The organism is Paraburkholderia polaris, assembly GCF_012927345.1.
In the GTDB taxonomy this organism is placed as follows: domain Bacteria; phylum Pseudomonadota; class Gammaproteobacteria; order Burkholderiales; family Burkholderiaceae; genus Paraburkholderia; species Paraburkholderia polaris.
This window is the reverse complement of record NZ_JABBGJ010000002.1, coordinates 172,219-229,889: the sequence shown is the minus strand read 5'-3', so window position 1 is coordinate 229,889 and position 57,671 is coordinate 172,219. Positions and strand designations below refer to the sequence as shown.

Sequence of the window (57,671 nt, the reverse complement as noted above, 5' to 3'; positions counted from 1 at the left end):
GGCGGCTACGGCGCCGCTGTCGTGCATCAGTCAGCTCTGGTCGTTGAGACCGGCGGCCATATGGGCGCCTTTGTGGGTCGAGCCTATCTACCGCAAGCGTTGCCGCAAGGCGTTAGCGCTGACGACATCAAGTAAGTCTATTAAAAATTAATCGAGAGAATAAAAGTGCGCAAAATCGCATGGATCATTGCTGCGGCTCTCGGGCTTAGTCTGGCTGGCTGCGGTGGGGGTGGCGGCGGGGATAGCAGCAGTAACAGCAGCACAACATTAAATGCACCGGCCGGCGCAAGTTCGCCCGCAACGTCGGGCGGAACCGATTCTTCGCCCAACGTACTCGCAGCCGACGCCTCGGCGGTCTCTACCGCTGTCGGCCCCGGCAATACGGTAGCGGTGACGGTCAGCAGAACGGGCATCCACAATCAGCCCATGGTCAGCATCACGATCTGCGCCAATGGATCTAACGCCAGCACCCACTGCGCAATCATCCCGAACGTGATCGTCGATACCGCATCGTTCGGGCTACGTCTGGTTCGTTCGGCCATTCCGGACTCCACCTTCAATGCGCTCGCAGCCGAAAACGATCAGACGAGCGGCCTCCCGCTCGCCGAATGCGCGTTGTTTGGCAGCGGCTATGCATGGGGTTCCGTCCATCTCGCGGACGTTGCGATTTCGGGTGAGACTGCCCCGAGCGTACCGATCCACGTGATCGGCGATACAACGCTGCCGGTGACTGCGCCGACCGAGTGCCAGGTGGGCCGTCCGCTGGTGACCACTGCCGATCTCGGCGCAAACGGTATTCTCGGGATTGGCGTGAGCCCGACCGACTGCGGCTTGGCGTGCCAGCAAGCACCGGTATCGACGTACTACTACACCAACGCCGGCACGGCCACATCAGCGTCCCTCAGCGCACAGATTACCAATCCGGTGACGAAGTTCGCGCGGGACAGCAATGGCGTGATTCTGGAGATGGGCCAGGTATCCGACACAGGAAGCGCGACGGCTCAGGGTACGCTAGTGTTCGGCATCGACACGCAGGCCAACAATGCGCTGTACGGCACGGGCGCCACGCTGATGAGAACGAACGCGAACGGCGACTTCACTTCGACCTACAGCGGGGCCACACTGACGAAGACATTCTTCGATTCCGGATCGACGGTATTGTTCTTCCCGGACCTGTCGATCCCGATTGACAGCTCGTCCGGATATTACGTACCGGCAACGACGGTGGGCCGGTCATCGACGCTGGTGGGAGCCAGCCCCACGAGTGTGTCGCTCGGCTTCAATATTGCGAACGGAGCGGCGTTGAACGCGTCGGGGAATAACGCGTTCAATAACCTCGGCATCTATATGTCGCGGCAGTTCGACTTCGGCATGCCGTTCTTCTATGGCCGGCACGTGTACTACGGCATTTCGGGCAAGGCGTCCACGGGTGGGGGCGCGGGGCCTTATGTAGCGTACGTTTCGAGCTGAGTGGTGTTTGTTCTGCGCGGTGAATATCGGCGGTAGTGCCGATATTTATCTGCGCAGGGCAGGAAAATTTCTTGGGGCCTAATAAATCCCCATCGCCCCTTCAACACTGCGCACCATCGAAACCAGCCGCGGCCCGATATCCCCTTCCAGCTGATTCTCCTTCAGCAGATAAGAAGGCACCCCGCAGTTGAACACCAGAATCTCGCCGTCGGCCGAAGGTTTCATCGGCACGGCGACGGCGTGCACTTCCTGCCGCAAGTCGCCGTACGAGACGCAGAACCCGCGCTCGTAAAAGTAATCGATGCCGCTCATTACGCGCTCGCGAAACGTATTCCATTCGTTCGGCGCCTTCACCGCGATCTCATTGCAGAGCGCCTCGCGCCGCTCGGCCGGCAGCGCGGCGAGCAGCGCGCGGCCCATCGCGGTTCGCACGATCGGATAGCTCAGGCCGATATCCGCCGGCAATCCCAAAGGCGTATTGCTGCGGCTGCTTTCCAGGTACACGACATTGAGCCGGTCCCGCATGCCGAGTGAGACCGAACCGCGAATCTGATCCGCCAGTTCCTTCATCGAAGGCCGCGCGATCTGCCGGACACTCAGGCTCGCGAGCAACGGATAGCTCAGCGACAGCACAGCCGAGCCGAGCTGAAACTTGTTGTTCATACGATTGACGCGCAGGTAGCCGAGGCGCGTGAGCGTGTAGGTGAAGCGCGAGATGGTGGCCTTGGTCATGCCGGTGCGCGCCGCCAGTTCCGCATTGCCGAGTTGCGATTCGCGCGGCGTAAAGCAATGCAGGATGTCGAGGCCGCGCGCCAACGTGGTGGCGAACTGCCGGTCGCCGTCGAATTCGTCGGGCACGTAGCGGGCTTTCGAATCCAGATAGTCGCTTGCCAGCGCCGCCGCTTCGGAACGCTTGTTGTTGGCTGCCATGATCGTCTCCCTTCAGATAGCCAATTCTGCGCTACCTGTTCAGCATATCCAAACTCTGTTCTGCAGAGTCGAACAAATCATGCCGACCGCCTGTAAATCTTCGATAGTGAAGTCATAAATCGACTCACATGACGGAGACAAGCATGACCAGCAACCCCTCGCATTTCGACTCGATGCTCGCCGACGTCGCGCGTTTCGTTCGTGAAGAAGCGATTCCGCGCGAAAACGAGATCGAGAAAGCGGATGCCGTGCCGGCGGGTCTCGTCGAGCGGATGCGCGAGCTTGGCTATTTCGGTTGGAGCATTCCGCGCGATTTCGGCGGCGCAGGACTTTCGACGGAGCAACTCGTACGCGGCGCATTCGAGCTTTCACAAGCCTCGGTGGCATTCCGTGCGCGGGTTGGCACGAATACCGGCATCGGCTCGGAAGCGCTCGTCGCCGACGGCACCGACGCGCAGAAGCAGCGCTATCTGCCGCGTCTCGCGTCGGGCGAATTGACCGGCGCATTCGCGCTGACCGAGGCAGACGCCGGCTCGGACGCCACCGCGCTGCGCACCACCGCGCGACGCGACGGCGATCACTACATCCTCGACGGCAGCAAGTGCTTCATCACCAACGCGCCGATCGCGGACCTGTTCACGGTCATGGCACGTACCGATCCGGCCACGCCTGGCGCCGGCGGCATTTCCGCATTTCTCGTCGAACGTGGCATGCCCGGTCTCTCCACCAGCGCGCCTTACGACAAGATGGGCCAGGCGGGCTCGCCGGTCGGTGACGTGGTGTTCAATGCGTGCCGGGTGCCGGCGTCCAATCTGATCGGCGGCGTCGAAGGTCAGGGCTTTCGTACCGCGATGAAGGTATTGAACAAGCAGCGCATTCACCTGGCCGCGCTGTGCACGGGCCCGGCCATGCGGATGCTTGAAGAAGCCGTTGCGTACACATCGAAACGCGAGCAGTTCGGCAAGCCTGTCGCCGAGTTCCAGCTCGTGCAGGCGCTGATCGCCGAATGCCAGACTGAAATCTTCGCGGCGCGCTCGATGATTCTCGAAACCGCTCGCAAACGCGATGCGGGCGAGGACGTGGCGCTGGAAGCGTCGATGTGCAAGATGTTCGCTTCGGAGATGTGCGGACGCGTCGCGGATCGTGCGGTTCAGATGCTCGGTGGACGCGGTTATCTCGCGGGCAATGCGGTCGAGCGGTTCTACCGCGATGTGCGCGCGTTCCGCATTTACGAAGGCACCACACAGATTCATCAGTTGAACATCGCGAAGATCACGCTGCGGCGCGCGGCTGATCGGGATCAGGCGAAACAGAAGGACAGCGTTCATGCCGACGCTGCGCGTGCCGCATGAGCACCGCTATGAACACCGCCGCGAACACCACCGCGCACGCTGCAAACACGCTCGACATTCAACGGCTCGTCGAGCCGCGCTCGATTGCAATCATCGGCGCTTCAAACGATCCGAAATCGATCAGCGGCCAGCCGATGCGCTTTCTCATGCAGCACGGGTATCAGGGCGCGCTGTATCCGGTGAATCCGAAATATGCCGAGATTGCCGGCGTGGCGTGCCATGCCAGCATCGCCGCATTGCCCGCTACGCCCGATCTCGCGCTAATCCTCGTCGCGGCGCGCCGCGTTCCGGACATGCTGCGTCAATGCGGCGAAAAGGGTATCGGCTTCGCGATCATCTACAGCTCGGGATTCGCTGAAGCGGGCGAAGCCGGCGCCGCGTTGCAGCGCGAATGCGCGGAAGTCGCGAAGGCGTTCGGCATCCGCGTGATCGGTCCGAACTGCCAGGGATTCGTCAGCACGGGTGCCAGCGTCTACGCCGGATTCGGTGCACCGTTCGGCGTCGATTACCGGCGCGGCGGCCTATCGCTGATTTCGCAAAGCGGAGGGTTTGGCTGCGCGCTGCTGCTGATGGCCGACGAACTCGGCATCGGCTTGCGGCATTTCATCACCACTGGCAATGAGGCCGACGTCAGCCTGCTCGATCTCGTCGATGCCTGTATCGCCGACCCGCAAACGTCGCTGATCGCCGCGTACATCGAAGGCTTGAAAGATGCGCGGCGTCTCGTCGACGTGGCCAACCGCGCGCTCGACGCCGGCAAACCGCTGCTCGCGTGGAAAGTTGGCAACACGGCCGACGGCGCCAAAGCAGCCGCGTCGCACACGGCGAATCTGGGCGGCGCATCCGCGCTCTATCGCACGGCTTTCCGCCAGACCGGCGTGATCGAAGTTACCGATGTCGCGGACCTCGGCGACTACGCCAAGGCGTTCGAAGCCAAACGCCTGCCGCGCGGTAACCGGATCGCGGTCGTCACGCTCTCGGGCGGCGCCGGCATTCTGATCACCGATGCCTGTGCTGAACGCGGCATGTCCGTGCCCGCGTTGTCGGCCGCCACGCTCGAGCAGCTCAAACCCATCGTGCCCGCGTTCGCTTCGCTGAACAATCCGATCGATCTCACCGCGGGCATCCTCGCCGAGCCGAAAATTTTTGCCGACGCCCTGCAGATCATTGCCGACGATCCGAACATCGACTCCATCGCGATCATGGCAGCCGCAGCGAGCGGAGAAGTGGCGCGTGCGATGGCTGAGGCAATCGTGCGCGTCTACGACGCCACGACTAAGCCGATGATGCTCGCCTGGAACGCGCGCCGCGACATGGCCGCCGACGCATACGAGATGATCGAAGCGCATGGCGTGCCGCTGTATGCAACGCCCGTACGTTGCGGACGCGCGTCCGCCGCGTTGTCGGACTACGCGCAGGCGCGCCGGGCGCGCACGGCGGCATGCAGTGCGGAACCGCTTACACGTCCGCAATACAATGTCGAGCACGCTCGCGCGTTGCTGGCTGCCAGTCAGGGCGATCTGACCGAACACGCCTCGCAGGCGTTGCTGCGCGATTACGGCATCGAGACGCCCAGGAGCGAGCTCGCGCACAACAGCGACGAAGCATGCGCCATCGCTCGGTCGATCGGCTTTCCGCTCGTGATCAAAGTGCAATCACCCGACATTCCGCACAAAACGGAAGCCGGCGCCGTGCGGGTCGGCATCCGCGATGAGGCGGCGCTCGCCGACGCCTTCGACGAAATCGTCGCGAGTGCGCGCCGCCATGTGCCTGACGCGCGAATTGAAGGCGTGCTGGTCCAGGAAGAGATCCGCGATGCGATCGAGATGATCGTCGGCATCGAAAACGATGCGTCGTTCGGACCGGCCGTGATGTGCGGTCTCGGCGGGATCTATGCCGAAGTGCTGAAGGACGTGGCGTTCCGGCTCGCGCCGGTTACGCACGCCGACGCCCACGCGATGATCCGCGAACTGCGCGCCTTCGCGATGCTTGACGGCGCGCGCGGCAAACCGCCCGGCGATATCGAGGCGCTCGTCGAGACGATCGTCGCGCTCTCCGCGATGGCGCTCGACCAGCAGGCGTGCCTGAAGGAACTGGATATCAATCCGCTTTTCGTGCTGCCCGCGGGTAAGGGCGTGCGAGCCGGCGACGCGCTAGCGCGCTGCATGCCGCGCGCGGCCACTGCGGTTGACTCCGTCGGCGACTTGCACGAAAGCGAGCATTGCGCTCCGGCTGTCGTGGACGGATAGTGAAGCGGTGCCAGGCCGCTTTGAGATCGGACGTCGCTGATTTGCCGCGCTGTTTAATGCGCTATTTACCGCGCTAAAACCGCATCACGCGCGGCAATATGCATCGCAACATGCACAGCGACACCCACCGCAGTTGGCATTCTTCGCGAGACCATCATGCACGGCTATTCGCATTCAGGCACATCGACCACGGACGACCTCACGGCCGTCGAAGTCGAACGCACTTACCGCAAGATCTTTTTTCGGCTGATTCCGTTGCTGTTTCTCTGCTACGTGATCAGCTACATCGACCGCGTCAACATCAGCTTCGCCAAGCTGCAGTTCATGCACGACCTCGGCTTCTCAGAGTCGACTTACGGCCTGGGCGCGGGGCTGTTCTTCATCGGCTACGTACTGTTCGAAGTCCCCAGCAATCTGTGGATGCAGCGCGTCGGCGCACGCCGCACGCTGTTGCGCATCATGTTCGCGTGGGGGCTGGTGTCGAGCCTGATGATGTTCGTGCGCACGCCGACGCAGTTCTACGCGATGCGCTTCCTGCTCGGCGTGACCGAAGCGGGCTTCTTCCCCGGCATCATCTTTTATCTGAGCTGCTGGTTTCCCGGCGCGCGGCGCGCACGCGTAACCGCATTTCTGATGATGGCGACGGCGGTGGCGGGCATCATCGGCGGGCCGATGTCCGGGTTCATCATGACGCGGCTGGCGGGCGTGGGCGGCTTGCCGGGCTGGCAGTGGCTGTTCCTGCTCGAAGGCGTGCCGGCAGTGACGCTCGGGATCGTCGCGTTCCTCACACTCGGCGACCGGCCGGAAGACGTGAGCTGGCTCGACGAGCGCGAGAAGGCACTGGTGTCGCGTGAACTCGCCGCCGATGAGAAGACCAAACAAACCGGTCATCTCGACGGACTGCGCGGCGCGCTCGCGAACCCACGCGTGTATTTCGCGGCACTCGTCTATTTCGCGGTGATGATGCCGTTCAACGCGATCGGTTTCTGGGCGCCGACCCTCATCCGCGACATGGGCGTCGCCAACGTGCTGAACATAGGGCTGTTGTCCGCGCTCGTTTTCATCGCGGCTGCGCTCGGCACCTATGTGGTGGGCGCCAGTTCGGACCGGACCATGGAGCGGCGCTGGCACGTCGCGGCGAGCGCTTGCGTGACCGCGCTGGCGTTCGCGCTGCTGCCTGCCGCCGGCCATAACGTCGCGCTCGGCGTTGGCTTGCTGGCGCTGGCGGCGGCAGCGTCGTACGGCTCCTTTGTGGTGTTCTGGACGATTCCACAGACTTTCCTGCCGCGCTCGTCGGCGGCGGGCGGCATCGCGATGATCACGAGTCTCGGCGGTACCGGCGGCTTCGTGAGCCCGGCGTTCGTCGGCTGGGTCAAGACGCAGACCGGCAGCGCGCAATATGGGTTGATTGGATTGGCCGTGGTGCTGCTGGCTGGGGTCGTGTTGATGCTGGTGGTGTTTCCGGCGCCGGGCAGAAGTGTGGCGAATGCGGCCGTAACCGGCAACGCGAATGCGCCCGCGCAACACGGGCTCGGTCAAACGAATCATTGAGACGAGGCGCCGGCGCCGAAACGCGCTGCCGGCCTCCGTATCGCCTTACTGACTGAGATTCTGATGCACGCAGCGCTCAATGGAGGCACACTGGTTCGCGTGCTGCCGGACGAACCTCCGCTTGCCACGACACTGTATGCATTGGCGCCGCCCGTCCAGCGTCCAGCGTCCCAGGCGCGAAAATTCGTAGCTTTGTTGATTTTCTGATGGCGGCGCGGGCAACCTGGCGGATCCTTGCGTGACTGAGCTCCCCAGACAGGCACCTCTCATGGAATTTCACGACGACGACCTCACCCATTTCGAAGCCCATGGCGCGGCCCCGCTGCCGGTCCCGAACGACCACGGCTACGTCGAGCACGAAGGGGCGCGAATCTGGTACGCGTCATACGGGAACGGCGAGCCGGTGATCCTGCTGCACGGCGGCCTGGGGCACAGCGGCAACTGGGGCTATCAGGTCCCGGCGCTGGTCGGCGCCGGGCATCGCGTGGTGGTCGTCGACAGCCGCGGCCATGGCCGCAGCACCCGCGATGCGCGCCCCTATCTGTACGAGCTGATGGCCTCCGACGTTCTGGCCGTGATGGACACCCTGCAGCTCGACCGGGCCGCGATGGTGGGCTGGAGCGATGGCGCCTGCGTCGCGATGGTGCTGGGTCTCCAGGCCCCCGAGCGGGTTGCCGGCGTGTTTTTCTTTGGCTGCAACATGGATCCGAGTGGGACGAAAACATTCGAGCCGACGCCGATCATTGACCGGTGTTTCGGAAGGCATGCCGAAGACTATGCACAACTCTCGGCCACGCCCGATGACTTCGACGCATTTGTCGGCGCGGTCAGCGAAATGATGAGAACCCAGCCCAACTACTCGGCGCACGATCTGGCCGGGATTCGTGTGCCGGTTGCAATCGTCCAGAGCGAGCACGACGAATTCATCAAGCCGGAACATGCCGACTACCTTGTCCGCACCATTCCCGGCGCGGCGTTGACTCTCCTGCCTGGCGTGAGCCATTTCGCCCCGCTGCAACGGCCAGCGCAATTCAACCGCGTGATGCTCGCTTTTCTGAAGCGGGTTCTTCCCTGAGCGGCGCGATCCCGCGCGACGTTTCGCTGCGCCACGAATTCCCCACTATTTGGCCAGGGCGCCAAAATTTCACGATGTGATATGAGCCCTTGCTTCGTAAAAAATCGTGGTGCGTGGCACAAATTCGCCATTTCGCAATGCCGCCCCACGTTGCACATCGTAAAATGACGCGCACAAGTCTTTATTTTTAAACGATATTTTTTGATCAAATGAACTGTCTAAGAACCCCTTGCGCCATGGCTCGCTGACGTAGACTCTTTTACAAGAGCCGACGCTTCATAGAACGCAGCGAACAGGGTGCAGCGAAAGACGGGACGAAAACGCAGTCGCAGCAAGTCCCCCGCCCCTGCCTGAAGCCGTCACGGCATCGCAGTTTTTATTGGCAATTGGGAGACTAAAAATGAAAGGCTTTCGCTTTGGATCGACCCAGGGAGCGTTCTACATTTTGCCGGGCCAGGATGGTTGGGAGGCAACCTACGGCAACGAGACGCTCGGTGAATTTACCAGCCCGCAACAGGCAGCCGATGAAGTCGCACGCGGCCTGACCTGCCCGCAGCTGACCGAAGTCGACACGTCGACGCTCGAGATTCCTGAAAAAATCAGCGATTGGGAAATCGTTCACGTTTAAGGGCAGGCATGACCGCCCGCGTACGCGTAGAAACGACGATGGCGCTCCTAAGGAGCGCCATCGTTTTGCTTACGGCTTACTTCAGTGCCTGCTTCGGTAACTTGAGCGACAGCCTCAGTACCGCATTCAGCCCCTCATTCAGACCATCAGGCGAGCGCGTCGACGATCTTGTTCAGCGTCGCGCTCGGGCGCATAGCCTTGCTCGTCAGTTCGACATTCGGACGGTAGTAACCGCCGATATCCACCGGCTTGCCTTGCGCTGCACCCAGCTCTTCGATGATCTTCGCTTCGTTGTCGGCCATCGCCTTCGCCACGCCGGCGAACTGCGCCTGCAACGCAGCGTCTTCGGTTTGCGCGGCGAGTGCCTCGGCCCAGTACATGGCCAGGTAGAAGTGGCTGCCGCGGTTGTCGATACCGCCAATCTTGCGCGCCGGCGACTTGTCGTTGTCGAGGAACTTGCCCGTTGCCTGATCCAGCGTCTTGGCCAGAACCTGCGCCTTCGGGTTGTGGTACGCGCCGCTCAGGTGTTCGAGCGAAGCCGCCAACGCCAGGAATTCGCCGAGCGAATCCCAACGCAGGAAGCCTTCTTCGACCAGTTGCTGAACGTGCTTCGGCGCCGAACCGCCCGCGCCGGTTTCGAACATGCCGCCACCGGCCATCAGCGGAACGATCGACAGCATCTTCGCGCTGGTGCCCAGTTCCATGATTGGGAACAGGTCGGTCAGGTAGTCGCGCAGCACGTTGCCGGTGACCGAGATCGTGTCCTTGCCGGCGCGGATGCGCTCGATCGAGAACCTGGTCGCTTCGACCGGCGTCATGACGCGGATGTCCAGACCGCTGGTGTCGTGGTCCTTCAGGTATTGCTCGACCTTCTTGATGATCTGGGCGTCGTGCGCGCGAGCCGCGTCCAGCCAGAAAATAGCCGGCGTGTTGGTGGCGCGTGCGCGGTTGACCGCGAGCTTGACCCAATCCTGAACCGGCGCGTCCTTTGTCTGGCACATGCGCCAGATGTCGCCTGCTTCAACTGCCTGCTCGATCAGCACCGTACCGGCTGCGTCGGTCACGCGGACCACGCCGTTCGCCGGAATCTGGAACGTCTTGTCGTGTGAACCGTATTCTTCGGCGGCTTGTGCCATCAGGCCGACGTTCGGCACCGTGCCCATCGTGACCGGGTCGAATGCGCCGTTCTTCTTGCAGTCTTCAATCACAGCCTGGTAGACGTCGGCGTAGCAACGGTCCGGAATCACGGCCTTGGCGTCGTGCAGTGCGCCGTCCGCGCCCCACATCTTGCCCGACTCGCGAATCATGGCCGGCATGGAGGCGTCGACGATCACGTCGCTCGGCACGTGCAGGCTGGTGATGCCCTTGTCCGAGTTGACCATGGCCAGTTGCGGGCGTTGCGCGTACTGCGCCTTGATGTCCGCTTCGATCGCTTCACGCGTTTGCTCCGGCAGGTCCTTCAGGCGCGCGTACAGATCGCCGATACCGTTGTTCGGGTTGAAGCCGGCTTGCGCCAACACGTCAGCGTGCTTGGTCAGCACGTCTTTGTAGAACACCGACACCACGTGACCGAAGATGATCGGATCCGACACCTTCATCATGGTTGCTTTCAGGTGCACCGAGAACAGCACGCCCTTGCTCTTCGCATCGGCGATTTCTGCTTCGATGAAGCTGCGCAGCGCGTTCTTGCTCAGCACCGAAGCATCGATGATCTCGCCCGCTTGCACGGCCGTCTTTTCTTTCAGGACCTTCGTCGAGCCGTCAGCGGTCGTCAGTTCGATCTTCACGGCGCCGGCTGCTGCGATGAGCGCCGATTTTTCGCTGCCGTAGAAATCGCCGCCGCTCATGTGCGCCACGTGCGACTTCGAGTCCGCGCTCCACGCGCCCATCTTGTGCGGGTGCTTGCGTGCGTAGTTCTTGACCGACAACGGCGCGCGGCGATCGGAATTGCCTTCGCGCAGCACCGGGTTCACCGCGCTGCCCTTGATCTTGTCGTAGCGCGCCTTGACGTCTTTTTCAGCGTCTGTATTCGCAACGTCCGGATACGGCGGCAGTTTGAAACCCTGATCGCGCAGTTCGGTGATCGCGGCCTTCAGTTGCGGCACCGAAGCGCTGATGTTCGGCAGCTTGACGATGTTCGCTTCCGGACGCGTGGTGAGTCCACCCAGTTCCGCCAGATCGTCGGAACCCTTCTGTTCCGCGGTCAGGTAGTCCGGAAATGCAGCGATGATCCGGCCGGCAAGCGAGATATCGCGCGTTTCAACGATCACGTCGGACGAGCGCGTGAACGCCTTGACGATCGGCAGCAGCGAATAAGTCGCCAGAGCAGGCGCTTCGTCGGTCAGGGTGTAGATGATCTTCGGCGATGTGGACATGTTTGATGCTTTGCTTGGTGAAGTGATAGACAGAGCGTTGGTGGCGCTGAGCCGCGAGGTGGCGACAAAGCAGCAAGAACGCAGCGCGACCCACGGCACTACTTTTTACGGCACGAGCGTGAGTATATGCGTGTTTTCCAGTACTCGCTGCTAAACAAACATATTCCCGGCGCACCCTCAACGGGGTCGAGCCCCGCCAGACAAGGCTTACAGCCAATTACCCTATGTCTTAAGACAGATGTCTTATAGATGACTTACGATCCGAAATTATAGATTGTGAATGCGAATCAGATGCATTAACATTCGTAAGCTTCGAAATTTGAACCGTCCGTTTAACCACCACTCGCTCGATCGATGCCGTTCCGCACACTTTTGGTGCGCGGCGGCGCCACCCTGCCTAAATTCGAACAACATGCAGAATCTCTTTGTCACCGGCCGCGCCGCGCGACCAACCTTCACGCGCGGCCAGCGCCGCTCGCCGTCACTTCTCAGCGCCGGGCTCTTCGTCAGCGTCGGTCTCTCTTTGTCTACGCTGTCATCCTCGGGATGGGCGCAGGTCGCTGCAAGCGACACGGCCGCCACACTGCCCGCCGTGAGTGTGTCGGCAACGAAAGACACGACCGTGGCGCAGGCCGATACCGTCAGCGCCGGCGCGTTGGGTTCGCGCAAGGCAGTGGACACTCCGTTTTCGACTCACACCGTAACGAACGACGAGGCGCAAGACTTGATGGCGGCAACCGCCAACGATCTGTTCAAATACGACCCGGCGGTAGCGAGCATCAGCGAAAACGGGATCAGCGAAAACTCCATGTTCACCGTGCGCGGCATGCCGATCGACACGCTGAACAGCATCAAGGTGGATGGCCAGACCTTCCCCTCATGGGACACCGATCTCTCGCTCGAACCCTTCGAGCAAGTCGAATTGCTCAAGGGGCTGTCCGGCTTCATGTATGGCTTCGGTTCGCCGGGCGGGATCGTCAACTACGTGCTGAAACGCCCGACCGACGATCCGTACCGCAGCATTTCGATCGGCTACAAGTCGGCAGGCGTGTTCAGTGAGGCGGTCGATCTGGGCGGCCGCTTCGGCAACGACAACCGTTTTGGCTATCGCCTCAACCTCGTCAACGAAGACGGCAACACCGCTGAAGACCACGGTCACGTGCGCCGCCAGGTGGCCTCGCTTGCGTTCGACTTCCGCATTACGCCGGACCTGACCTTTACCGCCGACGCCTTCTATCAGAAGCGCAAAACAAACGGCACGCTATTCGGCCTGATGTTCGGCAGCGGTCTGGGCATTCCCGACGCGAGCACCGTCACCCATGCGCTGACGCAACCGCAGAATTACTACCAGACCGAGATGGCCTCATTCGGCACGGGCCTCGATTACCGCCTCTCCGAGAACTGGCATGCGAGCGTGAAGTACCGCTTCGCCAAAGAAAACCGCACCAACTCCGACAGTTTCCTGTTCGTCACCGACAACGCGGGCAACTACTCGAACACGCTCTATGCGGCGATGACGCGTTACTTCTACCAGAACGTTGATGCGATGGTGCAGGGTCAGTTCAACACCGGCAGCATCAAGCACGATGTGGTGATCGGCGCGGGTTTCGAAACGCAAACCAGCGAGTACAGCAACAGCGAAGGCTGGAATAACGGCTACTTCCTCGGCAACGGCAATCTGTACAACAGCACGCTGTTGACCAACGATGAAGTCAGCATCGGCTCGGAGCTCTACCGCCAGCAGCGCACCACGCAGGCTGCCGTGTACGCGAGCGACACGGTGCAGTTCACCTCACGTCTGTCCGCGCTGGTCGGCGTGCGTTACACGCAATATCGCGAGCACGTGTACGACCCGAGCGGCGCCGTATCGTCGCAATACAGCGCGGATCCGGTCACGCCGACCTTTGCGCTGATGTTCAAGACCGATCCGTACTCCACGGTGTACGCGAGCTATGTCGAATCGTTGGAACAGGGTGGCGCGGCATCGAACACCAACCTCAATTACCCGGCTACGTTCGGTCCGCTGAAAAGCAAGCAGTATGAAGTCGGCTTCAAGACGGACCACAGCAAGTGGGGCGCCAATCTTGCGCTGTTCCGCGTCGATCAGGGCTACAACTATACGAACTCGGCCAACATCTTCGTGCAGGACGGCACGAAGCGCTATACCGGCGTCGATGCAAGCGGCTGGCTTGCGCTGACGAGCGAATGGCGCGTGATGGGCGGCGTGATGTGGCTCGACACCAAGGCGGTCGACGTGGACGACGCGAGCGTCGAAGGCAAGCGCGTATATGGCGCACCGAGGTTCACCGTGACCGGCCGGGTCGAATACAACCCGTCGTATCTGCGTCCGCTGACGCTGGCGTTCGGCGGCAAGTACGTCGGCAACCAGGCGGTCGATGCAGCTAACTCGCAGTTCGTCCCGGCTTATGTCACGTACGATTTGAGCGGCCGCTATGAGACGAAAATCGCCGGGAAGGACGTGACGTTCCGGGCCGGGATCAACAATCTGTTCAACCGCCGTTACTGGACCACGGCGTGGGGCTATTACGTGGCGCCTTCGCCGACACGGACTGCCGTGGCCAGCGCTACGTTGCAATTCTAGGCACGACGCGTAATGGGATGGGCGCCCTCCGCGGGCGCCCTGACCATAGCGGGAATCTCCGTAACCAGCGCATCGATTGCGCAGCGCGTTTTCAACGGCAGATACCGGCTCTTCGGCCACACAACGTGGATCTCCTGCAAAGGCCGGAAGCAATTTTCTATCACCGCCACCAACTGGCCCGTTTGCACGTAACGCGCCAGCAACCAGCACGGCAGCCACGCCAGCCCAAATCCGGCGATCGCTGCATCGACAATCCCTTGCACGTCGTCGAAGCCAAGCTGCGGCTCGACCTCCGCGCGCCGGATTTGCCCATCCACATCGAGCACGTCCCACGGCTCGGCCACACCGGCCCGCGTGTAAGCAATGATGGTGTGCCCGCGCAATTCATCGACATTACGAGGCGTGCCGTGCTGCGCAAGATAGGAGGGCGCGGCACCGATACTCGCGTACTGCACACCCAGCTGCCGCGCCACGAGGCTTCCGCTATCGGCCAGTGGCCCGATCCGCACGACCAGATCGAAGCCCTCTTCCACCACATCCACGAAGCGATCCGTAATCGAAATATCGACCTTCAGTTGTGGATGTCTGCGCGCGAGTCTCAACAGTACTGGCGCCGCACAATGATGGCCGAAGGCCTGCGGCACGCTGACGCGCAATCGCCCTTTGGGCTCGCGCCGGCCTGAGTCCAGATCGGCTTCGGCGGCCTCGAGTTCAGCGAGCGCGCGCACGCAGCGGTCGTAATAGGCTTGCCCGTCCTCGGTGAGGCTCTGGCTGCGTGTGGTGCGATTGAGCAGGCGCACGCCGAGGCGTTTTTCGAGCCGTACGATCACTTTGCCGACAGCTGAACGCGTCAAGTTCATGCGCTCCGCCGCCAACGCAAAACTGCCCGTTTCGACGACGCGCACGAATGTCGTCACGCCATCAAGAATATCGCTCATACCCTCACCTTATTGGTTCCGCCAAGGACGCATTGCTGGGACTTAATAGCATCAATAGGGACAGGAATTCCCTTCTATATTACACACTCTCTGGTGGCCAAGGCCATCGACTATCGAGGTGAATTCCTATGTCCAGATATCGGAACGCGTCGCCACGGCACGACGAACGGCCGCATGCGAGCACCACGGGCGCCACCGCAAACGGGACCGCGACCGGGCCCGAACATCGCTCGGCGGCACGGCAGTCGCGCACCGTCCGAGCCACGTCTAGCGAATCGGCACAAACGACAACCCGCTTCTCCATCCGCAAAAACACCTTGGCGTTGGGCGCCGTGTGTCTCGCTTCACTAATGTTCGGCCTCGAAATCTCGAGCGTGCCGGTGATCCTGCCCACGCTTGAGCGCGTCCTGCACGGCGACTTCAAGGGCATGCAGTGGATCATGAATGCCTACACGCTCGCGGTAACCACGGTACTGATGGCGACCGGCACACTGGCGGACCGATTCGGGCGCCGGCGGATTTTCGTCATCGGTATTGCGCTGTTCGGCATCACCTCGTTGATTTGCGGCCTCGCGCACAGCGTGCCGACGCTGATTGTCGGGCGTCTATTGCAAGGCGCGAGCGGTGGCGCGATGTTGATATGCCAGGTCGCCGTGCTCTCGCACCAGTTCAACGAGGGACCCGAGCGCGCCCGAGCGTTCAGCGCATGGGGCATCATTCTCGGCATCGGGTTGGGTTTTGGACCGATCATCGGCGGGATGATCGTGGCGGTGTCCGGGTGGCAATGGGTCTTCTGGGTGCACGCGCTACTCGCCATCGCGACCTTGGCGCTGGTCTTCGGCGGCGTGCAGGAATCGCGCGATCCGCACGCGCATACGCTCGACGTGGCCGGCATCGTCACACTTTCGCTGGCGGTGTTCGGTCTGGTGTATTTCATTACGCAGGGCTCGGACCTCGGCTTCACGAGCCCTCGGGCGATTTTAATCGTTGTAGCGACGGTGATTGCCTTCGTGGCCTTTCTCTGCGCGGAGCAATTCAGCGCGCGTCCGATGTTCGACTTTTCAGTATTCAGGATTCCGCAGTTTTCGGGCGCGCTGATGGGTTCCGCAGGCATGAATTTCAGTTTCTGGCCGTTCATGATCTACATACCGATCTACTTCCAGATCGGCCTTGGCTACAACAGCATCAGCGCGGGGCTGGCGTTACTTGCGTACACCCTGCCGACGCTGCTGTTTCCCCCGCTCGGCGAACGGCTCGTATTGCGCTACGGCTCAGGCATCGCGATTCCTGGGGGCCTCTTCATCATCGGCCTTGGCTTCATGTTGATGAAGTACGGCAGCAGTGTCGCTCATCCGGACGCGCTGACGATGTTGCCCGGTTGCATACTCGCCGGCGCCGGTCTCGGCCTGACCAACACGCCCGTTACTAACACGACAACGGGTGCCGTTCCCGCGGAGCGAGCGGGCATGGCTTCCGGCATCGACATGAGTGCGCGGATGATTACGCTTGCGATCAACATCGCCTTGATGGGCGCGATATTGATTGCCGGCATCCTGTTCCATCTGAAGGCAAGACTGCCGGCGACGATCGACACCGGACTGCTCGCACGACTCGCCGAAAAAATCGCCGCGGGTGATGTCGAAGCGGTCAAACGGGGAATCCCCGCGCTTGCGACACTGGACCCTTCCGGCAACGCCGTTCACGCTGCGCTAATGGAAGGGTTCGGGTGGGTGATGCTATACGGCGGTGTTGGCGTATGGGTGCTGGCCGCGCTCAGCTTTTTGATTTCAGGAAGCGCATCGCGAAACCCAAGACAAGTCAGAGCGGCCACGCGAGCCTCCACCCTTCCTGCCGACCCTTGCTAAAGGTCAATTCGGTAGTTCACGCATCTCCGCCTGATGCGATTTGCATACGCCTTTTTCGGGCGCTTTGATTTCGGATTTGTCTGATTCTCCCATTGGTCTGCCCCTGTAAAACTTGATTAAGCACTCACTTCATAGTGAATGCTCGGATCCCTTCTTTGGGGATCGGCGATCGCCGTCTTGAAATGCCAGGGGAGAGATAAAACGATGGGGCGAAATCACCTTGCCACAGCGGGAATTGCGTGCCGCGCAGCCAGAATGCCGTGCATCGGATGCGCGCAGCCGCGCTGCCCAGAGGGTCATGACGATCTGGCTGGATGCCTGTGATGCTTCGATCGCTTCGCACTGAACTCCGATCGACGGAGTCCGGCCGCCTTTGTCCTTTCCACTCACACGCGCTTGCTTCCGGACTATTGGCATTGTCTTTTCTGACCGGGGCTGCCCACGCCGCAAGTCTGTCCCAACTGGCTGACGACGCTCTGGCGCATGACGCCACGCTTGCGAGTGCCGAAGCGTCATATCGCGCGGGTCTAGCGAAGGAGCCTGAGGCGCGCGCCGCGCTGCTTCCGCACCTCGGTCTTACCCAGTCCGATTTCAAGAATGCGATCCATGTACCGGGGCAGCCTGCCGCGCCCTATTCCACGGTGGGGGCGACCCTGTCGTTCAATCAGTCGCTATTCAAGTGGGACGACTGGCAGTCCTATCAGGAAAGCAGGCTCTCAGTCATCGGTGCCGGCTTGACGTTCGCCAGCGCGAAGCAGGATCTCTTGCTCCGTGCGGCGCAGGCCTATTTTGATGCGCTTGCCGCGAAAGACACCTTTCTGCTGGCGCAGGAGCATCTGCGCTCGGTCGATGAACAGCTGGGACTGACCCGGCGAAGCTTTGCGCTGGGCGCAGCGACGGTCGTCGATCTGGATGAGGCTCAAGCAGCGTCCGATTCCGCGCATGCCGATCTCGTCAAGGCGCAGGGGGAACTTGCGAGGCGCTACACCGCGCTGCAAAAGATAGTTGGCCATTCCGTCGATGCGGTTGAGCCGCTCGATGCAGACGCAAGCCTCGCGACCTTCACATCCAGTTCGTCCGATCCTTGGGAATCGGATGCCCAAACATCCGGGCTGGACGTCAGGCAGCAGCAGATTGCGCTTGAGGTCGCAAGACGAGAGGTCAGCAAGGTGGACGCGGGTTATATGCCGAGCGTGTCGATAGTCGGCAACGCGAGTAACGGCAATGCGGCGTTCATCAACGGACAGACTAACTTCTATACGGGCGCCCACCGGGCTTCATCCGGCGAGATTGGCATCCAGATCAGCATTCCGCTGTTCGACGGCCTTTCAACCTCGAGCAAAAAGCGCGAAGCCCTGGCGCTCAGGGACAAGGCCGAAGACGATCTCGAGGATGCACGCCGCTCGGCCGCGCTTGATGCCCAGCAGGCATTTCTCGGCGTACGCGATGGGCTCGCGCAGATCGCCGCGCTACGCACTGCGCAGCGATCCGCTGAAACGGCCCTCCAGTCCGACCGCAAGGGCTTTCGCGTGGGCGTGCGCATCAACGCTGACGTTCTCGCCGCCGAGGACAAACTCTTCAGCACGCGGCGCGATCTTGCGAGAGCGCGTTACGACACGCTGATGCAGTTCCTCCGCCTCAAGGCAAGCGTCGCGCAGCTTGACGAATCGACGCTTGCACAACTTGACCCGCATGACGGCCAGAAGGCCGCGCCCTTCCAGAAATAAAACATGACGATGTTTCAGGCAATCAGGCGGCATCTGCAATTCGCGACTTTATTTGGCATCGCGAGCAATCTGCTCGTACTGGCACCCACGCTCTACCTGCTTCAGGTGTACGACCGCGTTTTGCCGAGTCGCAGCCTGGAAACCTTAGCCATGCTGATGATCTTCATGGCCATTGCGTTGTTCATGATGTTCGCGGTGGATATCGTGCGCAACCGCGTGCTGGCTGATCTCGGCCGGCAACTCGCGGACCGGCTGGACCGGCTGGCGCTGGCGGCCCGCGTCGAGACGCTGGCAAAACGAACGCCTCGCCCCGATCTCGCGACTCCACAGGACGTGGCTGCTCTCCGCTCATTCCTTTCTGGCGCGGGAGTGATCGCACTCCTTGATATGCCCTGGCTCGTCGTCTATCTCGCGCTCATGTTCCTCTTCCACTGGTCGCTCGGTCTGATCGCGGTGGTGAGCGCAATCGTTCTGGTCTGCCTGACGCTGCTCAACGACAGGTTGACCAGGGGCGGAGTGCGCTCCTACATGGCACGTCAACGCGAGACCGACCAGATCGCCATGCAGATTGGGCGCAACGCGGAAATTGTGACGGTACTTGGCATGAACGCTGCCGTGATTGACGCCTGGGCAGCCCGACGGAGCCAGGATCTCGACGCCCAGGAGCAGGTAACCGACACGTCAATGTTGAACAGGAATGTCGGTAAGGCGCTGCGTCAGGCCATTCAGGTTGTAATGATGGCCGCAGGTGCATGGCTCGTTATCAACCAGTATGCGACGGGCGGCGTCATGCTTGCCACGACCATCCTGCTGGGCAAGGCACTCGCCCCCGTTGAGCAGATGCTCGGAAGCTGGAAGCAGCTTACGGAGGTGCGGCAGGCCTGGGACCGACTGAATGCACTGTATCGCTGGACGGCTGGACGCAGCGCGATCGAGTTACCTCGACCAGAGGGTCGGCTGACTGTCGATGCACTGACTTTCAGCGTTCACAGCGTCAACGATCAACGCGGCCGCCTTCTGCTTAAGGGCATTCAATTCTCGCTGAGTCCCGGTCACCTGCTTGTGGTTGTCGGCTCCAGCGCGTCCGGGAAATCGACGCTACTGCGGCTTCTGGCTGGCCTGTGGGAACCGCAATCCGGCACGGTGCGCCTTGACGGCGCTGACATTGCCCAGTGGCCGCGCGATACGCTGGGACGCTATCTGGGTTATGTGCCACAGGATGTCGAGCTCTTCTCCGGCAGCGTTGCAGGCAACATTGCGCGCGATCCCAACCCGGCGAGTAACGATGCCCAGGCGATTGTGCTCGCGGCGCAACGCGCGGGCGTGCACGAGATGATCCTCAAATTGCCGGATGGCTATGAAACAGACATCGGCGAATCCGGGGAGGCACTATCGGGTGGTCAACGTCAGGCCATCGCGCTGGCCCGTGCACTATACGGTGATCCGCGCCTCGTATTGCTCGATGAACCGAACGCCAATCTCGACGCCGATGGCGAACGTCAGTTGAACACGGCCCTGCTGCGGTTGAAACGGGACGGGGTAACCGTCGTTGTGGTGACGCACAGACAGGCCGTGCTCTCGATCGCCGACCGCGTGATGATGATGCGCAGCGGACAGATTGAATGCTTCGGCACGCGTGAGCAGGTCGAGGCATGGGCGCGCTCGAAGTCCCGACCGGCAGGCCCTGCGTCGGGTAATGAACTGCGTCGGGAGATCGCCGCATCATGAAATTGCGCCCTGTCATTAAGGAACTGCATGCTCGCGTCCGCAGCGCGCTGGTTGAGCCGGACCGACTATCCGGGCCGCAACGGACAATCGCGCCCTTGCGTTTGCCGCGCAAGACGATTGCATCGGGATGCCTTGTGCTTGTCCTTGGGTGCGGTGCGCTCGGCGTCTGGGCTGCGCTCGCGCCGCTGTCGGGCGCTGTCGTCGCCGAGGGTGTCGTGCGTGACGATGGCGAACGCAAGACGGTAATGCATCAGGAAGGCGGGATCGTTAAGGCCATCCTTGTGAAAGACGGCGACCATGTGAAAGCTGGAGAGGCGTTGCTCACCCTCGACAGCGTGCGGCCCGATGCCGAAGTCGCAGCGTTGCAATCGCAACTGGCCGACGATGAAGCAAAGGCCGCACGACTCGAAGCGGAGCGTGACATGAGGCGCTCGCTCACGTTTCCCGCGCAGTTGGCCGCCCGCTCGTCGGACCCTGTCATTGCAGCGCTGTTGCGGCGAGAACAAACGCTGTTCGAGTCCGAACGGCAGACTCTGGACGACCAGTTGCGTCTGTTGCAGGAGCAGGCGGCCCAGACCCGCCAGGAAATCGCGACCGAGACCGCGCTTGTGCGCACCAGTGGTGAAAGTCTCGGCATTTCGAAGCAGGAACTTCAGGTCAATGAACAGTTGCGCAGCGAAGGCTACGTGACCGAAACAAAGATGATGGAGTTGCGGCGCGCTGCGGCGGATTACCAGTCACGCCAGCAATCGGATACGGCGGAACTGATTCGCGCACGACAGAAGCAAACCGATCTCGACCTGAAGATCGCAGCGCTGCGCAATGACTATGTGAAGTCGGCCGACACGCAACTGAAGGACACGACGGCCAAAATCCAGCAGGTCACCGATCAGTTACGTCCGGCCCAGGATATCGAAACGCGCACCAGGATCGTCGCACCGGTCGACGGCGAGGTCGTCGGACTCATGGTTCACACAATCGGCGCGGCGATCGGTCCGCGCGAGCCGCTTCTGGATCTGGTGCCGTCAGGCGCTCCGTTAATTGTTGAAGCGAAGATCAAGCCCGACAACGTGCGCGAAATTCTCCCCGGCAGTAAGGCGGACGTTCGGCTGACCGCATACAACCCGCGAACCTCTCCCGTACTTGAGGGCACGGTGACGTATCTCTCAGCAGATTCGCTGAACGAGAAGGAGACGCGGCAGCCGTTCTATCTGGCGCATATCGAGATTCCGGCTGCCGTCATTGCGCGCGCTAACAGAACGGCGCGTGAGCCGATTCAGCTCGGGCCGGGACTGCGGGCGGAAGTGTTTATCAAGACGCGCTCACGGACCGCGTTTGATTACCTGTTTGAACCGCTTTGGGACGGCATCCAGAAATCCATGCGGGATTAGGACACAACTACACACATACATATATAGGAAGAGTCATGAATAACAGAAGCCGGTCATACCTTGTCTTTTTCGCGTTTCTGCTGCTTATTCCGATTTCGTACGGCTCGATATTTGCTTTCAGTTGTAGACCATTCAACAGGACTTTACCAACTGGTATTTTTATATTGATTGGCTTTGGACTTGCCGCCCTCACTGCCGGATCAGTTATCGGCGCGATATTCGCGCTGTTCAGATTGTTTGCGACCACAAGCCAAGGTTCACAGCCGATTATTTCAGCGAATCTTGGTCGATATGTCATCGCAGGGTTCGGCTTGGTCCTGACTGTCTTCGTTGTTGCATCCAAAAAACTGTGCAGCTAACTTCAATCAATCCGGAGGCTCAGAGAAAAAGTGCGTTTGATTACCTGTTCGAACCGCTCTGGGATGGCATCCAGAAATCCACGCTGGATTAATCCGTTTCAATTTTAATCGAACGACAACGCGCATCAAATGATATGGAAACTGGCCACCTCGGCAGTCTGTCTGATGCCATTGGCAGGCTGCGCCCCTTCCTCTCATCCAGCATCACAGATGGCTTTTGCGCCAATAAAAAGAAACGCTGGCAAAGGAAGAAAGTGCACACCTGAGCATAGACTCGGCAATATCAATCGTCCGGCGCGAGGGCTTATAGAAGGAAACGGTTCGTTTCTAACCCCTTCTTGGCAGCTGTACGTGACCGATCCAGACACCGAAAAACTGTCAAAAATTGAAAGCGTCTGGAATTTCGAAGGGGGGAAGATGATCGCCAAATCCAATAAAACTCGAACTACTTACCTCGATTCCAGAGCGGCTTATGCCGTCGTCAAACTTGCGAATCCAGTCTGGGCGAACCCAATCGATACTTCCAGCCACCCCATGACCGATGCCGCATGGAGTATTGATCTCGTGGATGGGGCAGAAGAAAGATGTGAATCAGGCTCGGGGAGGCAGCAGAAAACGGTGGCATTTCGATGAATACAGTCTACGCGATCTGGATGTCCCATCAAACGCCAGAAAAATAAGGGTCTTCATATTTCATCACAGATAAAATAAATCGTTAAAAATCAGCGCATCGCATCACATTCAAAAAAAACAGGGAATTCATGAATTATGAAGAGATTTATAAATAGGGCATATCCCGTTGCACTACTCTGCGCGACTTTGCTCACAATCGTTGAAGCCTGCGCCGGCCAGTCGCTTGCATCTACAGCAGCCAGAACGCCCGACCGCTTCTTTTCCGACCTGCGCGATTTGGTTGAACACGGCGACTTAGGCGATGAGGAATATGTCGCGCAGACTTTCAGACTCCAACTCACCGCTGAACCTAGTGAAACAGTCTTTAACCCAACGACGAAATCTGTTGAAGGCGTTTCATCGAAGTTCATCGCAACTGCAAAATCAGTCGAAACGCAAATTTTCGAAGGCAAACCGAAAGCTAACTATGGGCAGTTTAAGCCTAATCGGTCGACCCCGGAAAAATCATCATTTACGGAAGCGATAAACGAAGCCGAAATTTGTTTAAAAAAGGAACAGTTCACGCCGACTTGGGGGGAGGGAGAGCCACAGTGGAACCCCTCATTTCAAGGTCAGATAACTTATATATTTTCAAGGAGAAATGAACTCGAAATATATCTTTTATTTTCAAAAACAGGTTGCTTGCACGAAATTACACTTTTTCAAAATAGAAGGGACGAATTGAAATGACAGCTCAAACCATCACGGGCAATGAGGCCTTCTGGGGCACAATTAAATTGTCAGCCGACGCTATCAAGCTAATTAACTCCAGTCCGACACTTGTGACACAGTTGCTGGATTACCAAACATCGTTTACGAAGCAGACAGCTGGTGCCATGTCGGCAGATACCGGAACGGGAACTGGGACCGGTTGGAATGGAAGCGCCATATACTTCGCGCAAAACTGGACTACGCTTTCTGCCACAACGATTGTCGGACAACTTGCCCATGAGATTGGCCATTTTGAGAACACCGTGGCAGATATTGCATATGACGCCCAGTATCGGCCAGCCGCCTCAGATCAGAGTGTTACGGCGAACGATCTGCGCGCTATGATGGGACTGCATCGTGAAGGCGAAGCGGTTTACAACAACTGGATAGTGCAACAGGAAATCCAAAAAGCGACGAGTTCCGATGGAACGGGCAAAGACGGCACGAAAATATATCTCGCAGGAGACGGCCTCTACAGCACGGGACCATCAAATCTCCAATCCATACTCGATAATCAGCACGCTTCAGACGTTGCCGGGAATCTGACAGGAAGTCAGGAAAAAAACGCAATGATAGAAGATGCAATGCATGTATATGGGCCGCTGCCTACTAGCGAACCAGACGACCGTCCACATGATCAACGCGGACAATTCGCAGACGGCGACCGTCTATAACGGTAGTGGCCACGAAACTGAATATACAAAGTTCAATACGAGCGGCCAGAAAACGGACGATTATTTCTTTGACGGATCGACCGGCCGTGAAACGGAATACGACCAGTACGGCAACAACGGCAGCATGACCGCGCATCTGTTCAATAGCAATAACACACAGAACGCTATCATCTTCAACGGCAACGGCCAGGAGATGGAGTACGACTCGTTTGACAGCAGCGGTAAGCTCACCAGCTTCACCCAGTTTACCTACGGAGCCGGCGGCGGTTATAACGCGGTTGCGTATGGCCCGACGGGATACGAAACTGGCTGGGCGGACTACGGAAGCAACAACATGCTCATTTCATCCGGCGGAGGCCAGTACAACTTTACGCTGGGTGATGAATATGGCAGCGGTAGCGACGACTTTGACTTTGGGTGGTTCGAACAGGATATGGGCTATTCCGCGAATTTCGGATTTTCGTTCTAGATACTAAGCATTCCTGGTTAACCAGTTGTCACTCGCCGCGCTTCGCGCGCGGTGTCCGTTTTGTTTGACTGAAGGGCCTTTCAGCCACGCAATCCGCCCCGACCATCCCCAAGTACTTTGACCGGGGAAGGAGAGTTCTTGGGGAACGCTGGACGTCCGCCCGCGAACGCGGAAGCGCTCGGGCCGAAATAGGGCTATTTATGGGATGAACGGGTCTTTACTATGTGCAACTCCAACTTCGTTTCGCTTCCGCGTATGCCTTATCGCCTGTTCACACTTTGCATGAGTTTGTTTATCGCCGGTTGCGCTGGCGACACTACCGCGCAGCATCAACGGCCGAGCGGGGCCAGCCTGCTGCCAGCGCAATACCGATGCACTAAATTTTGCACAGTTGACTTCCTACGAAACACGTTCAGAGTGCCCCGGCATGGACTGCTTATTGGCCGTGGCGCCATTCTGACGGAGTACGCCGACTGGACGTTGGTGGACTATGACTCCCGAAGTCTCACGAGAATTAGAACCGTCGTTGAAAGCAACTCAACCGGACAGTTCCAGCCGCGAGTCGTCGAGCGTTCCGATACGTCTCTTAGTCAAAAGGAGATGGCCGCCGTGCAGACTAGCGCGGACAGGATATGGGCATCGGCCGGTAGCGTGCCCACACAGTTCACGTACCATCGAGTCTGGAACATCTATCTTTTGGATGGCGAAACCGTCCGGTCGGAGTTCGGACCAGGAAATCCGGACGGCCTTGGACGTGAGTTGCAAGGCATGCTTGACGGTCTTTGGAACAGTCACCAGTGACAAGACAGTCATCGTCGCGGGCCGCAGACATCCTACTGCATCGAGCGACGACTTTGACTTTGGGTGGTTCGAACAGGATATGGGCTATTCCGCGAATTTCGGATTTTCGTTCTAAATCCTAAGCATTCCTGGTTACATCGCAGTCACTCGCCGCGCTTCGTGCGCGGCGTCCGTTTCGTTTGACCGAAGGGCCTTCGAGTTTGGAGGCAGGGTAAATATCAGCGAATCAAAAACTCAACAACCATCCGGTTGAATTTCTCAGCATGCTCCCACTGCGCCCAATGCCCGCATCGCCCGAACACATGCAAATCCGCGTGCTGCATGCCGGCAACGAGGCGCAGTCCCACATCCATCGGCACAAACCGATCATCTCGCCCCCAGATCACCAGCGTCTGCGCCGAAATCTCTCCAAGCCGCGGCCCGAAATCATTGAACTGTTTCGGATTAGCCGCCAGGCTCTTAACAAAGTTCTCCAGATGATCCCGCCGCGCGAGCATGTTGTCGAGTCGTGTCTGCATGAGCTCGTCCGTCAGCGCCTTGGTATCGAACACGAACACATTCATCATGCGCTTGAGATTCTCGATCGTCGGCTCGCGATACAAGCCTTGTAGCAGCTTGATACCCTCAGTCGGCATCGGCACAAACTGACTGGGCCCGCCCGTCCCGCCACCCATCAACACCAGCTTGCCGACACGCTGCGGATTCTCCAGCGCAAAGGCCACCGCGCTATGGCCGCCCATCGAATTACCGATGATATGCACCCGCTCGATATCGAGCGCATCGAGCAGCCCCTTCAACGAGCGCGCGTTGAGCTCGGAGCGCGAGCCGTCGCACACGATCGGATCGCTCTTGCTCCAGCCGAGGCAGTCCATCAGGATCACGCGATAACCTGCGTTCACAAGCGGATCGACGTTGCGATTGAAGTTCGCCCAACCACTCGCGCCGGGACCCGAGCCGTGCAACATCACCACCGTTTCCGTGCCCTGACCGACGTCGTTGTAGTGCAACTGCACGTCGCGCTCGCCTTCCTGGATGTGCACGAACCTGCTGGTCGACGCTTCGGTGAATGCCGGTACATTTGAGCTCATATTGAATTCCTTTCTTTAAAGAGTTGGTTGACCGCGAGCCGCCATTCACAGCAAGCCCACGCATTGCATGCCGCAGATCTATCGCACAGTGGCGGGCGTATAAACAGGCGCAGGCTTGCCCACGACGCACCATGCCGCAATCGCCGCGATCGCGATCAGCGGAATGCTCGCGCTCAACAGCACGGTGGCGCTTTGCCCGATCGCGAGCAGTTGGCCGGCGATCAGCGGTCCGAGAATCGAACCCATGCGCCCCACCGCAACGGCCGCGCCCACCCCCGTGCCGCGCACTTCGGTCGGATAGATGCTGCTTGCAAGCGCATACAGCACCGACTGTCCGCCGACAAGAAACAGCCCCGCCAGCAATCCGCCCCACGCCATCGACGTGCCGCCGCTCGCACCCACGAGCGCAGCCAATGCCACCGCAATGCCCAGATACATGCCAGCCACTGTCCGGCGGCGGCCAATCCGGTCCATCATGCTGGCGATCACAATCGCGCCAACTCCGCCGCCGACGTTGAACATCATTTGCACGACGCCCGACTGCACCCGCGTGAGACCTCGGCTCAACACCAGCGACGGCAGCCAGTTGATCAGGAAATACAGCACGATCAACGTTCCCAGATAGCTGATCCACAACGCGACGGTCGTCCCGGCGCGCCCTTCTTTCCACAATGCCTGCGCAACACCGGGCGAAGCCTCGCGCAATCCGCCGGTGTTCGCGCCGGGATTCAGGCGCGCCGCCACGAAATGTGCCGACTCGCGCATGAAGATCGCTAACAACGGCAGCACCAGAAGTGGCCCGACGCCGCCGACGTAAAAGATATGCCGCCAGCCCTCATCGCCTGGACTGACGATGCCGATGACCGCCGCCAGTGCCGCACCGAACGGCATACCGCAATACATCGCCCCGACAGCGGTGTTGCGCTGATGCGGCGGTGCTGCTTCCGAGCACAGCGCGATCAGGTTCGGCATGGCCGCGCCGAGACCGAGACCGGTCAGAAACCGCGCCGCCAGCAGACTATTGAGGTCCCACACCTGCGTGGTCGCAATCGAGAAAATGCCGAACATGGCCACCGAAAGCATCAAGATGCGCTTGCGGCCCAGCTTGTCGGCGAGACGTCCGCCGATTGCCGCGCCGGGCAGCAAGCCGAGCGCGCCGATGCTGAAGGCCCAGCCCATCTGCGCAACCGCGAGATGAAATTCACGCGCCATGCGCGGCGCCGCGACGCCGGTGGATTGCAGATCCAACCCCTCCAGCAAGGCGACGACGAGACATAGCCCCACAGTGACGGCACTGCTTGTCCGAGTGTTCGTTGACCGCTGCATAAAAGTCTCCAATGTGTTTTCAGCATCGCTCTTGGTGGCGATCACGCTGTGGTGGGATTGACGGCACCGAAGACGCCGTCTGGTTGCAAGAAAAATTTCACACGCCAGCGGTCCGCTTCAGATCCAGGGCGACGTCGACGATCATGTCTTCCTGACCGCCGACCATACGGCGCTTGCCCAATTCGACGAGAATGTCCACGGTCTTCAGACCGTACTTCTTCGCGGCCACTTCCGAGTGGCGCAGAAAGCTCGAATAAACACCCGCGTAACCGAGCGCGAGCGTTTCGCGATCGACGCGCACGGGGCGGTCCTGCAACGGACGCACGATGTCATCGGCGGCGTCCATCAGCGTGTAGAGATCGGTGCCGTGATTCCAGCCCATGCGCTCGGCCGCCGCGATGAACACTTCGAGCGGCGCGTTGCCCGCGCCCGCACCCATCCCCGCAAGCGACGCATCGATGCGGTCGCAGCCCTCTTCCACCGCGACGATCGAGTTCGCCACGCCCAGCGACAGGTTGTGGTGCGCGTGCATGCCCGTCTGCGTTTCGGGCTTGAGCACGGCCTTCACCGCGCGAAAGCGCTCGCGCACGTCGTTCATCGTCAGCGCGCCGCCCGAATCGACCACGTAAATGCAGGTCGCCCCGTAGCTCTCCATTTTTTTCGCTTCGAGCGCGAGGTTATCGGGCGTGGTCATATGGCTCATCATCAGGAAGCCAACTGTGTCCATGCCGAGTTCGCGTGCGTATTCGATGTGTTGCTTCGAGATATCGGCCTCGGTGCAATGCGTGGCGACGCGCACGATCCGCGCGCCGGCCTGATAGGCCGCCTTCAGATCGTGAATCGTGCCGATGCCGGGCAGCAGCAGCGTCGCAATCTGTGCGTGCTCGAGCACGTCCGCCACTGCCTCGATCCATTCGAGATCGCTATGCGCGCCGAAGCCGTAATTGAAGCTCGAGCCTTGCAGCCCGTCGCCATGCGCGACTTCGATGCTGTCCACCCTGGCTTTGTCGAGTGCGCGTGCAATCTGCTGCACGTTGTCGATCGAATACTGATGGCGGATCGCGTGGCTGCCATCGCGCAGCGTCACGTCGGAGATATACAGTTTCTTGTCCATGCGAAAAGTCTCCTTAAGCCTGCACGAGCGATTTCGCCATGCGCTCCGCGGTCGCTAGCGCGGCCGAGGTCATGATGTCGAGGTTGCCGGCATAGGCGGGCAGATAATGCGCGGCGCCTTCCACCTCGATGAATACCGAGGTTTTCAATCCACTGAAGCGGCCAAGGCCTGGAATAGTGAGCGGCGCATCGGCGGGGATCACGTCGAACTGCACCTTCTGCTTCAAACGATAGCCCGGCACGTACGCGTGAACCGCCGCGGCCATCGCTTCGATCGACGCTGCCACTTTCGCTTCGTCCGCGAGTTCGGACAGCACGTAGACGGTGTCGCGCATCATCACCGGCGGCTCGGCCGGATTTAGCACGATGATGGCCTTGCCCTTCGCCGCGCCGCCAACCGCTTCAATGGCCTTCGAGGTGGTTTCCGTGAATTCGTCGATATTCGCGCGGGTGCCGGGACCGGCGGACTTGCTGCTGATCGACGCGACGATTTCCGCGTAGTGGACCTTCGCCACGCGCGACACCGCCGCGACCATCGGAATCGTCGCCTGGCCGCCGCAGGTCACCATGTTCACGTTGCGGGCGTCGAGATGTTCATCGAGGTTCACCACCGGCACGCAGTACGGGCCGATTGCCGCAGGCGTCAAATCAATCAGGCGGATGCCCGGCTTGAGCGCACGCAGGAACGCATCGTTCTTCACGTGCGCGCCGGCCGAGGTCGCGTCGAATACGAAATCGATGCCGTCGAACACCGCCAGACGGGTCAGTCCTTCGACGCCTTCGTGCGTGGTCGCCACGCCCAGACGCGCGGCGCGCGCCAAACCATCGGACGCCGCGTCGATACCCACCATCGCCGCCACTTCCAGATGCTTGCTGTTGCGCATGATCTTGATCATCAGATCGGTGCCGATGTTGCCCGAGCCGATGATCGCGGCCTTGAGTTTTTCGCTTGCCATGTCAGTCCTCAATCGAGTGCTTGCTTATGCGGAGAAAGTCGCGCGAACGCTGCCGAGGCCGTCGATCTGCGCGCTGAAAGTGCCGGGTTGAGTTACCGCGACCATCGGACCGAGTGCGCCGGTCATCAGCACGTCACCGGCGCGCAGCGGTGTGCCGAGCCGGACCATCCGGTCCGCGAGCCACGCGGCGGCGTTCAGTGGATTGCCAAGGCACGCGAAGCCGTTGCCGCGCGAGAGCACGTCAACATCGTTGGACAACGTCATCGCGCAGGCGGCCAGATCCATGTCGCGCAGCAGCACCGGACGGCTGCCGAGCACGAAGCACGCGCTCGACGCGTTATCCGCGACCGTATCGACGAAGCGGATATTCCAGCCTTCGATGCGGCTGTCCACGATTTCGATCGCCGCCACCGCATAGGCCGTCGCGCGAATCAGGTCGGCGTAGGTGTGTTTGTCATGCGTCAGGTCGTGCTCGAGCACCAGAGCGATTTCTGCTTCGACCTTCGGCTGGATCAGTTCGCTGAGCGGAATCGCCTGGTTGTCGCCGAACGCCATCGAGGCGAATAGCGCGCCGAAGTCCGGCTGGTCGACGCCGAGTTGACGCTGCACCGCCGGCGAAGTCAGCCCGATCTTGCGGCCGACGATGCGCTCGCCAGCCGCCTCGCGCGCCTGAACATTGAACTGCTGTACGGCGTAGGCGAGTTCGGCGGCTTCAACAACATTCGCAGCTTGTGCGAATTGCGGGTTGTCGCGCAGCGGCGCAACGGTCTGACGCGTGCGTTCGGCATCGCGCAGCCGCAGGGCCAGCGCTTCAACGTTGCTTCGATTGATCATGGTGTGTTTCCGGATTCAGTTAGACGGTTTCGGCGACGGGTCGCGCGTGCATCGCGCCGAAGCCCGCGATCCACTCGGGAATCGGCCGGTAATAGTCGAGCGTCGCGCGATAGGGCCCGAATGCATTCAGCGCGCCGAAGGCCGCGACCCAGGTACGGATCTCGTGAGCCGACTTGCCGGCGTCGCGCGTGATCGCGTTGTCGGTGAGGCCGTCGAGCGCGGTCAGTTCGCCCTCTTCCAGCAGCTTCAGGAATGCGCGGTCCCACTCGGGATTGAGCGGATGCAAACGGCTGTCGCCCGAGGCGAATGCACGCGCCGCAGCGACCGTGCGCGCCTCGCGCGCGGCCCGCGATTGCGCCGAAGGATTGCGTCCGGCGATGAGGCGCTCCGCGACTTCATCACTGGCACCGGCCAGTTCCGGCACCGGCGGCTCATGCGAAATGCCGCCCGAGCCGATCACCAGGACGCGTTGGTTCGAACGTGCAAGCGCGCGGCCGAGTGCCTCGCCGAGCAGACGCGCGCGACGGCATGACGCCATCGGCGCCGCAACGGAATTGATGAAAACTGGCACAACCGGATAACGATCGAGCCCGCCTGTGAGAAGGTCCAACGCTTGCGCGCAGCCGTGATCGACGTGCATGCGGTAAGAGACCGCTACGTCGACATCGCTGGCCAGCACGGCTTCCGCGAGTTCGAGCGCTGTGTCAGCAGGCACCGCGAGCGGCCCGGCGAGGCTCTTGAAGTCGCCGATCGCGCTCGCCGACGCGCCGATGCAAAACGGCGGCATCACGTCGTAGAAGAAACCGTTGTAGTGATCCGGCGCGAACACCACCACCAGTTCAGGATCGAAGTCGGCCACGCGTGCCCGCGCCGCCGCATGGATATGCGCCACTTCCGCGACGATTTCCGGCGCGGGGTCGTAATAGCCGGTGAGCGGCGTGTGCGAGAGACATTCGAGCAGCAGCGGCATGTCAGGCTCCCGTGGCGAGCGCAACGCCGTGCTCGTGCTCGACAGCCGCTTGCGGTGATGCGTCGACCAGCGCAGCTTGCCGGTCGGCCGGCGCAAGTGTCAGCTTCCGCGCGAGCTCGCCGATGTGCGCCGAGACCTGCTGCGGTGTGCACATACCCGCAACAAACCGATCCGGGCGCAACAGCACGACAGATTCGGGCACGCGCGCAAACCACTCTTTCATGCGCCCGTTCACATCGCCGATGGCAATCACGCCGTCGGGCACGTCGTCGTGAAAACCGAGTTGCGTGTCGGGTTTGGCGAGCACGAAACAGCCGCCCACCCGCTGCCAGATTTCACGCGCTGAGGCCGTCAGGCCGAAGGTCGGATCGGAACCCCAGCCGATGATGGCGAAGCGATTTCCCAACACATCGTCGAGGCGCACCACATCGCCGCCCACCGTCCGCACGCGCGGCTGGATGAACATGCGGCCCACCGGCGAATGGCACAGCGGATCGCGGCCGTACACGAGGCGGCCCAGCAGCGATTCGCGCTTCTGACTCATCAGTCCGAGCAAGCGCCCCGGCGCGGAATGCCCCGAACGTTCCAGCAGGCGCGCCAGAAACCCATGCTTGCGCTGGCGTTCGGCCAACAGCACCACGCCTGCTTCGTAGCGCGGCATCGGCTTGAAACGCATTTCGACGAAGTAGCGTTTCACCGCTGGAAGCAGGTTGAAGGTGCGCACGAAAGCGTCGCGGAACTTGATGCCGAAGCGGCTCGTCGGCGCAAAAATATCGCCCGCCACTTCCGACAGATGGATCATCGAGCGGGCATGCGCACGACGTTCGGCGGTGTACGTGTCGAGCAGCGCATCACTCGCCAGCCCCTTGACCACCATCGCCAGCTTCCAGCCCAGGTTGCTCGCGTCGCGAATGCCGCTGTTGTAGCCCTGGCCCTGCCAGACCGGCATGATGTGCGCGGCGTCGCCGGCAAGCAGTACGCGGTCCGTGCGAAACGTGCTGGCAAGGCGTGCGTTGTGCGTATAAACGCGTTTGCGGATGTAGTCGACCTTCTCCGGATCGGCCACCACCTTGCGGATCAGTGCGGCCATGTTCTCCGGATTCGACAACTCTTCTTCCGTCTCACCCGGCATCACCATGAATTCGAAGCGGCGGATACCGTGCGGCAAAGCGGCCGACACGTAGGGCCGTTTCGGATCGCAATGCATGTAGACATGAGGCGAGCCGATCGGGTCGTTGCGCACATCCACCACGATCCATTGATTCGGCTTCGTGCGTCCTTCGAATGCCACGTTGAGTACGCGGCGAACGAAACTGTTGCCGCCATCCGCGCCAACCATGTACGACGCGCGAATCGTGCGGCGTCCGCCCTGCGCGTGTTCGGCTTCGATCGTGATACCCGATTGGTCCTGCGTGAATGAGGTCAGGCTGTGGCCGAACAACACCTCGACATGCGGGAAACGGCGCAAGCCTTCGAACAGCACGCGATCGGCAAGCGGCTGGATGAACGCGTTACGACGTGACCAGCCGAACTCGTCGGTGCGCGGTTCGATCGACGCAAAGCAGTGGCCGGTGTGCGTGACGAACCGCATCCAGTGGTCAGGCGTAGTGTGCGGCAGGAGTGCATCGGCGAGACCCACCGACTGAAACACGCGCAACGCTTCATCGTCGAGGCCGATGGCGCGCGGGTAGTCGATGATCTGCTCGAGTTTCTCGACCAGCACGACGCGCACGCCTTGCAAACCCAGGTAGTTGGCGATCATCAAACCGACAGGTCCGGCGCCGATAATCGCAACGTCCGCTGATACAGTTTCGCAGGGGCCGTGAGCGGCCACCGGATCGATAGAGGGGGGCATGTTGTCTCCTTTTTCTCGCGCATGGCGCAAGTTCATTGGTTCGCAGTCTAGGACCGCCACCCCACCCCCTCAACATTTTGTGAAATTTGTGCATAGAATGCACATATCTGATTTATAACGAGTTTTCGGTGACCAAATACACAAACGTGCGAGGCCTGTCACGCGGGCTGCAGGTACTGCAAGCGCTCAATTCCATGGAAAGCGGCCGCGCCACCAGCCAGCAGATCAGCGACCTCACCGGTTTGCATCGCACCACGGCGAGACGGCTGCTGGAAACGCTGATGGAGGAAGGTTTCGTGCGGCGCAGCGCATCGGACGACAGCTTTCGTCTGACGTTGCAGGTGCGCACGCTGAGCGAAGGATTTACGGATGACGAAAGAATCGCGACGATCGCGCCGCCGATCATGGGAAGACTTTTGCAGCGCGTAGCGTGGCCTTCAGATCTGACCACGCCGGACGGTGATGCGATGATCATCCGCGAGACCACGCACCGTTTCAGTCCGCTGTCGTTTCATCGTTCGATGGTTGGGCGGCGTCTGCCGATTCTGCTCACGGCCGCTGGGCGCGCTTACTTTGCGATGTGCCCCGAGGGCGAACGCGAGGACATCCTCGAGTTGCTGCGTTCGGGTGCGGGCGGGGACGAGCAGAAGGCGCTCGCCTCCAATGATGCGTTGGTCAAAAGCCTGATACGGCGGGTTCGCGCGGACGGCTTCGGTTCGAACCACGGCGATTGGGCCGCGCAGAGCAAAATCGGCGCGGTCGCCGTCGCGATCGTGTCGCAGGAGCGTGTGCTGGCGAGTCTGAACGTGGTGTTTCTCTCGCGGGCGGTCACGCTCGCCGAGGCGACGCGGCGCTATGTGCCGGAACTCCAGGCCGCCGCGCGGGAGATGAGTGAGGCGCTGGAAGCGGAGGAATCCGGGAACGGTGCGGGTAAAGGCTAAGCGAACGGCGCGTGTGCGCCGTAGCGCCCCTCAGGCCTCGATCCCTACCCTATGCCCCGCCATCATCGCCAGCCCTTCATGCAACGCCGGGAACAGGCTGCGATTGAAATTGTTCCAACGCAGTTCAAGAATCGTGTCGTCCTTGTCGATCTCCGTGTTCAGCACGTCGTGAATCACCTCACCTGAATCGATCCCGTTATCGACGTAGTGAAACGAGGCGCCGGTGAGATAAAGCGGCTCTACCGCCACGGTCTCCATCGTCTTCCAGTTCACCACTTTCCTGCCGCGCGCGCCATACAAAGCATCGAGCGTCGCATACGCGCCGCGCCGCTCATACGGCGATTCCGCGCGCGTCACGCCCGGATGAATATTGACGATCTTTCTTTGAAACGGTGCGCCCGGCCGTACAAGTTCATCGAGAATGATCAGCAGTCCGTCCAGCACGACGATATCGGCCTTCAACTCGATCAACGTATCGAGCAGATGTTTCTCAAACCTGCTTTTGCCTGCCGTACGGCTTGCTGCACCGAGCGGTTCACGTCGATACGTCGACGGAATCGCCAGCAGCAGGTCATTCACGGCGTTGCCCTGCACACGCAAATTCGGCGGATAGAACCAGCGCTTGCCCGGCTCATATGAGAAGCCATATTCCTTCAGCTTCTCTCGATCCAAAGCCGAGCCCGCATCGTCGTCATAGATCACTTTCTCCAACGAGTACTGCTCGCCGAGCTCGGTGTCGTTGAGTGCTTCCACGAGCGATTCGAGCACCGACTTCATATAGCGTGTGCTGCTCTTGTATGCGATATCCTGGCCCGCCTTATCGGCGGCGGCGTTTCTCAGAGACCAGATATAAACGAGCTTTTTCTTCAGCATAGTCGGTTCGAATGCGTATCAATAGTTGCAGATGAGATCAAAGCGAGGGGCGTTCGGATGGCGCGTGAAAAAAACTCGGACCCGCCGCGAACGCCTCCCGCTTACCAGTCGTACTTCGCCGTCGCGATCACCGTGCGCGGATTCCCATAGAAGCAGGTATTCACCGACTGGCAACCGCTCACGAAGCGGCGATTGAAAATGTTCTGGCCATTCACCGCGAAGCGCCAGTTGCGCATTTCGTAGTGAATCGCCGCGTCGTACACGGTGTAGCTCGGTACGTAGAGCGAGTTGTCGGCGGCGCCCGCCGCGCCGCTTTGATAGCGGATGCCCGCGGCAACGCCGAGGCCGGCGAGCGGCCCAACGTGCCACGTCCAGTCGCCCCACAGCGAAGCCATCTGACGCGGGCGCGGTATATCCACGGGCCACTTGCCCAGGGTGTCGTCGCCGGCCTTGATGTTTTTCACGTCCTGGTACACGTACGCGGCGATCACTGAGAAGTTACGCGTAACGTTGCCCACCCCGCTCAACTCGATGCCGCGCGAGCGCACTTCGCCGGTCTGCACTGAGGTGCTGCCGGTCGGGTCGAGCGCGAGATCGGGCGTGACGACGTTAGTCTGGTTGATCTGATAGAGCGCCGCGTTCAGCATCAGATTCTTGCCGGCCGGTTGCCAGCGCAAACCGGCTTCGATCTGCTTGCCCTTGGTCGGCTCGGCAATGCCGCCGCCCGCGATCTTCACGCCGACCAGCGGATTGAACGAAGTCGAATAGCTGATATACGGCGAAAGCCCGTAATCGCCGAGATAGACGAGCCCGACGCGACCCGAGAACGCCTGATCGTTCTGCGTGAGCCGCGTGCCGCCTGCGAGATCGTTCTGCGTGGTGTCGCTCCAGTCCTGGCGGCCGCCGAGCGTCAGTACCCAGCGCTGCCACTTGATCTGGTCCTGCGCATACACGCCGAACGAATTGAGCGTCGACTTCGTATCGGTGCGCGGGAACGCGTTCGGGCCGCCGAAAATCGCGTTGGTAATCGGCGTATACACCGGGTTGTACATATTCAGACTCGGCCCGGTCGCCATCGACTCGCTATCGGTCGTGGACTGCCGGTTGTATTCGAAGCCGAGCAGCACCGTATGGTCGAGCGGGCCGGTGCGGAATTTCGCGAGCGCCTGATTGTCGACGTCGAAGCGGCTGTAGTTCAGCTGATACAAGCCGACATAGCGCAGCAGCGATGCCTCGGTGGGGTCGGCCGGATCGAGACCGCCGCCGAACACCTGCCCCTGATCGAGCGACAGGTGCATCAGGCGCGTGTTCTGCCGGAACGTCCAGACCGGATCGAACTTGTATTCAAACTGATAACCCACCGACCACTGCTTCTTGCGGTAGTGGGAAAACTCCGGATCGCCCGTATAGAGATCCGGCGAAATCTTGCCGTTCGGATTCGGCAAAATCGTGCCCTGGGCCGGCAAAAAATTGTTCGACGCATCGCCCCAATCCTGCAGATAGGTCGCCTCGACGGTCAGCGAGGTCTTCGCGTTCGGCTGCCACTTCACCGAAGGCGCCAGCGCCACGCGCTGCTCCGGGTTTGGTCCGGTCTGCGAATTGCCGTCGCGTCCTACCCCCAGGAATCGATATGACAGCGTGCCGTCCTGATCGACCGTGTCGCCCACATCGAAAGCCAGTTGTTTGCGCGCGTAGTCGCCCACCTGCATGTCGACTTCACGGATGCGCTCGCCGTTCGCGAGCTTGCTCTGCACGTCGATGATCGCGCCCGGGTCGCCCTGACCGTACAGAACGGAAGTCGGACCGCGCAGCACCGTGATGCTGTCGATCATGGTCGGATCGACACGCCAGCTCGAGAGATTGAGCGTATTGGGCACCTGCAGTCCGTCGACGAAGACAGTCGGCGTAAAGCCACGCAACACCGAATACCAGTCGGAGCGCACATCGGCGCCGTAGGTCGAAAAGCCCGGAATGTAACGCAACGCCTCATTGATGGAGGTCGCACCGGTTTGCTCGATCTGCTGCGCGGTCACGACGTTGATCGTCTGCGGGATTTCCTTCAGCGGGGTGTCGGTCTTGGTGCCAGTGCTGCTGCGGCGAGCGACGAGACCGACCGTTGCCTCGCTTTCAGCGGCTCCTTTGACGCTGATCGAAGGCAGCGTATTAGCTGGCGTTGCGTCCTGTTGTGCTGTATTGGTCTGCTGCTGTGCACCGGTCGCTAACTGCGCCGCGGGTTGCACCGCCTGCTGCGCCTGCGCGTAACCGGCTGCCGCCGCGTAAAACGCCACGCTTGCCGCGGCTGCGATCGCACGCCGACGCGTGCCTATTGCCCACTCCATCTCTCGATGCTCCAGGTTGTTATGCGGCCAAACGGCCGCGCTTTATCAAAGAGCGAAGGCCATGCGGCGCTTGCTCGTCCCGTTTTCTTCTGCTTGAGTTGTCCGGCTGGCCGACCGGTCTTGTGATGTGTGGCGTGCGAGCGACGCGACGATTTCGTCGGAGCGCAGCGCGAGAACCGACAGCAGCGTGTCGGAAAGCCCGTGGCTGTCTTCACAGCAGCCTTGCAGGTAAATGCGCGGTTTGAAACCTGTGGGCGTGGCGAGCCGGTAATCGCGTTCGACGTTGCCCTGCGCGAGCGCTTCGCCCAGATGCGGCGCAAGACCTTCGAGCAATTCGAAATGCGTGTCGCGGCGATACCCCGTCGCCAGCACGAGCGCATCGAATTGCTCGGCACGCGCATGACCGCTCAGGCGATCGCGCAGCGTGAGTTCGATCTGACCACCAGCCGTGCGCACCGCCGTCTCGATGCCCGTATTCGCCAGCAGCCGGTGACGCGGTTCCGCCGACACGTTCTGCATATAGAGCATTTCGTAGATCTGCTCGATCAGCGGACGATCGACCACCGCATAGTTGGTGTCGCGAAAGCGCTCGATCAGCGAGCGGCGGCCGTCTCTCGGCTGCGCGTAGACGATGTCGGTAAAAGCCGGACTGAAGATCTCGTTGACGAACGGGCTGTCGTCGGCGGGCTTGAGTGCGCTCGAACGGATCACGAGACTCGCGTCGACATGCGGATAGCGGCGCGTCAGATCGACGAACACTTCCGCCGCGCTCTGCCCAGCGCCGATCACCGCCACGCGTTTGCGCGCACTGCCGGCCTCCCCCACCACGCGGTCGATCGAAGTCAGATACTTCGACGAGTGCACGATATTGTGCGAACCGAGTGCGGCAAACGCCTCCGGCACCTGAGCGCCACCGCCGATACCGACCGACAGCGCGCGCGTCACGCGCTGCCATTCGCGGCCCTCTTCGTCACGTGAGAAGACGCGCAGCGCTTCGACCTCGTTCACCTTACCGGCAGCCTTGACCGCTTCGATACCGATCACCGTCTGGCCGTAATGCACGCGTTCATCGAACGACGCAGCCACCCAACTGAGGTAGTCGTGAAACTCGACACGCGTCGGATAGAAACTCTTCAGGTTCACGAAATCCGCGAGACGTCCTCGCTCGAACAGATAGTTGATGAACGTGAAGCGGCTCTTCGGATCGCGCAGCGTGACGAGATCCTTGAGGAAAGAAATTTGCATGCGGCAGTCGTCGAGCAGCATGCCGCGGTGCCAGCCGAACTCCGGTTGGCGCTCGATGAAGCAATGTGCGAGGTCCCCGTGGATCGCCTTGCCGGCCTCTTCAGCGAGGCGCACGGCAAGCGCCAGATTCGACGGCCCGAAGCCGATGCCGATCAGATCAAATACGGTATCTCTGTGCATGTCGCAGGTCCTTATCGGTGTGAGCCGGCGCGCCGGAGGCGCTGGCTGGAGAGAAATGTTTGTTGAGCAACGTAGGCGTTAACCGGCATCCCTAACCTCGACAACGGTCGAGGTCCCGGTAACGATCCGCGCGCTCAGGCCGGCGAAAGTCGGCGCGGCGAACACATCGGCAATGGAGAGTGCGTGCCCGGCTGCTTGCGCTGCGTCGACAAAGCGCACAACGTCGAACGAAGTCGCACCGGCTTCGAACAGATCGTCGTGATGCGCAGGCGTGTTGCCTTCGAAGAGATCGCTCCAGATGCGTTCGAACGCGTCGGCGTGGTCGGTTGCTTCGACGTGAAGTGCGCTGCAGGCATTCATGTCTGCAGCAACGCCAGGCGTTGCAAGAGCAAAGTGTGCCGGCGACGCGCCGAGCGCTTCATGCGGTGCATCGACGAACTGCTGCACCACGCTTAGATAGTCAGCAGTCAACGCCTCGACGAAGCCGCCGTCGACCAGTTCATCCGCATACGAAAACGCGCCCGTCACGCGTCCATCCGGATGCTCGACCACGTCGAGTTCCAGTTCGAAGACGACGCGATGCCGCACGTCGTTGAAATCGTCGAGCGTGAGACCGGCCCAGTCGCGTTCCGCAGCACCAGCCGGGCGCAAGTAGTTGAACATCACCGAGAAAAGCGGATTGCCGGGTTCCGGGCGCGGCGCGCGCAACGCTGCGACCACGTCGGCGAAGGGCGTGTCCGCGTGCGAATAGGCAGCGAGGGCCGCGTCGCGCACTTCGGCCAGCAGCGTGGCGGGCGTGTCTGTTTTCGCAAGCCGTGTGCGCACGACCACCGCGTTGATGAAGAGCCCGAGCGCGCGGCGTGCAGCCTCGCCCGTCAATTCGCGCGTCGATGCGAGAGCGCCGACAGGCTGATCGGTTGCGCCAGTCGCACGATAGAACGCGACGTTCAGCGCGGCGTGCAGCAGCATCGGCAGGGTTGCGTGGACTTCGAGCGCCATTGTGCGGGCGCGCCGCACGACGTCCGGGGCGAACTCGAATGCGAAGCGGCCTGCGGTCCAGCGCGGCATCGCGGAACGGCCCGGCGGCGGCGAAGGTAAAACGTGCGCGGGCGCGTCGGCAAGCACGTCGCGCCAGAAAGACAGGCGCGCGCGCGGCGCCGCGACCGGCAGCACCAGCGCATGTGGCAATGCCGACGACGGGTCCGGAACCGCAGGCGACGCTCCCCGCACGATCGCCACGTAGATCGTGCGGACTTCCTCAAGCCACAGATCGATCGACTGCCCATCCGACACGATGTGATGCACGACCAGCGACAACACATGATCGCGCTCGCCGAGACGCAATAGCCGCACGCGCCAAAGCGGTGCGTCGTCGAGCAGGTCGAATGGGGTCAGCGCGTCTTCGTCGGTCAGCGTAACGGCGGCGGCCTCGGGTGCGGACTTTGCGGTATCTGTGGCTTCTGTGGCTTCGAGCGAAACCAGATCAATCACCGGCAGTTCGAAAGGCGCCACCGCCGCAATCCGTTGGCCCGGCAACTCCCCTTTGCGTTCGACGAGGCGCGTGCGCAACGCCGGATGCCGCGCCGCGGCCCCGGCAAACGCATCACGCAATGCATCGACATCGAGCGGCCCGCGCAGACGCAGCGCGACAGGAATGTTGTAGGCCGCGCTGTCCGGTTGTGCGCGCCACAAGAACCACAGGCTCAATTGTGCGGCGGACAACGGCAACACGCCTGGTGCTCCAGCAAGCACGCGCGGATTCGCCGCCCGGCTCCCGAACCCGGAGTGCAATCCGGACGCCAACCCGGACTCGATATCCACTTCGCCCACCGCCTCACTCCGTGCCGCGGCCATCACCCGCTGCGCATACTGAGCCAGGATCGGCGCTTCGAAGAGCGTGCGCACCGGCACATCTCGCGCGAGCCGCTCGGCTACGCGCGTCGCCACACGCACAGCCGCGAGTGAATGGCCGCCGAGTTCGAAGAAATGATCGCCACGACCGACGCGTTCCACACCCAGCACTTCGCGGAAAATCATCGCGAGCGCCGTTTCGAGCCCGGCTGCGGGCGCCTGATACGCCCGCGCGACGCGCTGCGGCTCGGGCAGTGCGGCGCGGTCCACCTTGCTGTTCGCATTGCGCGGCAACGCATCGAGCACGACGATATGCGCGGGCACCATGTAATCGGGCAACGTGTGACGTAAATGCGCGTCAAGTTCAGCAGCATCTGCACGCGTGTTGCGCTCGCACGCTTCGGCGCTCAACTCCACATACGCCACCAAGGCCGCTTGCGCCCCCTTGCCGTGCACGATCGCCACGGCTTCACGCACATCTTCATGCGCGGCGAGCTGTGCCTCGATTTCGCCTAACTCGATACGCAAGCCACGTAGCTTCACCTGGTGATCGACGCGGCCTATAAAGTCGAACACGCCATCCGCGCGCCGTTTGACGAGGTCGCCCGTACGATAAAGCCGTGCACCTTGCGTACCGAACGGGTCCGGCACGAAGCGCTCTGCGGTGAGCGCAGGGCGATCAAGATAACCGCGTGCAACGCCCACGCCCTCGCCACCCAGATACAATTCGCCGATCACACCCACCGGCAGCGGGTTCAGGCGGGCATCGAGCACATGGGCGGATCGAGCGCCAACCAATGTGCCGATCGGCAGATACGCACTGTCGGCCAGCTTCGCAACATCGTCGGCGGGATAGAACATCCACAGCATCGGCGTGATGACGGTTTCGGTCGGACCATACCCGTTGACGATGCGTGCGTTCGGAAACGCGCGGCGCATCAGCGCAAAGGCTTCGCGCGAAGTCGCTTCGCCGCCCACCGTCAGCGATCGCAAGGTCGGCGGCGCGCCGTGTGCGAGCGCCCATTCGGCAAGCTGCGTCGCACAACCGGGCGGCACGTAGGTCATCGTCACGCCTTCGCGTACCATCATCCGGCAGGTTTGCGCGGGCGGCCACAGCGTGTCGGCGGTGATGGCCACGGCGGCGCCGGACATGTACTGCGAGAACCAGCCCTCGTGGGCGCCGTCGAAATTGACCGACTGGAATAGCAGGAAAACGTCGCTTTCAGCCGCGCCGTAACGCTCGGCAATCGCCGCACAGTGCCGCGCGAACGATTCGTGGTCGACGACCACGCCCTTCGGCTTGCCGGTCGAGCCCGAGGTGTAGATCACATAAGCAGCCTGGTACGGCGAGACGGCAGGCAGCACGATCGGCGCGGTCGATAGATCACCACGCGGCGACTCCTCGTCGATCAGCCAGAGACGCAAACGATCCGACGCCGGCAAAGCGGCCAGGCTGGCGCGCTCGGTAATGACATGGGTGATCTGCGCATCGTCGAGAATCTGTGCGAGACGCTCGCGCGGATGGCTCGGGTCGAGCGGCACGAACGCGCCGCCGGATTTCAGCGCGGCGATCAGGCCGACCAGCAGATCGACCGAGCGGCTCAGCGCCACCCCGACGCGCATCTCCGCCCTCACGCCGGCCGCGATGAGCCGTTGCGCAAGCCGCGTCGCACGTGCGTCCACTTCGCCGCGTGTGAGCGAGCGTTCGAGATCCGCAACGCCGCGTGCATCCGGGCGGGCGTGAGCATGAGCTGCCACGCGCTGATGAACTGGTTTGAAGGATTCCTGATTACTGACTGCCGTGCTGTTCCACGCATCGAGCTGGGCACGCTCGGCTTCGGGCAGCCATTGCAAATCGCCAACCGCCGTTCCCGGGGCCGCGGTAGCGTTCGACAGTAACTCGATGAAACGCGCAGCTAGCCGCTCAACGGCGTCCGCCTCGAAGAGATCTAACGCGTAGATGAAGTAAGCATCGACGGAACCGTCGTCGCGCTCCTCGAAGCTCAGCGTCAGATCGAACTTGGCGAACGGTGCCCCTGATGGCAACTCGGTCATGCGAACGCCCGCAAGCGAAGGCAAACGGCGACACGCGCCGTACGCCGCCATCACCTGAAACAGCGGATGGTGGCTCGCGCTGCGTACCACGCCGAGCGCTTCGACCACCTGTTCGAACGGCACGTCCTGATGCGATTGGGCGTCGATAAGCGTTTGCTGGGTCGCACCGACTAGCGCAGCGAACGGTTGCGTGGCGGGAACCGGCGTCGCCAGCGTCAGCGTGTTCACGAAGAAACCGACGAGCCCAGCCGTTTCACCGCGCTCGCGATTCGCAGCGGGCACGCCGATCCGAATCTGCGCTTCGCCCGAGGAACGCGCGAGCACGGCGTTGAGCGCCGCTAGCAGCACCGCGAACGGCGTTGCGCGTTGGGCATTGGCGAGCGCCTTGACTTGCTGGACGAGCGTGGCATCCAGCACGAACCGGTGCCGCGCGCCACGCGCGCTCCGTTGAGCCGGACGCGGCGCGGCACCCGGCAGCATCAGCACGTCGCGGCTCGCGTCCAGCCGGGCGCGCCAGAATTCAAGCTGACGCTCACGCTCGCCGGCATCGAGCCAGCGACGCTGCCATAGCGCGTAGTCCGCGTACTGGATCGGCAATGGCGTCAGCGACACCGCTTCGTTCTTCGCATACGCGTGATAGAACGACGCCAACTCCGCGAGTATGACGTCCGCGGACCAGCCGTCGGACACGATGTGATGCGTCGTCAGCGCGAGCCAATGCGTCGTCGCGTCGAGCCGGATCAAATGCGCGCGCATCAGCGGGCCAAGCGATAGATCGAAGGCCTGCGCTTCATCGGCTTGCGCGATGGCGGCCGCGCGCGCCTCACGCTCATGCGCGGGCAACGTGCTCACGTCGCTCGCATGCCACGGACAGCGCGACGGCGCATGCACGGTCTGCATCACGCCGTCCGTGCTCTCACTGAAGGTCGTGCGCAACGCTTCATGACGTGCGATCAACGCATCGCACGAAAGACGCAGGGCGTTCGCATCGAGCGCACCGTCGAGCCGCAGACGTTCGGTGATGTGATAGGCCGCCGGCTCGTCGATCATGCGCGCGTGCAGCCACAGACGCGTTTGCGCGAACGAGGCCGGCACGCTAGCGGTTCGCTCGGCGCGCGGCGGAATCGGCAGCACGCGAAAATCGATGCCGGCCGCGTCGAGCTTCGTGAGAAAAACCGTGCGCTGCGCGTCCGGCAGGAGCGCGAAGCGTGTGGCGAGGGAAAGCAGGTCCGGTTTGGCTGTCGTCATGCTGGGTTGTCTCAGTGCTCAGTGCTTGTCGGCGTGTCGGCGTGCCGGCGTGCCGGCGTGCCGGCTTGTCGGCTTGTCGGCTTGTCGGCTTGTCGGCTTGTCGGCTTGTCGGCTTGTCGGCGTATCGGCGTATCGGCGTATCGGCGTATCGACGTGATGGCTTATTGCAGTTCGAGTTCGCCGAGGAGTGCGTCGATCGCGCTCGCGGTATCCCCTCCGGCACCCGCGTCACGTTCGGCCAGCGCGCGATCGATCGCGGCAGCGCAGCGTTGCAGTGTGCGTTGGTCGAATAGCGTGCGCAGCGGCAGGATCAACGTCCAATGCAGATTGGCCTGCGCGTTGGCCTGCGTGGCGAGCAGCGAGTGACCGCCCAGGGCGAAGAAATCGTCGTCGCGGCCGACCACCTCCAGACGCAGCACGCGTTTCCAGATCGCGGCGAGTTCGCGCTCGGTATCGGTTTGCAGAGACGCTGCCATTCCCTCTTCGGCAGAAAGGCGACGAACCGGCGCGGGCAGCGCATGGCGATCGCATTTGCCGTTCGGTGTCACCGGCAACGCCTCCATTTCGATCAGTTGCGCGGGCACCATGTACGCGGGCAATTGGGCACGCAGCGCATCGAGCAACGCATGCGTGTCGATCGTGTTGCCCAAGCCTCGTGCGACGTAGCCGACCAGCTGCTCATCACGCACGATCACCACCGCGTCGTGTACGCCTTGCTCCGCACGCAGCAAGGCTTCGATTTCACCGGGTTCGATACGCTGACCGCGCAGCTTCACTTGCGTATCGATACGGCCGAGATAATCGAGCGCACCGTCCGCACGACGACGGGCGAGGTCGCCGGTGCGATAAAGACGTGCGCCTTGTGTGAAGGGATCGGGGACGAAGCGCTCCGCCGTCAGCCCGGCACGGCCGAGATAGCCGCGCGCAAGTCCAACGCCACCTAAGTACAGTTCGCCAACCGCGCCCTGCGGCAACGGTTGCAGCGCCGCATCGAGTACATGCAGTCGCAGGTTCGCAATCGGATGACCGATCGGCACGGACACGGCGTTTGCATCACGTGCATCGCAGGTCCAGTGCGACACATCGATGGCAGCCTCGGTCGGTCCGTAGAGGTTGTAGAGCCGCGCATTCGGCAAATGCTGCGCGACGCGCGCCACCAGTTCCGGTGCCAGTGCTTCGCCACTTGCCACGATCCGCTCGACCCTCGCGCAGCGAGCCGCAACTTTGAAATCCTCCAGATGGGCAACGAACGCGGCGAGCATCGACGGCACGAAATGCAGCGTCGTGACACGATGCGTTTCGATGGCCGCGATCAGACGCGCCGGATCGCGATGATCGCCCGGCGCCGCGATAGCGAGTTTCGCGCCGACGGCGAGCGGCCAGACAAACTCCCATACCGATACGTCGAAGCCGAACGGCGTCTTGTGCAGCACGACATCTTCAGCGCCCAGCCGATACGCGTCCTGCATCCACGCGATCCGGTTCGCAAGCGCGCGATGCGTATTGCCCGCGCCCTTCGGCTTGCCCGTCGAACCCGATGTGTAGATCAGATAGGCGAGTTGTTCAGGCGCGACTTCCACCGCCGTGGCGAGCGCGGCCCCGGTGCTGAGCAGTTGGTCGACGGTCAGAATCTTGACGTCGATGCTTTCGACCGCCGCGACGACGCGCTCACGCAGATGCGTTTGTGTCAGCACGACCGCCGGGTTTGCGTCGTTGAGGAGATATGCGATGCGTTCGGCCGGATAGTCCGGGTCGACAGGCAGATAGGCAGCACCCGCTTTCAGCACGCCGATCAGCGCAACCACCATGTCGAACGAACGCTCGACGCACAACGCGACCGCCGTATCCGGCTGCACGCCTGCTTCGATGAGCGCAGCCGCGACCCGGTTGGCGTTCGCATCGAGCGCGCCGTAGGTCATCTGCTGCATCCGCCCTTGCGGATCGGTGAATTCGAGCGCGATTGCGTCGGGGCGCGCGAACGCAGCCTGTTCGAACTGCCGATGCAGTGGTTGTTGCTGCGCTGGCGGCCAGGATTGCGCGGTCGCATTTGCGTTCGCCAACGTGGCGAGATCGTCGGCGGTCGCAATCGAGATCGTGTCTAACTGTGCGTGCGGATCGGCGATCAAACCGGCCAGGCACGCGGCAAATGCGCGATGCAATGCGGCCACGCGTGCTTCGTCGACTTGTGCAGCGTCGTAGCCGTAATCGATCGTGAGCGTCGTGCCGGCTTCGATCACCAGGGTGAGCGCGAAATCGGTTGCTTCGATATTGCGCAGATCACGCAGCTTGAGCGCGCGTTCGTCGCGTCCTTGCCACGCTTCATCGACCGGATAGTTTTCGAAGACGACCAGCGTGTCGAACAGCGCGCCGCCACCTTGCCCCGCCCACTGCTGAATTTCGTAGAGCGGCGTGTGCGCGTGTTCCGCTGCAGCGGCGTTGTCGCGCTGTAGTTCCTGTAGCCATGCCGACGCACAGCGCTGCGGCGACGGCGCGGTGATGACCGGCAGCGTGTTGATGAACAGGCCCAGCACCGTGTCGGCATCGGGTAGTGCGTCGGGGCGGCCCGCCACGGTCGCGCCGAATGCGACGGCGGTGTGATGCGTCATGCGTTGCAGCGCGAGTGCCCATGCGCCCTGCACCATCGTGTTGACGGTGACTTTCAGACGGCGCGCGGTTTCGGTGAGACGTGTCGTGGTCTCGGCATCAAAGGATTCGCGGCGCGTGAGATGTTTGGCGACGCGAGGGCGTTCGGGGCCGCGCTCATGTTCACTGTCGTGGTCGTGGTCTTGGTTGCGGTCTTGGTCGCGGTCGCGCTCACGGTCGGCAACCAGCGTCGGTTCATCGATAAGCGCTAGACGTTGCAACCAGAACGCGCGCTCGCCTTCAACATCGCGCGCCGCAAGCCATGCGATGAAATCGCGGTAGCGTGTTTTGGCCGGTGCCGCGAACGGTTGCGGACGCCGCGCCTCGATATAGTCACGCAGCACGTCGGCGAAGAAACGCGCCGTGCTCCAGCCGTCGAGCAGCAGATGATGACGGGTCCAGACAAGACGCCATGCTTCATCCGTGATGCGGATCAACGCGACGCGCATCAAAGGCGGCGACGTCAGATCGAAACCGCGCGCACGGTCGTCCGCAAGCCAGGTTTCAAATGCATCGAGCGCACCGTCACCTCGATCGCGCCAATCAATGATCTCGACCGGCATGCGCGCCTGACGATGCACGATCTGCATCGGCGTGGCTTCATCCGGTGTGAATCCGGTGCGAAGAATGTCGTGACGCGGCACCGCGCCCTCGAACGCGGCGCGCAAACGCTCGACGTCCGGTTCGTTCAACGTCGCGACCAGTTGATTCACATACGTCGATTGCTCAGGGGCGAACAGCGAGTGAAACAGGATGCCGTGCTGCATCGGCGAGAGCGGGTAGATGTCGTCGATGGTGCGCAGATCGAGCGGCAGGCGTTCCAATGCGGCCTGCGTGAGGCCTCCGGTGCGCGCGAGCGGATAGTCGCCAGGCGTTGCCCCGCCGCCGCGTTGCGCGAGACGCGCCGCGCAGGCGGCGGTCAACCCGGCCAGCGCGGTTTCGAAACGCTGCGCGAGCGCTTCAATCGTCGCGCGCTCGAACTGCGTCGCGCCGTACACCCAATGGATTTTCAGCGTGCGCGCGGTGTCGCCGTCGACATACGCATGAATCGCCAGCGCGTTGCCGATCGGACCAGCGGGATCGCGCTCGCAGCCCGCGCCGCCGAAACGCGGCACCAAAGCAGCCTCACGCGACGCATCGAACTGGCCGAGATAGTTGAAGGTCACATGCGGTCGCGGCACGGCGGCGAGCGTCGCGCGCGTCGTCGCGTCGCCGTAGTGACGCAGCACGCCGAAACCGAGCCCCTTGTTCGGTACCGCGCGCAGCGTGTCCTTGACCGCGCCGAGCGTCGCCGCCGGCGTGCTTTCGACAGCGAACTGCACGGGGTAGTGGCTCGTCAACCAACCGAGGGTGCGGCTCGCGTCGGCGTCGTCGAACAACGCCTCGCGGCCATGACCTTCGAGCTCGATGCGGCAGCGAGACATACCGAGCGACTGCGCCAACGCCGCGATCAGCAGTTCGATCATCTGCGTGCGATAGGCGGCGTTTGCCTCCGTCAATACGGCGCGCGTCAGCTCGGCGTCGATCGTCTGAATGACGGTTTGCGCGTCCGCATTCGTCGCCGTGGCTTCTGGATGGTCGAGCGGCAGGTCGTCGTACGGTGCGGCGAGCGCGGCCCAATACGGCATTTCGGTGGCGAACGGTGAGTTCGTTGCGTCGGCTGTGGCCGAACACGACACCTCGGTGGCGGTATGCGAGTTCGTTGCGTCGAGCGCCGCGCGAGCGAGCCGCGCGGCCCACTCCTGCGCGCTCGTGCCCGTCGACGCAAGACGTACCGTGCGACGCTCGCGCGCCGCTCGATAGGCAGCGTCGAGATCGTCCAGCAACACGCGCCACGACACGCCGTCGACGATCAGGTGATGAATCGCCAGATAAAGCTTCGTCGTCCCGTCAGGCAACAGCGCGGCGAGCGCGCAAACGAGCGGGCCGCGCGTCAGATCAAGCGTGCTTTGCAACGCGTTGAACTGGGCGAGCGCGTCGCTTTCGTCGCGTGCGGAAGCGACTGCGAGCGGCAGTGCCTCGAACGCGCGCGCGGCGAACGTGAGTTGCCATTCTTCATCGGGACCGCTCGGGGCGAAACGGTGACGGAAAATCTCGTGATGTGTCAGCAGCGTTTCGAATGCGCGGGCAAAGGCGTCGGAATCGAACGGCGCCTCGGCATCGAGTTCGATCGATTGATTCCAGTGACCACGCTGCGGAATATCCAGCGCGAAGAAGCGAAGTTGCGCAGGGGTGAGGGTCGTGGGTTGTTCGAACGCCGACGGCGATGCTTGTGCTTGAGATGCAGGCGATGTGGAATGCGCTTTCGATGCAGCCGGTGCCGCGGCATCCACCGTTGTGGCAACACATGCGAGTTGGGCCAGCGTCGGCGCGTCGAACAATTGCTTCGGCGTAAAGCGCACACCGCGCTTGCGTGAGCGCGCGATCACCTGCAACACCAGAATCGAATCGCCACCCAGCTCGAAGAAATTATCATCACGGCCCACGCGTTCGGCTTTGAGCACTTCCTTCCAGACTGCGGCAAGCGCCTCTTCCGTCGCCCCTTGCGGTGCGTCGCCTTCAGAAACGGACGGCGCCGGCGCAGCGGCAAGCGCACGCAATGCCGCTCGATCGACTTTGCCGTTCGCGGTCACAGGCAGCGCGGCTACGATCAGCAATACTGCCGGCACCATGTAGTCCGGCAGCCGCACGGTCAACGCTGCGCGTAAAGCCGGTTCGTCGAGACGTGTACCGTTAGACGGAGCCACGAACGATGCCAGGCGCAACCGCCCTTCATGCTCCACGGCAAGCGTTTCCGCCTGAGCGACGCCCTCGAGAGCGCGCAGTGCCGCACTCACCTCGCCGGGTTCGACGCGATAGCCGCGAATTTTCACCTGATCGTCGAGACGCCCAAGAAAATCCAGCCGACGGTCGGCGCGCAGCTTCACGCGGTCGCCCGTTCTGTAGAGACGCTCGCCCGGCGCAAACGGATGCGGCACGAAGCGCTCGGCGGTCGCGGCTGCGCGGTTCAGATAGCCACGTGCGAGACCCGGACCACCGAGATACAGTTCGCCAATGCCACCGGGCGGCACGCTTGCGCCGTGACTGTCTAGCACGCATGCATAGGCATTTGGCAGCGGCAGGCCAAGGGGCACGGATTGCGTGGATGGTGCGATTTTCTCGACATCGCACGCTTGTCCGGCGTGAACATTGGGTAAGCGCAATCCAACCTGCGCCGGCGCGGACGTGTCGCAAGTCAATGCGCCGACCGTTGCTTCGGTCGGGCCGTAGTGATTGATGACGCGGCACGCCGGCTTAAGCGCCGCGATCCGTTCGACTAGCGACCACGGTAGCGTTTCGCCGCCCGTGACCAGCGCGTGAGCAGGTAGCACGTCGGCCGCTCGCTGTGCATCGAGCAGTGCATGCAGATGGCTCGGCACGATCTTCAATACGCCGACGTCGCGCGTGCGCATCTCGTGAGCGAAGCGATCGGGATCGAACGAGCATTGAGCCGGCAGAAGATGCAGCGTGCGGCCCGAGCAAAGCGCGCCGAATAGCGTCGTATGACCGAGGTCGGCGGCGACGGTGGAGACCATCGCCATCGAAGCGTCGGCGGCAAAGGCGAGTTCGTCCAGCATGCCTGCGACGTAATCGGCCAGCGCGTGATGTGAGATCACAACACCCTTGGGTGCGCCGGTCGAGCCTGATGTGAAGATGAGATAGGCGGCCTGGTCGGGCAGCGGTGCGGGACGGGGGGCGTTGGTGGTGTGGTTGGCGTTGGTCTCTACGCCAACCTCTGCGCTAGCGTCCAAGTTAATATTCGAGTTGACGCTAACGGCGACATTCATCCCCGCAAGCGATGAGCCTTCGGCGAGCGAAGCAAGCGAATCGAGATCGAGCGTTCTCGCATTGCCCGGCACCAGCGCGGCCTGCACGCCCCCCGAGGTCAGCATCCATTGCGCACCGCAGGCATCCACGGCAGCCGCCAACCGCTCGTGCGGCGCAGCCGGATCGAGCGGCACCGCGTAGGCACCCGACTTCATCACGCCAATCAGCGCCACCGCGAAACGCACCGAACGCTCGATGCATACCGCAACCGGCTGCTCCGCGCCAACCTTGCGTTGCTGCAAGGCGAGTGCAATGCGCTCCGATGCGTCGTCAAGTTCGGCGAACGTGAGCTGCGTGTCGGCATCAACAAGCGCGACGCGATGCGGTGTTTCACTCGCGTGGCGCGCAAAAAGCGTAAGCACGCTATCTGCCTCAAGCGGAAGCGCCCGCCCCTGTCGCGCCGCGCCATATCCAACCCCATCCGCGCAGTCGAGTTCCGCAATCGCGCGTTGCGGATCACGCACCGCGTCGGCAACTAGTGCCGCGTAGCTATTGAGCCACGCCTGCGCGGCCCCTTCATCGATGCCGTCGAGCGCATACGCGACCACCAGTTCGATACCACGCCGATCGTCGGTGAAATCGAGTGCGAGATCAAAGCGGGCGGCGAGATCGAGCCCCGGCGACATCCGCACCGACGCGCCCGGCAATTCAGCCGTCAATTCCAGATCGAACTGCTGCGCGAATTTGACCTTGAGCCACTCTTCACCACGCCGCACCGGCGGCTTGATGGCGTCGAGCACCTGATCGAACGGTACGTCCTGATGCGCGAAGGCATCGAACGCCGAGCGGCGCACGCCGTCGAGCAATGCAGCGAACGATTGGCCTGGCGCGACACGCGCGCGCAATGCAAGTGTGTTGAGAAACAGGCCGACCAGTGGTGCGGTTTCCGCACGTTGCCGATGCGCAATCGGTGCGGCAACCACGATGTCGGTCGCACCGGTCAGTCGATAGAGCCACGCGTCGAAAGCAGCCAGCAGCACGGTAAAGGGGGATGCCTGTGCGCGCCGCGCGGTTTCGCGCACCGCGGCGGAGATCTCCTGCGGCAGCCGCAATGCGAGACGGCCGCCGCGATAGTCGCGTTGCGGCGAGCGCGGCCGGTCGAGCGGCAATGCCAACGGTTCGGGCGCAGCGCGCAACGCATCGCGCCAATACGTGAGCTGTCGCTCGCCTTCGCCTGCGGCGAGCCAGTCGCGCTGCCATTGCGCATAGTCGGCGTATTGGACCGGCAGCGCGGGCAATTGCGGCGTACGTCCCGTCGCGAATGCCGTGTAGGCCGCTTGCAGTTCGCCGAAGGCGCAACGCGAACTCCAGCCGTCGCTGATCGCATGATGAGTCGTCAACAGAAAGCGCTGCGCGTTGTTGGTCAGCGTGATGAGCGTGGCACGCACCAGGGGGCCATTCGATAGATCAAACGCTGCGCCGACGTGTTGCTCCGTCAACTCCCCGAGCCGCGATGCGCGCTCGGCCTCACTGCTGGTGTGCAGATCGATTGCGGCAATCCGCACCGGCAACGCAGCATGAATGCGCTGCATGACGACGCCATCCTCGGTTTCGACGAGCGTGGTGCGCCATGCCTGTTGACGCTCGATCAGACAATCGAGCGCGCGTTGCAGCGTGCCGATGTCGAGCGCGCCTTGCACGTCCCATTGCACGGCGACGTGATACGCCGAGCCGGCATCCTGGGTTTGCGCGAGCACCCAGAAACGCTGCTGCGCGAACGAGGCGGCACGGTCGGCGAACGCGGTAGTTGCAGGCTGCAGGACCGTGATCGGCTGGTGCCGGTCCACAGCCGATTCCGGCTCGCTGGTATCGATCAGCACCGCGAGCGTCTCGAGCGGCTGATCGTCGAACAACGCATCAAGCCGTAGGTTCACGCGCCATTCGATCCGGATCGCCGCCTGCAATTGCATCGCCGCAAGCGAATCGCCGCCGCGTGCGAAGAACCGATCCGTGCGGCCGATCGGCGCGGGATCGTTCAGGAATGTTTGCCAGATATCGGCAAGGCGCTGCTCGGTGACGGTTTTGGGCGCGACATAATCGGCGGCGGCTGCAACCGGCAGTGCCGCCACAGCATCGCGCAAAGCAGCGCGATCGAGCTTTCCGTTCAGCGTATAAGGCAGACGTGCAAAGCGCGCAAAGCGATGTGGCAGCCACGCTTGCGGCAAATGCGCGGCGAGATGCGCCTGTAGTGCTGCGTCGCTGAGTGCTCTTTCGTCGCGAACTCCTTCGCCGTGTGTTGTGCCGCCGTGTATTCCACCGCCATGCGTCGCATCGCCGTGCGCTCCTTCACCACGTACCTTCCCGCCCACCACTTCTTTCACCACCACACAGGCGATCAGCTGCGTCCTGCCGGCCGTTGTCTCGGCGAGCACACCCGCATCGACGATGGCCGGATGCGTCAGCAGACATGCCGCGATCTCGCCGGGCTCCACACGAACGCCACGCACTTGCACCTGATCGTCGATGCGGCCGAGATAATCGAACGAGCCGTCCTCGCGCTCACGCGTGAGGTCGCCGGTGCGGTAGATCCGTTCACCCGGTTCGCCGTTTGCGTCCGGTAAAAAGCGTTCGGCGGTGAGCGCCGCGCGGCCATGATAGCCACGCGCGAGACACACGCCGCCGAGCAACAGCTCACCGGCCTCACCGCGCTGCGTTGCGTCTTCAATACGCGCCACACGACGCCCGATCGGCCAGCCGATCGGCAGCGACGCATAACCGTTGCCCGCTTCGAGCGCCGGCATCGTGTCTGGGTCGACCGGCCACAGCATCGGCGAAATCACCGCTTCGGTTGGCCCATATCCGTTGACGAGACGGATCGACGGGAACACACGGCGAATCTCGTCGAAGCTGTCCTGCGACATCGCCTCGCCGCCGAACAGCAGCACGCGCAGCGAAGGCGGCACGCCGAGGCGCGCGCAAATGTTCGCGAATTCGCGCAGATAGGCGGGCGGCAGCGTGGTATTGGTCACGCCTTCGCGCAGCATGAAGGCATGCGTGGCTTCCGGCGGAAACGGCGGCGGATCGCTGATCACCACGCTGCCGCCGACTGCGAGCGGCACCAGCCATGCTTCGATCGAGACGTCGAAATTCACCGACGCGAAATGCAGCACGCGATCGGTGCCGTCGATCGGCAACGACTCAGCGAGTGCGTCGCCGTGCGCGGCGAGCGGCCCGTGTTCGACGGCAACCGCTTTCGGCATGCCGGTCGAGCCGGACGTGTAGATCATGTAGGCGGCCGCGCGCGGATGTACCGGCTCGTCATCGCCATCGAAGCGCGGCGCTGTGACGTCTGTCAAAGCATCGTTTGCGACGTCGAAACACTGCGCGAAACGCGCGCGCATTGCCGCATCGGCGGAAGCGTCGACAATGCCGTGAGCGAGACCCGCATCCTGCGCGACCCAGTCGAGGCGCGCTGCCGGATGACGCGGATCGAGCGCGACGAACACGCCGCCCGCCTTCAGTACGGCGAGCAGTGCGACAAACAGATCGCACGAACGCGCGACACACACGCCAACGCGCACTTCCGTCGTGACGCCTGCCGCCCTCAACTGTGCAGCGAGTCGAGCCGCGCGGCTATCCAGCTCGCCGCGCGTCAGGCGCACGGTACGCGGCGTGAACGACGCCAGCGCGGGCGCATCGGGTTCGATACGCGCCAAAGCGCGGATTCGGTGGTGCAACGCAATCGGGAAGCTCGTCATGGGCGTGAAATCCGTTAGAACTGGCCGCGTCGGCCAAGTCGCAGGCCGCAATGGGCCGCTTCATTGGTGTGACGATCCGCAATCGCAAATCTTTACCGCCGGTTACGATTTATTCGGACTGCATCCTTTTATCCGCGGACGGTAGTAAGCGGAGGCAAACGGCGATAGACGGTAAATGTTTGCAACGCCCATTCGTCTAACAGGCGAGGGGCGCGTCTTTGCGCCCCGCTGATTTACCGCCCGCATGCACTGCCGCATGCGCCGCATTTCACCGATCCATTGCGACCCACTGCGACCCATTGCCGATGACCGCTGCCAACGAGCGCTACGACGCGCCACCCTCGCCTTCTCCCTCAACCGCCGCTACTGCCCCCGGCAAACCGGCCATGCGCCTGATCGTGGCGTTGCTGAAGCGCTCGCGCGGCGCCTTCGCGATCGCGCTCACCGCCTGCGTGCTGAACGGCATCGCAAGCGTGCTGCTCGTCGCGACCTTGAGCCGCGCGCTGTCGCAACCCGGCGCCGCCGACATGTCGCTCGCGATGCGTTTTGCGCTATGCGCGGTGATTGCGCTCGTCACGCGTGTCATTACCGGCGTGCTGTTTGCGCGACTCTCGCAGGACACGATGGCGCAGTTGCGTGAGCACGTCGCGCGGCGCGTCGCCGAGGCCGAGCTGCGCGACGTCGAACGGATTGGCGCGGCGCCCGTGCAGTCAGTACTGACCGACGACGCCACCAACGTGTCGATGCTGTTCTTCGCGCTGCCCAATCTCGTGATGCACGGCTCGATCGTGTTCGGCTGCCTCGGCTATCTGGCGTGGCTCTCCTGGCCGGTCTGCCTGCTCGCGGTCGCCGCAATCCTGGTCGGCTCGCTCGGCTATCACGCGGGCGACAAGCGGGCGATCGCCTCGCTCGAAGCCGCCGGCCGCTCGCAGGACAAACTGTTCGGCTATCTGGGCGCACTGTTCACGGGCGCGAAGGAGCTGAAACTGCATCAGGCCCGCTCGCGTCAATTCGTCGACGGTCAGCTCGGCTCGGCGATCGATGAAGTGCGCGATCATCGGCGCCAGGCGTTCAGCGCCTATGCGGTCGGGGTCGGCTGGATCGTGTTCCTGTTCTACGTGTTTCTGGGCGTCGCCGCGTTCTGGCCGGCGCTCGGCGTGCACGCCGATGCGCCGTCGGCATCGGGTTACGTGGTGGTGTTTCTGTTCATGCTGCTGCCGCTGGACGGCTTGCTGAACAACGTGCCGACGCTGAATGCCGCGCGCGTGTCGCTCGACCGCATCGAAAAGGTGATGAGCGAGTTCGGCGCGCTGCGCACCGCACCGCCGCCGGATGAAAACGCGTCACACGCGCCGTACCAAACCCTCACATTGCGCGACGTCACGCACTCGTATTTCCATGAGCGCGACGAACGGATGTTCCGCGTCGGGCCGGTCAATCTGACTTTCAGGCCCGGCGAGCTGGTGTTCATCGTCGGCGGCAACGGCAGCGGCAAGACAACGCTCGCGAAGGTGCTCACAGGTCTGTACGAACCCGAAGACGGCACGATCGAACTGGACGGCAAGCCGGTTGGCTTCGCCGAACGCGCCGCGTACCGGCAGCGCTTCACGGCCGTGTTCAACGACTTCCATCTGTTCGACGCGCTGCTAGGTATCGTCGATCCGAACGCCGCATCGCGCGCGCAGGCCGACGCCCGCGCGAATGCACTGGTTGCGAAGCTGGCGCTCGACCACAAGGTGCAGGTGGTGAACGGCGCGTTCTCGACACGCGCGCTTTCCACCGGACAGCGCAAACGTCTGGCACTGGTCGTCGCGTATCTGGAAGACCGGCCGTTCTATCTGTTCGACGAATGGGCCGCGGATCAGGACCCGCAGTTCAAGGCGGTGTTCTATGAGCAACTGCTGCCGGAATTGCGCTCGCGCGGCAAGACGGTGCTCGTCATCAGCCACGACGATCGCTATTTCCATCTCGCGGATCGCGTGTTGAAGCTGGATAACGGCAACATCGTCAGCGAGACTTATGGCGCGGCGCAAGCTGTTGAGCATGCTGCAGTGGCTAACGGCACCGTGGCATGATGCGTTGAATGAGGTCCATGCCGGGCGCGTCGGTCCGCGCCGCCCGGTGTGGTTGCCTGCGCGCTCAAGGTGCTTGTTTGGACGCTGTGCGCAGTTGCTCGGATGCTTGGCACAGTGGGTGATGCTCACCAACGCCCTGGCGTGCAGCAATGCAGACGAAACCCGTCGAGTCACGCCAATCCGGTTTCAGCCGCTTACTTGCTGGCGCAGTGAGTGATGCTCACCCAACGCCCTGGCATGCAGCAATGCAGACGAAACCCGTCGAGTCACGCCGATCCGTTTTCAGCCGCTTACTTGCTGGCGGACGGCGCCAGAAGAGAGAGCAGCGTTTCCGTCATCGTATCGGCCATTCGCAGCGCGGACATCGGCCCACCGAAACCCCAGATATTCCGCTCGACGAGACCCACACGTCCCGCGCTGCGAGCCGGCACGAAGCGCCAGATCGGCGAATCGAGTTTGGTCGCGAGCGGCACACCGGGTTCGGTCGCACTGACGAACAACACCGTGAGGTTCGGCTTCTTCAGCAGATCTTCCGACGTGACATAGGACGTGCCTTCTCGCGTCGGTTCGGCAGGCCACAAGTCGAGGCCAAGCGCGTGTGCGACGCCAGCTGCCGTGCTGTTGCCGGTAAATGCCCAGTACCGGTCGGGCAATCCCAACTCCTGCAACCACGCGACCTGTTCGCCTCGGCGACCGGCTAGCGCGAGGCGTTGTGCGTCGCGTGCAAAGCCCGCGCCGACCTTGGCCTCGACTGCGTGCGCCGCCTCCTCGCGGCCCGTCAAACAGCCGATGGTGCGGAGAATTTTTCGGCCCCAATCGAGTTGAGTCACGCGGGCGCCGTCTCCGGCAAAGTTCGGGCCGTATTTGAATAGCACGGTGGGTGCGATTCGTTCGAGCGCCGCAAAAATCGGCGCATGGCGCAGGCCGACACCGAGGATCAGGTCAGG

The 57,671-nt window shown here is 62.2% G+C and carries 35 protein-coding genes (2 of these 35 only partly in view); 19 read left to right on the top strand and 16 right to left on the bottom strand.

Annotated features, from left to right (window positions below; all coding sequences use genetic code 11):
- Positions 1-135 carry the 3' portion of a DUF2844 domain-containing protein gene (locus HHL24_RS02230; RefSeq protein ID WP_230417309.1) on the top strand. 372 nt of this gene lie to the left of the window's left edge, so 135 of the gene's 507 nt are visible here — the last part of the coding sequence; the start codon falls outside the window, past its left edge; it ends in the stop codon at positions 133-135.
- 30 nt (positions 136-165) lie between these two features.
- The gene (locus HHL24_RS02225; RefSeq protein WP_169483755.1) at positions 166-1,470 is read left to right on the top strand and encodes a DUF3443 family protein; all 1,305 of its coding nucleotides are present in this window, start codon (positions 166-168) and stop codon (positions 1,468-1,470) included.
- A 78-nt stretch (positions 1,471-1,548) separates the two neighbouring features.
- On the opposite strand, the gene HHL24_RS02220 is transcribed toward HHL24_RS02225, so the two are convergent.
- Complete coding sequence (locus tag HHL24_RS02220) at positions 1,549-2,400, bottom strand: IclR family transcriptional regulator (protein WP_206002673.1); 852 nt, start codon at positions 2,398-2,400, stop codon at positions 1,549-1,551.
- Positions 2,401-2,543: 143 nt separating this feature from the next.
- Between HHL24_RS02220 and HHL24_RS02215 the strand changes: the two genes are divergently transcribed.
- The 5 genes from HHL24_RS02215 to HHL24_RS02195 all read left to right on the top strand — a co-directional run bounded on the left by HHL24_RS02215 (position 2,544) and on the right by HHL24_RS02195 (position 9,255).
- Positions 2,544-3,752, top strand: coding sequence for an acyl-CoA dehydrogenase family protein (locus HHL24_RS02215; RefSeq protein ID WP_169483754.1), 1,209 nt, complete (start codon positions 2,544-2,546; stop codon positions 3,750-3,752).
- Between the two features lie 8 nt (positions 3,753-3,760).
- The gene (locus HHL24_RS02210; protein WP_169483753.1) at positions 3,761-6,001 is read left to right on the top strand and encodes an acetate--CoA ligase family protein; all 2,241 of its coding nucleotides are present in this window, start codon (positions 3,761-3,763) and stop codon (positions 5,999-6,001) included.
- Between the two features lie 156 nt (positions 6,002-6,157).
- A complete protein-coding gene (locus HHL24_RS02205; RefSeq protein ID WP_169483752.1) occupies positions 6,158-7,552 on the top strand; it encodes an MFS transporter in 1,395 nt (464 codons plus the stop codon).
- 268 nt (positions 7,553-7,820) lie between these two features.
- Positions 7,821-8,627, top strand: a complete 807-nt coding sequence (locus HHL24_RS02200; RefSeq protein ID WP_169483751.1) for an alpha/beta fold hydrolase — start codon at positions 7,821-7,823, stop codon at positions 8,625-8,627.
- A 400-nt stretch (positions 8,628-9,027) separates the two neighbouring features.
- Positions 9,028-9,255, top strand: coding sequence for a hypothetical protein (locus tag HHL24_RS02195; RefSeq protein WP_169483750.1), 228 nt, complete (start codon positions 9,028-9,030; stop codon positions 9,253-9,255).
- 146 nt (positions 9,256-9,401) lie between these two features.
- Here the strand turns inward: HHL24_RS02195 and HHL24_RS02190 are convergent, their stop codons facing one another.
- On the bottom strand, positions 9,402-11,630 hold the full coding sequence (locus tag HHL24_RS02190; protein ID WP_169483749.1) for an NADP-dependent isocitrate dehydrogenase: 2,229 nt from the start codon (positions 11,628-11,630) through the stop codon (positions 9,402-9,404).
- Positions 11,631-12,042: 412 nt separating this feature from the next.
- Here HHL24_RS02190 and HHL24_RS02185 point away from each other — a divergent pair, with 412 nt between their 5' ends.
- Positions 12,043-14,232, top strand: coding sequence for a TonB-dependent siderophore receptor (locus HHL24_RS02185; protein WP_169483748.1), 2,190 nt, complete (start codon positions 12,043-12,045; stop codon positions 14,230-14,232).
- On the opposite strand, the gene HHL24_RS02180 is transcribed toward HHL24_RS02185, so the two are convergent.
- Complete coding sequence (locus HHL24_RS02180; protein WP_169483747.1) at positions 14,229-15,170, bottom strand: LysR family transcriptional regulator; 942 nt, start codon at positions 15,168-15,170, stop codon at positions 14,229-14,231. The genes HHL24_RS02185 and HHL24_RS02180 overlap by 4 nt on opposite strands.
- Positions 15,171-15,298: 128 nt before the next feature.
- Here HHL24_RS02180 and HHL24_RS02175 point away from each other — a divergent pair, with 128 nt between their 5' ends.
- The 9 genes from HHL24_RS02175 (at position 15,299) to HHL24_RS02135 (ending at position 24,766) form a co-directional block, all read left to right on the top strand.
- Complete coding sequence (locus HHL24_RS02175) at positions 15,299-17,035, top strand: MFS transporter (protein WP_206002672.1); 1,737 nt, start codon at positions 15,299-15,301, stop codon at positions 17,033-17,035.
- A 416-nt stretch (positions 17,036-17,451) separates the two neighbouring features.
- A complete protein-coding gene (locus tag HHL24_RS02170) occupies positions 17,452-18,762 on the top strand; it encodes a TolC family outer membrane protein (RefSeq protein WP_230417307.1) in 1,311 nt (436 codons plus the stop codon).
- Positions 18,763-18,765: 3 nt separating this feature from the next.
- Entirely contained in the window at positions 18,766-20,490 is a 1,725-nt protein-coding gene (locus HHL24_RS02165; RefSeq protein WP_230417306.1) for a type I secretion system permease/ATPase, read from the top strand.
- Positions 20,487-21,881, top strand: a complete 1,395-nt coding sequence (locus tag HHL24_RS02160) for an HlyD family type I secretion periplasmic adaptor subunit (RefSeq protein ID WP_169483745.1) — start codon at positions 20,487-20,489, stop codon at positions 21,879-21,881. Before HHL24_RS02165 ends, HHL24_RS02160 begins: the two co-directional genes overlap by 4 nt.
- Before the next feature lie 35 nt (positions 21,882-21,916).
- Complete coding sequence (locus HHL24_RS02155; protein WP_169483744.1) at positions 21,917-22,240, top strand: hypothetical protein; 324 nt, start codon at positions 21,917-21,919, stop codon at positions 22,238-22,240.
- Positions 22,241-22,369: 129 nt separating this feature from the next.
- Positions 22,370-22,873, top strand: coding sequence for a hypothetical protein (locus HHL24_RS02150; RefSeq protein ID WP_169483743.1), 504 nt, complete (start codon positions 22,370-22,372; stop codon positions 22,871-22,873).
- 135 nt (positions 22,874-23,008) lie between these two features.
- Positions 23,009-23,602, top strand: coding sequence for a hypothetical protein (locus HHL24_RS02145; RefSeq protein ID WP_169483742.1), 594 nt, complete (start codon positions 23,009-23,011; stop codon positions 23,600-23,602).
- Positions 23,599-24,297 carry a hypothetical protein gene (locus HHL24_RS02140; protein WP_169483741.1) on the top strand — a complete coding sequence of 233 codons (699 nt, stop codon included), beginning with the start codon at positions 23,599-23,601 and terminating at the stop codon, positions 24,295-24,297. Before HHL24_RS02145 ends, HHL24_RS02140 begins: the two co-directional genes overlap by 4 nt.
- Positions 24,257-24,766, top strand: coding sequence for a hypothetical protein (locus HHL24_RS02135; RefSeq protein WP_169483740.1), 510 nt, complete (start codon positions 24,257-24,259; stop codon positions 24,764-24,766). The genes HHL24_RS02140 and HHL24_RS02135 overlap by 41 nt, the downstream gene beginning before the upstream one ends.
- Positions 24,767-25,785: 1,019 nt before the next feature.
- Here HHL24_RS02135 and HHL24_RS02130 read toward each other — a convergent pair.
- From HHL24_RS02130 to HHL24_RS02100, 7 genes are all read right to left on the bottom strand, one after another.
- Positions 25,786-26,655, bottom strand: coding sequence for an alpha/beta fold hydrolase (locus tag HHL24_RS02130; RefSeq protein WP_169483739.1), 870 nt, complete (start codon positions 26,653-26,655; stop codon positions 25,786-25,788).
- A 78-nt stretch (positions 26,656-26,733) separates the two neighbouring features.
- Complete coding sequence (mhpT, locus tag HHL24_RS02125; protein ID WP_169483738.1) at positions 26,734-27,981, bottom strand: 3-(3-hydroxy-phenyl)propionate transporter MhpT; 1,248 nt, start codon at positions 27,979-27,981, stop codon at positions 26,734-26,736.
- A gap of 97 nt (positions 27,982-28,078) precedes the next feature.
- Positions 28,079-29,095, bottom strand: coding sequence for a 4-hydroxy-2-oxovalerate aldolase (gene dmpG / locus HHL24_RS02120; RefSeq protein ID WP_169483737.1), 1,017 nt, complete (start codon positions 29,093-29,095; stop codon positions 28,079-28,081).
- Positions 29,096-29,108: 13 nt separating this feature from the next.
- Complete coding sequence (locus tag HHL24_RS02115; protein ID WP_169483736.1) at positions 29,109-30,050, bottom strand: acetaldehyde dehydrogenase (acetylating); 942 nt, start codon at positions 30,048-30,050, stop codon at positions 29,109-29,111.
- Positions 30,051-30,074: 24 nt separating this feature from the next.
- Entirely contained in the window at positions 30,075-30,884 is an 810-nt protein-coding gene (locus tag HHL24_RS02110; RefSeq protein WP_169483735.1) for a fumarylacetoacetate hydrolase family protein, read from the bottom strand.
- A 19-nt stretch (positions 30,885-30,903) separates the two neighbouring features.
- Positions 30,904-31,854, bottom strand: a complete 951-nt coding sequence (locus HHL24_RS02105; protein ID WP_169483734.1) for a 3-carboxyethylcatechol 2,3-dioxygenase — start codon at positions 31,852-31,854, stop codon at positions 30,904-30,906.
- 1 nt (position 31,855) lies between these two features.
- Entirely contained in the window at positions 31,856-33,709 is a 1,854-nt protein-coding gene (locus tag HHL24_RS02100; protein WP_169483733.1) for a bifunctional 3-(3-hydroxy-phenyl)propionate/3-hydroxycinnamic acid hydroxylase, read from the bottom strand.
- Positions 33,710-33,837: 128 nt separating this feature from the next.
- Between HHL24_RS02100 and HHL24_RS02095 the strand changes: the two genes are divergently transcribed.
- Positions 33,838-34,650 carry a DNA-binding transcriptional regulator gene (locus HHL24_RS02095; protein WP_169483732.1) on the top strand — a complete coding sequence of 271 codons (813 nt, stop codon included), beginning with the start codon at positions 33,838-33,840 and terminating at the stop codon, positions 34,648-34,650.
- A gap of 30 nt (positions 34,651-34,680) precedes the next feature.
- On the opposite strand, the gene HHL24_RS02090 is transcribed toward HHL24_RS02095, so the two are convergent.
- The 5 genes from HHL24_RS02090 to HHL24_RS02070 form a co-directional block, all read right to left on the bottom strand.
- Positions 34,681-35,523 (bottom strand): formyltransferase family protein, encoded by an 843-nt coding sequence (locus tag HHL24_RS02090; protein WP_169483731.1) that lies wholly within the window; start codon positions 35,521-35,523, stop codon positions 34,681-34,683.
- A 101-nt stretch (positions 35,524-35,624) separates the two neighbouring features.
- Positions 35,625-37,862, bottom strand: a complete 2,238-nt coding sequence (locus tag HHL24_RS02085; protein ID WP_169483730.1) for a TonB-dependent siderophore receptor — start codon at positions 37,860-37,862, stop codon at positions 35,625-35,627.
- A gap of 45 nt (positions 37,863-37,907) precedes the next feature.
- The gene (locus tag HHL24_RS02080; protein WP_169483729.1) at positions 37,908-39,287 is read right to left on the bottom strand and encodes a lysine N(6)-hydroxylase/L-ornithine N(5)-oxygenase family protein; all 1,380 of its coding nucleotides are present in this window, start codon (positions 39,285-39,287) and stop codon (positions 37,908-37,910) included.
- A gap of 78 nt (positions 39,288-39,365) precedes the next feature.
- The gene (locus HHL24_RS02075; RefSeq protein WP_169483728.1) at positions 39,366-44,441 is read right to left on the bottom strand and encodes a non-ribosomal peptide synthetase; all 5,076 of its coding nucleotides are present in this window, start codon (positions 44,439-44,441) and stop codon (positions 39,366-39,368) included.
- A 161-nt stretch (positions 44,442-44,602) separates the two neighbouring features.
- Positions 44,603-54,649, bottom strand: a complete 10,047-nt coding sequence (locus HHL24_RS02070) for a non-ribosomal peptide synthetase (RefSeq protein WP_169483727.1) — start codon at positions 54,647-54,649, stop codon at positions 44,603-44,605.
- A 305-nt stretch (positions 54,650-54,954) separates the two neighbouring features.
- Here HHL24_RS02070 and HHL24_RS02065 point away from each other — a divergent pair, with 305 nt between their 5' ends.
- Positions 54,955-56,724: a cyclic peptide export ABC transporter gene (locus HHL24_RS02065; RefSeq protein ID WP_169483726.1), complete on the top strand. Its 1,770-nt coding sequence runs from the start codon at positions 54,955-54,957 to the stop codon at positions 56,722-56,724.
- Positions 56,725-57,014: 290 nt separating this feature from the next.
- Here HHL24_RS02065 and HHL24_RS02060 read toward each other — a convergent pair whose 3' ends face one another.
- On the bottom strand, positions 57,015-57,671 hold the 3' portion of the coding sequence (locus HHL24_RS02060) for an ABC transporter substrate-binding protein (protein ID WP_169483725.1). 339 nt of this gene lie beyond the right edge of the window; the window shows 657 of its 996 coding nt (coding positions 340-996); the start codon falls outside the window, past its right edge; the stop codon is at positions 57,015-57,017.

Bases quoted from the DNA above. Each gene is read 5' to 3' on its own strand.
- dmpG (WP_169483737.1), bottom strand. From the start codon at position 29,095: ATGGACAAGAAACTGTATATCTCCGACGTGACGCTGCGCGATGGCAGC.
- HHL24_RS02190 (WP_169483749.1), bottom strand. From the start codon at position 11,630: ATGTCCACATCGCCGAAGATCATCTACACCCTGACCGACGAAGCGCCT.
- HHL24_RS02195 (WP_169483750.1), top strand. From the start codon at position 9,028: ATGAAAGGCTTTCGCTTTGGATCGACCCAGGGAGCGTTCTACATTTTG.
- HHL24_RS02070 (WP_169483727.1), bottom strand. From the start codon at position 54,649: ATGACGAGCTTCCCGATTGCGTTGCACCACCGAATCCGCGCTTTGGCG.
- HHL24_RS02160 (WP_169483745.1), top strand. From the start codon at position 20,487: ATGAAATTGCGCCCTGTCATTAAGGAACTGCATGCTCGCGTCCGCAGC.
- HHL24_RS02110 (WP_169483735.1), bottom strand. From the start codon at position 30,884: ATGATCAATCGAAGCAACGTTGAAGCGCTGGCCCTGCGGCTGCGCGAT.
- HHL24_RS02115 (WP_169483736.1), bottom strand. From the start codon at position 30,050: ATGGCAAGCGAAAAACTCAAGGCCGCGATCATCGGCTCGGGCAACATC.
- HHL24_RS02180 (WP_169483747.1), bottom strand. From the start codon at position 15,170: ATGAGCGATATTCTTGATGGCGTGACGACATTCGTGCGCGTCGTCGAA.
- HHL24_RS02090 (WP_169483731.1), bottom strand. From the start codon at position 35,523: ATGCTGAAGAAAAAGCTCGTTTATATCTGGTCTCTGAGAAACGCCGCC.
- HHL24_RS02215 (WP_169483754.1), top strand. From the start codon at position 2,544: ATGACCAGCAACCCCTCGCATTTCGACTCGATGCTCGCCGACGTCGCG.
- HHL24_RS02065 (WP_169483726.1), top strand. From the start codon at position 54,955: ATGACCGCTGCCAACGAGCGCTACGACGCGCCACCCTCGCCTTCTCCC.
- HHL24_RS02100 (WP_169483733.1), bottom strand. From the start codon at position 33,709: ATGCCCCCCTCTATCGATCCGGTGGCCGCTCACGGCCCCTGCGAAACT.
- HHL24_RS02080 (WP_169483729.1), bottom strand. From the start codon at position 39,287: ATGCACAGAGATACCGTATTTGATCTGATCGGCATCGGCTTCGGGCCG.
- HHL24_RS02175 (WP_206002672.1), top strand. From the start codon at position 15,299: ATGTCCAGATATCGGAACGCGTCGCCACGGCACGACGAACGGCCGCAT.
- HHL24_RS02130 (WP_169483739.1), bottom strand. From the start codon at position 26,655: ATGAGCTCAAATGTACCGGCATTCACCGAAGCGTCGACCAGCAGGTTC.
- HHL24_RS02165 (WP_230417306.1), top strand. From the start codon at position 18,766: ATGACGATGTTTCAGGCAATCAGGCGGCATCTGCAATTCGCGACTTTA.
- HHL24_RS02200 (WP_169483751.1), top strand. From the start codon at position 7,821: ATGGAATTTCACGACGACGACCTCACCCATTTCGAAGCCCATGGCGCG.
- HHL24_RS02145 (WP_169483742.1), top strand. From the start codon at position 23,009: ATGAAGAGATTTATAAATAGGGCATATCCCGTTGCACTACTCTGCGCG.
- mhpT (WP_169483738.1), bottom strand. From the start codon at position 27,981: ATGCAGCGGTCAACGAACACTCGGACAAGCAGTGCCGTCACTGTGGGG.
- HHL24_RS02140 (WP_169483741.1), top strand. From the start codon at position 23,599: ATGACAGCTCAAACCATCACGGGCAATGAGGCCTTCTGGGGCACAATT.
- HHL24_RS02185 (WP_169483748.1), top strand. From the start codon at position 12,043: ATGCAGAATCTCTTTGTCACCGGCCGCGCCGCGCGACCAACCTTCACG.
- HHL24_RS02075 (WP_169483728.1), bottom strand. From the start codon at position 44,441: ATGACGACAGCCAAACCGGACCTGCTTTCCCTCGCCACACGCTTCGCG.
- HHL24_RS02220 (WP_206002673.1), bottom strand. From the start codon at position 2,400: ATGGCAGCCAACAACAAGCGTTCCGAAGCGGCGGCGCTGGCAAGCGAC.
- HHL24_RS02105 (WP_169483734.1), bottom strand. From the start codon at position 31,854: ATGCCGCTGCTGCTCGAATGTCTCTCGCACACGCCGCTCACCGGCTAT.
- HHL24_RS02135 (WP_169483740.1), top strand. From the start codon at position 24,257: ATGATCAACGCGGACAATTCGCAGACGGCGACCGTCTATAACGGTAGT.
- HHL24_RS02205 (WP_169483752.1), top strand. From the start codon at position 6,158: ATGCACGGCTATTCGCATTCAGGCACATCGACCACGGACGACCTCACG.
- HHL24_RS02210 (WP_169483753.1), top strand. From the start codon at position 3,761: ATGAACACCGCCGCGAACACCACCGCGCACGCTGCAAACACGCTCGAC.
- HHL24_RS02155 (WP_169483744.1), top strand. From the start codon at position 21,917: ATGAATAACAGAAGCCGGTCATACCTTGTCTTTTTCGCGTTTCTGCTG.
- HHL24_RS02150 (WP_169483743.1), top strand. From the start codon at position 22,370: ATGATATGGAAACTGGCCACCTCGGCAGTCTGTCTGATGCCATTGGCA.
- HHL24_RS02085 (WP_169483730.1), bottom strand. From the start codon at position 37,862: ATGGAGTGGGCAATAGGCACGCGTCGGCGTGCGATCGCAGCCGCGGCA.